Source organism: Pseudomonas sp. QS1027 (genome assembly GCF_002814235.1).
Lineage (GTDB): Bacteria > Pseudomonadota > Gammaproteobacteria > Pseudomonadales > Pseudomonadaceae > Aquipseudomonas.
Genome location: NZ_PHSU01000003.1, coordinates 453,271 through 510,060, shown reverse-complemented (window position 1 = coordinate 510,060; position 56,790 = coordinate 453,271). Strand labels below are relative to the sequence as shown.

At 62.4% G+C, this 56,790-nt stretch carries 58 protein-coding genes (2 of these 58 cut by a window edge); all 58 read right to left on the bottom strand.

The window, feature by feature from the left end:
- A protein-coding gene (locus CWE01_RS03080; RefSeq protein WP_100939041.1) for a DUF2802 domain-containing protein crosses the window boundary here: on the bottom strand, positions 1–86 show its 5' portion. Its footprint begins 307 nt before the window's first position; the window shows 86 of its 393 coding nt (coding positions 1–86); its start codon is at positions 84–86; its stop codon lies beyond the left edge, outside the window.
- On the bottom strand, positions 87–569 hold the full coding sequence (locus tag CWE01_RS03075) for a chemotaxis protein CheW (RefSeq protein WP_040069887.1): 483 nt from the start codon (positions 567–569) through the stop codon (positions 87–89).
- 73 nt (positions 570–642) lie between these two features.
- Positions 643–1,554 (bottom strand): CheW domain-containing protein, encoded by a 912-nt coding sequence (locus CWE01_RS03070; RefSeq protein ID WP_100939040.1) that lies wholly within the window; start codon positions 1,552–1,554, stop codon positions 643–645.
- Positions 1,555–1,638: 84 nt separating this feature from the next.
- A complete protein-coding gene (locus CWE01_RS03065) occupies positions 1,639–2,427 on the bottom strand; it encodes a ParA family protein (protein ID WP_100939039.1) in 789 nt (262 codons plus the stop codon).
- A 51-nt stretch (positions 2,428–2,478) separates the two neighbouring features.
- A complete protein-coding gene (gene motD, locus CWE01_RS03060; protein ID WP_100939038.1) occupies positions 2,479–3,366 on the bottom strand; it encodes a flagellar motor protein MotD in 888 nt (295 codons plus the stop codon).
- Positions 3,367–3,376: 10 nt separating this feature from the next.
- Positions 3,377–4,117 carry a flagellar motor protein gene (locus CWE01_RS03055; RefSeq protein WP_100939037.1) on the bottom strand — a complete coding sequence of 247 codons (741 nt, stop codon included), beginning with the start codon at positions 4,115–4,117 and terminating at the stop codon, positions 3,377–3,379.
- Positions 4,117–5,244 carry a chemotaxis response regulator protein-glutamate methylesterase gene (locus CWE01_RS03050; protein WP_100939036.1) on the bottom strand — a complete coding sequence of 376 codons (1,128 nt, stop codon included), beginning with the start codon at positions 5,242–5,244 and terminating at the stop codon, positions 4,117–4,119. Before CWE01_RS03050 ends, CWE01_RS03055 begins: the two co-directional genes overlap by 1 nt.
- A 53-nt stretch (positions 5,245–5,297) precedes the next feature.
- Positions 5,298–7,580: a chemotaxis protein CheA gene (locus tag CWE01_RS03045; protein WP_100939035.1), complete on the bottom strand. Its 2,283-nt coding sequence runs from the start codon at positions 7,578–7,580 to the stop codon at positions 5,298–5,300.
- Between the two features lie 14 nt (positions 7,581–7,594).
- Positions 7,595–8,383, bottom strand: coding sequence for a protein phosphatase CheZ (locus CWE01_RS03040; RefSeq protein WP_100939034.1), 789 nt, complete (start codon positions 8,381–8,383; stop codon positions 7,595–7,597).
- A 22-nt stretch (positions 8,384–8,405) separates the two neighbouring features.
- Positions 8,406–8,777, bottom strand: a complete 372-nt coding sequence (locus CWE01_RS03035) for a chemotaxis response regulator CheY (protein WP_003183998.1) — start codon at positions 8,775–8,777, stop codon at positions 8,406–8,408.
- Between the two features lie 172 nt (positions 8,778–8,949).
- Positions 8,950–9,690: an RNA polymerase sigma factor FliA gene (gene fliA / locus CWE01_RS03030; protein WP_100939033.1), complete on the bottom strand. Its 741-nt coding sequence runs from the start codon at positions 9,688–9,690 to the stop codon at positions 8,950–8,952.
- Positions 9,687–10,520 carry a flagellar synthesis regulator FleN gene (gene fleN, locus CWE01_RS03025; protein WP_040069867.1) on the bottom strand — a complete coding sequence of 278 codons (834 nt, stop codon included), beginning with the start codon at positions 10,518–10,520 and terminating at the stop codon, positions 9,687–9,689. The genes fliA and fleN overlap by 4 nt, the downstream gene beginning before the upstream one ends.
- Before the next feature lie 121 nt (positions 10,521–10,641).
- The gene (flhF, locus tag CWE01_RS03020) at positions 10,642–11,970 is read right to left on the bottom strand and encodes a flagellar biosynthesis protein FlhF (protein ID WP_100939032.1); all 1,329 of its coding nucleotides are present in this window, start codon (positions 11,968–11,970) and stop codon (positions 10,642–10,644) included.
- Positions 11,971–11,981: 11 nt separating this feature from the next.
- Positions 11,982–14,111, bottom strand: a complete 2,130-nt coding sequence (gene flhA, locus CWE01_RS03015; protein WP_100939031.1) for a flagellar biosynthesis protein FlhA — start codon at positions 14,109–14,111, stop codon at positions 11,982–11,984.
- Positions 14,112–14,230: 119 nt separating this feature from the next.
- On the bottom strand, positions 14,231–14,890 hold the full coding sequence (locus CWE01_RS03010) for a hypothetical protein (RefSeq protein WP_100939030.1): 660 nt from the start codon (positions 14,888–14,890) through the stop codon (positions 14,231–14,233).
- A 211-nt stretch (positions 14,891–15,101) separates the two neighbouring features.
- Positions 15,102–16,241 carry a flagellar biosynthesis protein FlhB gene (gene flhB, locus CWE01_RS03005; protein ID WP_100939029.1) on the bottom strand — a complete coding sequence of 380 codons (1,140 nt, stop codon included), beginning with the start codon at positions 16,239–16,241 and terminating at the stop codon, positions 15,102–15,104.
- A gap of 3 nt (positions 16,242–16,244) precedes the next feature.
- Complete coding sequence (gene fliR / locus CWE01_RS03000) at positions 16,245–17,027, bottom strand: flagellar biosynthetic protein FliR (protein WP_100939028.1); 783 nt, start codon at positions 17,025–17,027, stop codon at positions 16,245–16,247.
- A gap of 1 nt (position 17,028) precedes the next feature.
- A complete protein-coding gene (gene fliQ, locus CWE01_RS02995) occupies positions 17,029–17,298 on the bottom strand; it encodes a flagellar biosynthesis protein FliQ (RefSeq protein ID WP_100939027.1) in 270 nt (89 codons plus the stop codon).
- A 15-nt stretch (positions 17,299–17,313) separates the two neighbouring features.
- Positions 17,314–18,066 carry a flagellar type III secretion system pore protein FliP gene (gene fliP / locus CWE01_RS02990; RefSeq protein ID WP_100939026.1) on the bottom strand — a complete coding sequence of 251 codons (753 nt, stop codon included), beginning with the start codon at positions 18,064–18,066 and terminating at the stop codon, positions 17,314–17,316.
- Positions 18,066–18,500, bottom strand: a complete 435-nt coding sequence (fliO, locus tag CWE01_RS02985; RefSeq protein ID WP_100939025.1) for a flagellar biosynthetic protein FliO — start codon at positions 18,498–18,500, stop codon at positions 18,066–18,068. The genes fliP and fliO overlap by 1 nt, the downstream gene beginning before the upstream one ends.
- Positions 18,501–18,965 (bottom strand): flagellar motor switch protein FliN, encoded by a 465-nt coding sequence (gene fliN, locus CWE01_RS02980; RefSeq protein ID WP_100939024.1) that lies wholly within the window; start codon positions 18,963–18,965, stop codon positions 18,501–18,503.
- A 56-nt stretch (positions 18,966–19,021) separates the two neighbouring features.
- Positions 19,022–19,990 carry a flagellar motor switch protein FliM gene (fliM, locus tag CWE01_RS02975; protein ID WP_100939023.1) on the bottom strand — a complete coding sequence of 323 codons (969 nt, stop codon included), beginning with the start codon at positions 19,988–19,990 and terminating at the stop codon, positions 19,022–19,024.
- 9 nt (positions 19,991–19,999) lie between these two features.
- A complete protein-coding gene (gene fliL, locus CWE01_RS02970; RefSeq protein ID WP_100939022.1) occupies positions 20,000–20,506 on the bottom strand; it encodes a flagellar basal body-associated protein FliL in 507 nt (168 codons plus the stop codon).
- Positions 20,507–20,751: 245 nt separating this feature from the next.
- Positions 20,752–22,230, bottom strand: a complete 1,479-nt coding sequence (locus tag CWE01_RS02965) for a flagellar hook-length control protein FliK (protein ID WP_100939021.1) — start codon at positions 22,228–22,230, stop codon at positions 20,752–20,754.
- A 103-nt stretch (positions 22,231–22,333) separates the two neighbouring features.
- On the bottom strand, positions 22,334–22,678 hold the full coding sequence (locus CWE01_RS02960) for an Hpt domain-containing protein (protein ID WP_100939215.1): 345 nt from the start codon (positions 22,676–22,678) through the stop codon (positions 22,334–22,336).
- A gap of 41 nt (positions 22,679–22,719) precedes the next feature.
- A complete protein-coding gene (locus tag CWE01_RS02955; protein WP_100939020.1) occupies positions 22,720–24,426 on the bottom strand; it encodes a SpoIIE family protein phosphatase in 1,707 nt (568 codons plus the stop codon).
- A gap of 4 nt (positions 24,427–24,430) precedes the next feature.
- Positions 24,431–24,736: an STAS domain-containing protein gene (locus CWE01_RS02950; protein ID WP_040069840.1), complete on the bottom strand. Its 306-nt coding sequence runs from the start codon at positions 24,734–24,736 to the stop codon at positions 24,431–24,433.
- An 88-nt stretch (positions 24,737–24,824) separates the two neighbouring features.
- A complete protein-coding gene (fliJ, locus tag CWE01_RS02945; protein WP_100939019.1) occupies positions 24,825–25,274 on the bottom strand; it encodes a flagellar export protein FliJ in 450 nt (149 codons plus the stop codon).
- Between the two features lie 6 nt (positions 25,275–25,280).
- Complete coding sequence (gene fliI / locus CWE01_RS02940; protein ID WP_100939018.1) at positions 25,281–26,639, bottom strand: flagellar protein export ATPase FliI; 1,359 nt, start codon at positions 26,637–26,639, stop codon at positions 25,281–25,283.
- Entirely contained in the window at positions 26,629–27,411 is a 783-nt protein-coding gene (fliH, locus tag CWE01_RS02935) for a flagellar assembly protein FliH (protein ID WP_100939017.1), read from the bottom strand. The genes fliI and fliH overlap by 11 nt, the downstream gene beginning before the upstream one ends.
- 10 nt (positions 27,412–27,421) lie before the next feature.
- Positions 27,422–28,441, bottom strand: coding sequence for a flagellar motor switch protein FliG (gene fliG / locus CWE01_RS02930; protein ID WP_100939016.1), 1,020 nt, complete (start codon positions 28,439–28,441; stop codon positions 27,422–27,424).
- Positions 28,434–30,221, bottom strand: a complete 1,788-nt coding sequence (fliF, locus tag CWE01_RS02925; RefSeq protein WP_100939015.1) for a flagellar basal-body MS-ring/collar protein FliF — start codon at positions 30,219–30,221, stop codon at positions 28,434–28,436. Before fliF ends, fliG begins: the two co-directional genes overlap by 8 nt.
- 21 nt (positions 30,222–30,242) lie before the next feature.
- Positions 30,243–30,572 (bottom strand): flagellar hook-basal body complex protein FliE, encoded by a 330-nt coding sequence (gene fliE, locus CWE01_RS02920; RefSeq protein ID WP_100939014.1) that lies wholly within the window; start codon positions 30,570–30,572, stop codon positions 30,243–30,245.
- A 132-nt stretch (positions 30,573–30,704) separates the two neighbouring features.
- Positions 30,705–32,117, bottom strand: a complete 1,413-nt coding sequence (locus CWE01_RS02915; RefSeq protein WP_100939013.1) for a sigma-54 dependent transcriptional regulator — start codon at positions 32,115–32,117, stop codon at positions 30,705–30,707.
- Complete coding sequence (locus tag CWE01_RS02910; protein WP_256579301.1) at positions 32,114–33,310, bottom strand: PAS domain-containing sensor histidine kinase; 1,197 nt, start codon at positions 33,308–33,310, stop codon at positions 32,114–32,116. Before CWE01_RS02910 ends, CWE01_RS02915 begins: the two co-directional genes overlap by 4 nt.
- 128 nt (positions 33,311–33,438) lie before the next feature.
- Positions 33,439–34,914, bottom strand: a complete 1,476-nt coding sequence (locus CWE01_RS02905) for a sigma-54 dependent transcriptional regulator (protein WP_100939011.1) — start codon at positions 34,912–34,914, stop codon at positions 33,439–33,441.
- A gap of 171 nt (positions 34,915–35,085) precedes the next feature.
- A complete protein-coding gene (locus CWE01_RS02900) occupies positions 35,086–35,382 on the bottom strand; it encodes a flagellar protein FliT (protein WP_100939010.1) in 297 nt (98 codons plus the stop codon).
- A gap of 10 nt (positions 35,383–35,392) precedes the next feature.
- Positions 35,393–35,788, bottom strand: a complete 396-nt coding sequence (gene fliS / locus CWE01_RS02895) for a flagellar export chaperone FliS (RefSeq protein ID WP_100939009.1) — start codon at positions 35,786–35,788, stop codon at positions 35,393–35,395.
- 130 nt (positions 35,789–35,918) lie between these two features.
- Positions 35,919–37,361, bottom strand: a complete 1,443-nt coding sequence (gene fliD / locus CWE01_RS02890; protein WP_100939008.1) for a flagellar filament capping protein FliD — start codon at positions 37,359–37,361, stop codon at positions 35,919–35,921.
- Positions 37,362–37,443: 82 nt separating this feature from the next.
- Positions 37,444–37,815 (bottom strand): flagellar protein FlaG, encoded by a 372-nt coding sequence (locus CWE01_RS02885; RefSeq protein ID WP_100939214.1) that lies wholly within the window; start codon positions 37,813–37,815, stop codon positions 37,444–37,446.
- 73 nt (positions 37,816–37,888) lie between these two features.
- Positions 37,889–38,740 (bottom strand): flagellin domain-containing protein, encoded by an 852-nt coding sequence (locus CWE01_RS02880; protein WP_100939007.1) that lies wholly within the window; start codon positions 38,738–38,740, stop codon positions 37,889–37,891.
- A 192-nt stretch (positions 38,741–38,932) separates the two neighbouring features.
- Positions 38,933–39,202: a hypothetical protein gene (locus CWE01_RS02875; protein WP_100939006.1), complete on the bottom strand. Its 270-nt coding sequence runs from the start codon at positions 39,200–39,202 to the stop codon at positions 38,933–38,935.
- Complete coding sequence (locus tag CWE01_RS02870; protein WP_100939005.1) at positions 39,199–40,491, bottom strand: motility associated factor glycosyltransferase family protein; 1,293 nt, start codon at positions 40,489–40,491, stop codon at positions 39,199–39,201. The genes CWE01_RS02875 and CWE01_RS02870 overlap by 4 nt, the downstream gene beginning before the upstream one ends.
- Positions 40,492–40,570: 79 nt before the next feature.
- Positions 40,571–41,497, bottom strand: coding sequence for a ketoacyl-ACP synthase III (locus tag CWE01_RS02865; RefSeq protein ID WP_100939004.1), 927 nt, complete (start codon positions 41,495–41,497; stop codon positions 40,571–40,573).
- A 229-nt stretch (positions 41,498–41,726) separates the two neighbouring features.
- Positions 41,727–42,779, bottom strand: coding sequence for a pseudaminic acid synthase (gene pseI, locus CWE01_RS02860; protein ID WP_100939003.1), 1,053 nt, complete (start codon positions 42,777–42,779; stop codon positions 41,727–41,729).
- The gene (gene pseG, locus CWE01_RS02855; protein WP_100939002.1) at positions 42,772–44,277 is read right to left on the bottom strand and encodes a UDP-2,4-diacetamido-2,4,6-trideoxy-beta-L-altropyranose hydrolase; all 1,506 of its coding nucleotides are present in this window, start codon (positions 44,275–44,277) and stop codon (positions 42,772–42,774) included. Before pseG ends, pseI begins: the two co-directional genes overlap by 8 nt.
- Complete coding sequence (gene pseF, locus CWE01_RS02850) at positions 44,274–44,984, bottom strand: pseudaminic acid cytidylyltransferase (RefSeq protein WP_100939001.1); 711 nt, start codon at positions 44,982–44,984, stop codon at positions 44,274–44,276. Before pseF ends, pseG begins: the two co-directional genes overlap by 4 nt.
- Positions 44,981–45,601: a pseudaminic acid biosynthesis-associated methylase gene (locus CWE01_RS02845; RefSeq protein ID WP_100939000.1), complete on the bottom strand. Its 621-nt coding sequence runs from the start codon at positions 45,599–45,601 to the stop codon at positions 44,981–44,983. The genes pseF and CWE01_RS02845 overlap by 4 nt, the downstream gene beginning before the upstream one ends.
- A gap of 34 nt (positions 45,602–45,635) precedes the next feature.
- Positions 45,636–46,805, bottom strand: a complete 1,170-nt coding sequence (gene pseC / locus CWE01_RS02840; protein ID WP_100938999.1) for a UDP-4-amino-4,6-dideoxy-N-acetyl-beta-L-altrosamine transaminase — start codon at positions 46,803–46,805, stop codon at positions 45,636–45,638.
- Entirely contained in the window at positions 46,802–47,803 is a 1,002-nt protein-coding gene (pseB, locus tag CWE01_RS02835) for a UDP-N-acetylglucosamine 4,6-dehydratase (inverting) (protein WP_100938998.1), read from the bottom strand. The genes pseC and pseB overlap by 4 nt, the downstream gene beginning before the upstream one ends.
- A 30-nt stretch (positions 47,804–47,833) precedes the next feature.
- Positions 47,834–50,776 carry a TIGR00180 family glycosyltransferase gene (locus tag CWE01_RS02830; protein WP_100938997.1) on the bottom strand — a complete coding sequence of 981 codons (2,943 nt, stop codon included), beginning with the start codon at positions 50,774–50,776 and terminating at the stop codon, positions 47,834–47,836.
- A 53-nt stretch (positions 50,777–50,829) separates the two neighbouring features.
- A complete protein-coding gene (locus tag CWE01_RS02825) occupies positions 50,830–51,564 on the bottom strand; it encodes a cephalosporin hydroxylase family protein (protein ID WP_100938996.1) in 735 nt (244 codons plus the stop codon).
- 20 nt (positions 51,565–51,584) lie between these two features.
- Entirely contained in the window at positions 51,585–52,655 is a 1,071-nt protein-coding gene (locus CWE01_RS02820; protein ID WP_100938995.1) for a class I SAM-dependent methyltransferase, read from the bottom strand.
- Positions 52,645–53,502, bottom strand: a complete 858-nt coding sequence (locus CWE01_RS02815) for an NAD(P)-dependent oxidoreductase (protein WP_100939213.1) — start codon at positions 53,500–53,502, stop codon at positions 52,645–52,647. The genes CWE01_RS02820 and CWE01_RS02815 overlap by 11 nt, the downstream gene beginning before the upstream one ends.
- 5 nt (positions 53,503–53,507) lie before the next feature.
- Positions 53,508–54,734, bottom strand: a complete 1,227-nt coding sequence (locus CWE01_RS02810; RefSeq protein ID WP_100938994.1) for a class I SAM-dependent methyltransferase — start codon at positions 54,732–54,734, stop codon at positions 53,508–53,510.
- On the bottom strand, positions 54,731–55,291 hold the full coding sequence (locus CWE01_RS02805) for a dTDP-4-dehydrorhamnose 3,5-epimerase family protein (protein ID WP_100938993.1): 561 nt from the start codon (positions 55,289–55,291) through the stop codon (positions 54,731–54,733). Before CWE01_RS02805 ends, CWE01_RS02810 begins: the two co-directional genes overlap by 4 nt.
- Positions 55,288–56,370 carry a CDP-glucose 4,6-dehydratase gene (rfbG, locus tag CWE01_RS02800; RefSeq protein WP_100938992.1) on the bottom strand — a complete coding sequence of 361 codons (1,083 nt, stop codon included), beginning with the start codon at positions 56,368–56,370 and terminating at the stop codon, positions 55,288–55,290. The genes CWE01_RS02805 and rfbG overlap by 4 nt, the downstream gene beginning before the upstream one ends.
- A protein-coding gene (rfbF, locus tag CWE01_RS02795) for a glucose-1-phosphate cytidylyltransferase (protein ID WP_100938991.1) crosses the window boundary here: on the bottom strand, positions 56,352–56,790 show its 3' portion. The gene runs 335 nt beyond the window's last position; only the last 439 of its 774 coding nucleotides appear in the window; its start codon lies beyond the right edge, outside the window; the stop codon is at positions 56,352–56,354. Before rfbF ends, rfbG begins: the two co-directional genes overlap by 19 nt.

Sequence of the window (56,790 nt, the reverse complement as noted above, 5' to 3'; positions counted from 1 at the left end):
CGCTGGTTGCGGGCGTAGACGACAAACATCCCCACGGTCCCGGCCCACAACAGGGCCAGGAGAATAACGGCGACCTCAAGAATCAATCAGATGCTCTCCAGCTCGGACCATTCTTCTTCGCTCATCATCTTGTCCAGCTCAACCAGAATCAGCAGTTCGTTGTTCTTGTTGCACACGCCCTGGATGAACTTGGCCGACTCGTCGTTACCCACGTTAGGCGCGGTTTCGACTTCCGACTGACGCAGATAGACCACTTCCGCCACGCTGTCGACCATGATGCCGACCACTTGCTTGTCGGCCTCGATGATCACGATACGGGTGTTGTCGTTCACTTCGGTCGGCATCAGGCCAAAACGCTGGCGGGTGTCGATCACGGTGACCACGTTGCCGCGCAGGTTGATGATCCCCAGCACGTAGCTCGGTGCACCCGGTACCGGGGCGATCTCGGTGTAGCGCAGGACTTCCTGGACGCGCATCACGTTGATCCCATAGGACTCGTTATCCAGCTTGAAGGTTACCCATTGCAGGATCGGATCTTCGGAACTCTGTGCGGACGACGACTTATTCATACCCCTGACCCTCAATGACCGTTGATACGGTGTGTGCTCTGGCAAACCTCGCGGGGGGACCGCGACGACGCCGTTATTTGTTCGTTGGTTTGCTGGTTGGTTTACCGGTTGGCTTGCTCGTTTGCAGATGTTTCACCGCGCCGCTGGCGATCAGTTCAGCCAGTTCGGAAACGTCGAGCAACGCACACATGTGTTCGATGACCGTGCCGGCCAGCCACGGCCGCTGTCCACGATGGGTACGCCATTTGATTTCATTGGGGTCCAGGCGCAAGGAACGACTGACCTGATGCACCGCCAGCCCCCACTCGTAGCCCTGAACCGAGATCACATATTGCAGCCCCTGGCGGAAATCGTCGCGATAACGGTCCGGCATCACCCAGCGTGCGGTATCCAGCACTTTCAGGTTGCCGGCCTGGCTCGGCAGGATCCCGAGGAACCACTCCGGCTGACCGAACAAGGGCGTCAGCTCGTGCCCCGCCAGCGAATAGATCGACCCCAGGCACACCAGCGGCACCGCCAGGGTCAGCCCGGCGACGTCGAACAGCAGGCACTCGAAAGGCTCTGCCGCCCAATGGGGACGCTCGTCGCCCTGCATCGGTGGCGGCGGGATATTCGTCGCGGGCGCCAGATGCACCTCGACCACCGGCTCCACCACCACCGGTGCGACCGGAACAACCTGCGGTATCGCCACCGGCACTTCCAGCACCAGCGGTGCCGGCGCTGGCGCCGTTATCACCGGTGCGGCAAGCACGGCTTGCGCGGCCAGGGCATCGCGGGCCTGTTCTTCGAGCACGGCGGCCTGGAATTCGTCCAGCTCGCTGGCCACGCTCGGTTCTACCTGCAGCGCTACCGGGACCGCCACTTCGACGGCGACGGCAACGGCGATATCCACCGGCAACTCTTCGGTCGCCTCCTGCAGCAGTGCATCCAGATAGGATTGCAGTGCCACTTGCGGCCGTGTGGTGATTTCGACAGGACGGATCATGTGTATGCCCATGGAGATGTCCCGTTACAGTAACCTGTAAAGGGTATCGGCTGGACAGGCAGATGACTTGAGGACTGGGTCACGTCAGGCCACCTGCGCAATGAGTTGTTGGGTCAGCAGGTGCTTGAGCAAGGCCCGATAGGCCAGCACGCCACGGCTCTTGCCGTCGAACTGCGACGGTGTGACACCGGCCCGGCTGGCATCGCGCAGGCGCGTGTCGACCGGGATATAGCCTTCCCAGATGGTCTCCGGGAATTTGTCGCGCAAGACCCGCAAGGTGCCCATGGACGCCTGGGTCCGGCGGTCGAACAGGGTCGGCACGATGGTGTAAGGCAAGGCCTGCTTGCGTGAACGGTTGATCATCGCCAGGGTGTTGACCATCCGCTCGAGGCCCTTGACCGCCAGATGCTCGGTCTGCACCGGCACCACCAGTTGCTGGCTAGCCGCCAACGCGTTGACCATCAGCACACCCAACAGCGGCGGGCTGTCGATCACCGCATAATCGAAATCCTGCCACAATTGCGCCAGACTCTTGGCGATCACCAGGCCCAGGCCGCTCTGGCCCGGCGACAAGCGCTCAAGGGTCGCCAGGGCGGTGCTCGACGGCAGCAGGGAAATCCGTTCATCGCTGGTGGACAGCAGCAATTGCCCGGGCAAGCCCGTGGGCACGGTGCCGCGGTGCTGGAACAGGTCGAAGGTGCTGTGTTCCAGGGTATCGGGGTCATAACCGAAGTAGCTGGTCATCGAGCCGTGGGGGTCGAGGTCGACCACGACCACGCGCTTGCCCGCCTCGGCCAGCAATCCGGCTAAAGCGATGGAGGAAGTGGTCTTACCGACGCCACCCTTTTGATTGGCTACTGCCCAGACTCTCATTCAGTGTATTCCTCCCGCCCGGCGTCAAGCCGGCCGAGAAATAGCGCCAAGTTATAGAGCAGGTGCCGGAGATTTGACGGCGTTCTCGCGTACCGCTTGCTTTATCGCTGGCGGTGCAGTTTGTGTGCCAGCACGCTTCAAGGCCGCGTCCGGTGTTGCATTGGCCGTGCCGGTGCCGGTCAGGCTGCGGCGTACGTCGAGATTACGCGACACCACCAATACCACTCGACGGTTGCGCGCGCGGCCTTCGGCGGTGGCATTGTTGGCCACCGGCTGGAACTCGCCGTACCCCACCGAAGCCAGCCGGCCGGGGTTGACCCCGTCCATGGCCATCATCCGCACGATACTCGACGAGCGGGCCGAGGACAGCTCCCAGTTGGTGGGATATTGCGCGGTACGAATCGGCTGGTCGTCGGTAAAGCCTTCGACGTGGATCGGGTTGTCGAAGGGTTTGAGGATCTTCGAGACCTTGTCGATGATGTTGAACGCCATGTCACTGGGCATCGCATCACCGCTGCCGAACAGCAGGCTGGAATTGAGTTCGATCTCGACCCACAGCTCGTTGCCGCGCACGGTCATCTGGTTGGAACTGATCAGGTCGCCGAACGCCGCGCTGATATCGTCGGCAATGCTCTTGAGCGGGTCCTTGGCCCCCTGGCCGATGGCGGCGTCGGTCTGATCGAGGTCCTTGATCAACGGTTCGGCCGGCTTGACCGTGACCGGGCGCTCGTCACCGATGGGAATCGGCTTGAGGCTGCGGTCGACATCGCTGAACACCCCGACCAGCGCCTGGGAGATCACCTTGTACTTGCCCTCGTTGATCGAGGAAATCGAGTACATGACCACGAAAAAAGCGAACAGCAGCGTGATGAAGTCGGCGTAGGAAACCAGCCAGCGCTCGTGATTCACATGCTCTTCGTGTTGGCGACGTCTGGCCATGTCTACTCCGTCAGTCCATGAAGCCTTGCAGCTTCAGTTCAATGGAGCGCGGGTTCTCGCCCTCGGCAATCGACAGGATGCCTTCGAGGAGCATCTCCCGGTAGCGGGACTGGCGCAGGGCGATCGACTTGAGCTTGCTGGCCACCGGCAGCAGTACCAGGTTGGCACTGGCCACGCCGTAGATCGTGGCAACGAAGGCGACGGCAATGCCGCTCCCCAGTTGCGAGGGGTCGCCGAGGTTGCCCATCACGTGAATCAGGCCCATCACCGCACCGATGATGCCGATGGTCGGCGCATAGCCGCCCATGCTTTCGAAGACCTTGGCGGCCTCGATATCACGGCTTTCCTGGGTGTAGAAATCCACTTCGAGAATGCTGCGGATGGCTTCCGGCTCCGCGCCGTCGACCAGCAGCTGCAAGCCCTTGCGCGAATAGGTGTCGGGTTCGGCCTCGGCGATGCCTTCCAGGCCCAGCAGGCCTTCCTTGCGCGCCGTCAGGCTCCAGTTGACCACGCGCTCGACGCCGGCAGGCAGATCGATGCGCGGCGGAAAGAGGATCCAGGCGAGAATCTGTATGGCGCGCTTGAACGCGCTCATCGGCGATTGCAGCAAGGCCGCGCCGACGGTCCCGCCCAACACGATCAAGGCCGCCGGGCCGTTGGCCAGGGCCCCCAGGTGACCACCTTCGAGGAAGTTGCCGCCAATAATGGCAACAAACGCCAGGATAATCCCGATAAGGCTCAACACATCCATCAGAGGCAAGCCTCGACCAGATGCTTGCCGATTTCGTCCAGGCTGTACACCGCGTCGGCCAGCTCAGCCTTGACGATGGCCATGGGCATGCCATAAATCACGCAACTGGCTTCGTCCTGGGCCCAGATGGCGCTACCGCCCTGCTTGAGCAGGCGTGCACCTTCACGACCATCGGCGCCCATGCCGGTGAGGACCACCGCCAGAACTTTGTCACCGTAGGACTTGGCGGCGGAACCGAAAGTGATATCCACACAGGGCTTGTAGTTCAGACGCTCGTCGCCCGGGAGGATTTTCACCGCACCACGGCCGTCGATCATCATCTGCTTGCCGCCCGGAGCGAGCAAGGCCAGGCCGGGACGCAGGATGTCGCCATCTTCGGCTTCCTTGACGCTGATCTGGCAGAGCTTGTCCAGGCGTTCGGCAAAGGCCTTGGTGAACGCCGCCGGCATGTGCTGGATCAACACGATGGGCGCCGGGAAGTTGGCCGGCAACTGGGTCAGGACCCGCTGCAAGGCCACCGGACCACCGGTGGAGGTGCCGATGGCGACCAGCTTGTAGGCCTTGCGCTTCGGCGCGCCGGAGGTCGAGACCGAGGCGTGTGCCGGCGCCGGAGCACGACTGGCCACGGGCGTGGTACGCACGGGTGCCGGAGCGGGACTGGTGTAGCTGCTGGATGCGGGTGTCGGCGTCGCCACTGGCGCAGCAGCAGGCACACTGCTGAAACGACGGTTACTGCGCGAGATGCTGTGAACCTTCTCGCACAGCAGCTGCTTGACCTTCTCCGGGTTGCGCGAAATGTCCTCGAAATTCTTCGGCAGGAAGTCCACGGCCCCGGCGTCCAGCGCATCGAGGGTCACCCGGGCGCCCTCGTGGGTCAGGGATGAGAACATCAGCACCGGCGTCGGGCAGCGCTGCATGATATGCCGCACCGCCGTGATGCCGTCCATCATCGGCATCTCGTAGTCCATGGTGATCACGTCCGGCTTGAGGGCCAGGGCCTGATCGATGGCTTCTTTACCGTTGGTCGCCGTACCGACGACCTGAATGCTTGGATCCGCCGAAAGAATTTCCGAGACGCGGCGGCGGAAAAACCCCGAATCATCCACCACCAGGACCTTGACTACCATAAACACTCCGTTAGGCACGGCGGCGGACTTCAAGCCCTGCCGCCGGGCCAGAATCAAATACGCCGTGCGGCGTAACGCTTGAGCATGCTCGGCACGTCGAGAATCAGGGCAATACGACCGTCACCGGTAATGGTGGCGCCCGACATGCCCGGGGTCCCCTGCAGCATCTTGCCCAGCGGCTTGATGACCACTTCTTCCTGGCCGACCAACTGATCGACGACAAAGCCGATCCGCTGGGTGCCCACCGAAAGGATCACCACGTGGCCTTCGCGCTGCTCTTCGTGAGCGGCCGAGCTGACCAGCCAGCGCTTGAGGTAGAACAGCGGCAGCGCCTTGTCGCGGACGATCACCACTTCCTGGCCGTCGACCACGTTGGTGCGCGACAGGTCGAGGTGGAAGATCTCGTTGACGTTGACCAGCGGGAAGGCAAAAGCCTGGTTGCCGAGCATGACCATCAGGGTCGGCATGATCGCCAGGGTCAACGGGACCTTGATGACGATCTTCGAGCCCTTGCCCTTGGTCGAGTAGATGTTGATGGTGCCGTTGAGCTGGGCGATCTTGGTTTTCACCACGTCCATGCCCACGCCACGCCCGGACACGTCGGAAATCTCGGTCTTGGTCGAGAAGCCCGGGGCGAAGATCAGGTTGAAGCAGTCGGTCTCGCTCAGGCGATCGGCCGCATCCTTGTCCATCAGGCCCTTCTTCACCGCGATGCTGCGCAGTACGTCGGCGTCCATGCCCTTGCCGTCATCGGAGATCGACAGCAGGATGTGGTCGCCTTCCTGCTCGGCGGAGAGGATCACCCGGCCACTGCGGGACTTGCCCATGGCTTCGCGGTCGGCCGGTTCTTCGATACCGTGGTCGACCGAGTTGCGCACCAAGTGGACCAGCGGGTCGGCCAGGGCCTCGACGAGGTTCTTGTCGAGGTCGGTCTCTTCGCCCACCAGCTCCAGGTTGATTTCTTTCTTCAACTGCCGGGCCAGGTCGCGAACCAGGCGCGGGAAGCGGCCGAAGACTTTCTTGATCGGCTGCATGCGGGTTTTCATCACCGCGGTCTGCAGGTCGGCGGTGACCACGTCGAGGTTGGACACCGCCTTGGACATGGCTTCGTCGCCGCTGTTCAAGCCCAGGCGCACCAGGCGGTTACGCACCAGCACCAGTTCGCCGACCATGTTCATGATCTCGTCCAGGCGCGCGGTATCGACCCGCACGGTGGTTTCCGCTTCGCTGGCGGCCGGCTTGTCGCCAGCCGCAGCGGCAGGTGCCGGGGCACGGGCCGGAGCCGGTGCAGCAGCGGCGGCAGGTGCTGGTGCGGCCTTGGCCGGGGCGGGTGTCGCCGCGGCCGGGGCGGGCGCCTTGGCAACAGGTGCAGGGGCAGCAACCGGTTTGGTCGCGGCCGGCGTGGCCACCGCGGTGGTCGCGGCCACTTCGGTGAACTTGCCCTTGCCATGCAGCTCGTCGAGCAGCGATTCGAATTCCTGGTCAGTGATCAGGTCGCCGCTGGCAGCGCCTGTTTTCTCTGCCGCCTGGGCCGCAGCCGGGGTGGTATCGAGCGCCTCGACCTTGAACGAACCCTTGCCATGCAACTGGTCGAGCAGGGCTTCGAATTCGTCGTCGGTAATATCGGTACTTTTTTCAGCCGCGCCGCTGGCCGCCGCGGGTGCTGCCGGCGGAGCCGGTGCCGCCACGGCGTCCGGGGCGAACTGGCCCTTGCCGTGCAACTGGTCGAGCAGGGATTCGAACTCGGCGTCGGTGATTTCATCGCCACCGGCCTCGCCCTGCACCGCAGCCACGGCGGCTTTGGGCGCCTCGGCTGCGGCCTTGACGCTGTTCAGGGAGTCGAGCAGCAATTCGAATTCGTTGTCGGTGATGTCGCCGGATTCGCTTTCAGCGACCGGTTCAGGCTCCGCCACCTCGGCCACGGGTGCGGCCACTTCTTCGGCACCCGCCGGTTCCGCCAGGCGCGCCAGGGCCGCCAGCAGCTCCGGGGTCGCCGGGGTGATCGGGCCACGTTCACGAACTTCGCTGAACATGCCGTTCACCGCATCCAGCGCTTCCAGGACCACGTCCATCAGCTCCGAGTCGACGCGTCGCTCACCCTTGCGCAGGATGTCGAACACGTTCTCGGCGATGTGACAGCACTCCACCAGCTCGTTGAGCTGGAGGAAGCCGGCGCCCCCTTTTACAGTGTGAAAACCGCGAAAGATTGCATTGAGCAGATCCGCATCATCTGGCCGGCTTTCCAGCTCGACCAGTTGTTCGGACAGTTGCTCCAGAATCTCGCCGGCCTCAACCAGAAAATCCTGAAGGATCTCTTCATCGGCGCCGAAGCTCATGTGTTTGGGTGCTCCTAGAATCCAAGACTGGAAAGCAAATCGTCGACATCGTCCTGACCGGACATAACGTCTTCACGTTTATCGGCATGAATCTGCGGACCTTCACCCTGGGCCATCTGTTTTTGTGGATCTTTTTCGGCAAGGAGCGCATCGCGGTCATGCTCGATACCGGCAAAGCGGTCGACCTGACTGGCCATCAGCACCAATTTGAGCAGATTGCTTTCCACTTCGGTGACCATCTGTGTCACACGCTTGATCACCTGGCCGGTAAGGTCCTGGTAATCCTGGGCCAGCAGGATATCGTTCAGCTCGCTCGAGACCGCACGGGTTTCCTGCTCGCTGCGGGACAGGAACGTCTCGACCCGCCGCGCCAGCTCGCGAAACTCCTGGGCACCGACTTCGCGCCGCATGAAGCGGCTCCAGTCAGCGCCCAAAGCCTTGGCTTCGACGTTCAGGCCGGTGATCCTCGGGGTCGCGCTCTCCACCAGGTCCATGGTGCGATTGGCCGCCGCTTCGGTCAGCCTGACCACATAGGACAGGCGCTCGGTGGCGTCGGTGATCTGCGACACTTCCTCGGCCTGCGGCATATGCGGGTCGATCTGGAAGTTGACAATGGCGCTGTGCAATTCGCGAGTGAGCTTGCCGACTTCCAGGTACAGGCCACGGTCACGGGTCTGATTCAGCTCATGGATCATTTGCACCGCGTCGCCAAATCGACCTTTTTCAAGGCTGTCGACCAGTTCGCGGGCATGTTTTTTCAGGGTTAGTTCAAAATCACCCAGTGAAGATTCGTTGTGCTCCATAGCGCCCCCGTGGTGGACTTCATCAGCCGATGCGTTCGAAGATTTTCTCGATCTTCTCTTTCAATGCCTGGGCCGTGAATGGTTTGACCACATAGCCGTTTACACCGGCCTGGGCAGCTTCGATGATCTGCTCGCGCTTGGCTTCAGCCGTCACCATCAACACCGGCAGGTGCTTGAGCTTCTCATCGGCGCGCACGTGGCGCAGCAGATCGATACCGGTCATGCCGGGCATGTTCCAGTCGGTGACCAGAAAGTCGATGCTACCGCTGTTGAGGACGGGGATCGCGGTGGTACCGTCGTCCGCCTCAACCGTGTTGGTGAACCCGAGGTCACGCAACAGGTTCTTGATGATCCGCCGCATCGTTGAAAAATCGTCAACGATGAGGATTTTCATGTTCTTGTCCAATTCGACCTCCAAGCAGTCTTAAACGCGTTCAGCACCTGGACGCGCTGTTCAATCAATTCGGCACAGCACTCAACGACTGCATGGAAACCCCATCCGGCCGAGTCACCCACAGGACGTCAAACGTCATGTCGGTCTCGTTCGCAGTGTTCCCACACTGCCTTCAGCGCGCTCGCCACTCCCCCAAACGCCCCCGCAAGCGGGCCGCGCACTGGCTGTGTAACTGGCTGACTCGCGACTCGCTGACCCCCAGCACCTCACCAATTTCCTTGAGGTTCAGCTCCTCGTCGTAGTACAGCGCCAAGACCAGTCGCTCACGCTCCGGCAAATTGGCAATCGCATCCGCCAGCGCTGCCTGGAAACGTTCATCCTCCAGGTCGCGCGACGGCTCGAGATGAGCACTCGCGCCGTCCTCGTGCAGCCCTTCATGCTCGCCGTCCTGCAACAGGTCGTCGAAACTGAACAGGCGGCTGCCCAAGGTGTCGTTCAAAATCCCGTAATAATCGTCGAGACTCAATTGGAGTTCGGCTGCAACCTCGTGATCTTTAGCGTCACGGCCGGTTTTTGCTTCAATTGAACGAATTGCGTCACTGACCATGCGGGTATTGCGGTGTACCGAACGCGGCGCCCAGTCGCCCTTGCGCACTTCATCAAGCATCGCGCCGCGAATACGAATGCCGGCATAGGTCTCGAAACTGGCCCCCTTGCTCGAGTCGTATTTGGTCGAGACTTCGAGCAAGCCGATCATTCCGGCCTGGATCAGATCCTCGACCTGGACACTGGCCGGCAACCGCGCCAGCAAGTGATAGGCGATACGTTTGACCAACGGCGCGTAACGTTCAATCAATTCATATTGGCTGTCACGCGACGACTTGGAATACATGCGATAGCCACTGGCAGTCATAGCACCGGTCCCGCACTCGTTTGATGCACCAGACGCTCGACGAAAAACTCCAGATGCCCCCGGGGATTGGCAGGGAGCGGCCAGGTGTCGACCTTCTGAGCGATAGCCTTGAACGCCAAGGCACATTTCGAACGAGGGAATGCCTCATAGACCGCACGCTGCTTTTGCACGGCCTTGCGCACACACTCGTCATAAGGAACGGCGCCGACGTATTGTAGGGCTACGTCGAGGAAACGATCCGTGACCTTGGTCAACTTGGCGAACAGGTTGCGGCCTTCCTGCGGACTCTGGGCCATGTTGGCCAGCACGCGGAAGCGGTTCATGCCGTAGTCGCGGTTGAGCAATTTGATCAACGCGTAGGCGTCGGTGATGGAAGTCGGCTCGTCGCAGACCACCAGCAGCACTTCCTGGGCCGCGCGGACGAAGCTGACCACCGACTCACCGATGCCCGCAGCAGTGTCGATCACCAGCACGTCGAGGTTGTCGCCGATATCGCTGAATGCCTGGATCAGGCCGGCATGCTGCGCCGGGCTCAGGTGCACCATGCTCTGGGTCCCCGAGGCCGCCGGCACGATGCGAATCCCGCCCGGGCCTTGCAACAGCACATCGCGCAGCTCGCAACGGCCTTCGACCACGTCGGCCAGGGTGCGCTTGGGCGTCAGACCGAGCAGGACGTCGACATTCGCCAGCCCCAGATCCGCATCCAGCAGCATGACGCGCCGGCCAAGCTCAGCCAGGGCCAGGGATAAATTCACTGACACGTTGGTCTTCCCGACGCCACCTTTGCCGCCGGTCACCGCGATCACCTGTACGGGATGCATGCTGCCCATGTTCTCTTCTTACCTTGTCTTGCTTAGACGGAAGGCCACATAAGTGGCTGCGCGTTCACTTGTCGGAACAATGCGTGGCAGACCATCGATGTAGGTAATTTGCAACGTCTGAATACTCATCTCAACCCACCCGCTTTGACGGGCTGTGGTAGATATCAGCGAACATATCGGCCATGGCTTCCTCGCTGGGCTCTTCCTGCATTTGCACACTGACCGCCCTGGACACCAGTTGATGCCGGCGCGGCAGGTGTAGATCATCCGGAATGCGTGGGCCATCGGTCAGATAGGCCACTGGCAATTCGTGACTGATGGCCAGGCTCAGCACTTCGCCGAGGCTTGCCGTTTCATCAAGCTTAGTCAGGATGCAACCAGCCAGCCCGCAGCGCTTGTAGCTGTGGTAGGCGGCGGTCAACACCTGTTTCTGGCTGGTGGTGGCCAGGACCAGATAATTCTTCGCCTTGATCCCGCGTCCGGCCAGGCTTTCCAGTTGCATGCGCAACGCCGGGTCGCTGGCTTGCAGGCCGGCGGTGTCGATCAGCACCACGCGCTTGCGCAGCAGCGGATCGAGGGCCTGGGCCAGGGACTGGCCCGGGTCGACATGGGTCACCGACACGTTGAGGATCCGTCCCAGGGTCTTGAGCTGCTCCTGGGCACCGATGCGGAAGCTGTCCATGCTCACCAGCGCGATGTTCTGCGCGCCGTACTTGAGCACGTAGCGCGCCGCCAGCTTGGCCAGCGTGGTGGTCTTGCCCATGCCGGCCGGGCCGACCATGGCGATCACACCGCCCTCTTCCAGCGGCTCGACCTCGGGCGTGACGATCATCCGCGCCAGGTGTGCCAGCAACATGCGCCAGGCTTGGCGCGGCTCGTCGATCTCGTTCACCAGTTCCAGCAGATCCCGCGACAGCGGCCCGGACAGGCCGATACGCTGCAGACGACGCCAGAGGTTGGCCTGTTGCGGCTGACGGCCTTGCAACTGGTTCCAGGCCAGGGAGCCGAGCTGGACTTCCAGCAGCTCGCGCAGGCCGTTGAGTTCCGAACGCATCGAGTCGAAGACCCGCTGGTCCACCGTCGGCGCATGCACCACTGGCGCTGGCGCCGGGCGCCGCGGCTCGTCGAAAGTCGGTTCGATCAGCGGCTCGGCGGCGGTCAGCGGCAGGCCGGCGAACAGTTGGCGATTGGTCGTGGTGTCGGTATCGCCGTCGCTGCGCAGGCTCAGTTCTGCCTGGGCGGTGACGATACGCGACTGGGTCTTGCGCAGCTCGTCTTCGAGCTCCATGTTCGGCACCCGCGGCGACAGCGCCGAGAGCTTGTAGTCCAGGGCAGCCGTCAGCTCGACACCGCCTGCAATCCGGCGGTTGCCGATAATGGCCGCGTCAGAGCCCAGCTCATCACGAACGAGCTTCATGGCCTGGCGCATATCGGCGGCGAAAAAACGCTTAACTTGCATAACCCACTACCTCAGCCGTTGGGCCCTACTGTCGCGACGATGGTCACTTGCTTGTTGTCCGGGATTTCCTGGTAGGCCAAGACATGCAGGCTTGGCACCGCCAGTCGTCCGAACCGCGAAAGCATCGCGCGAACCGGTCCAGCTACCAGCAGGATCACCGGCTGCCCTTGCATTTCCTGGCGCTGGGCGGCGTCGATCAGTGAACGCTGGAGTTTCTCAGCCATGCTCGGTTCCAGAAGAACGCCTTCTTCCGAGCCTTGTCCGGCCTTCTGCAGACTATTGAGCAATATCTGTTCCAACCTTGGCTCCAAGGTGATCACAGGTAGCTCGGACTCAAGCCCTACAATGCTTTGGACGATTGCGCGGGACAATCCGACGCGAACCGCGGCAACCATAGCGGCAGTATCTTGACTCTTGGTGGCATTGTTTGCGATCGCTTCGGCAATGCTGCGGATATCCCTGACCGGCACGTGTTCGGCGAGCAGCGCTTGCAGCACCTTGAGCAGATGCGACAGGGAAATGATCCCCGGCACCAGCTCTTCGGCCAGTTTCGGCGAGCCCTTGGCCAGCAACTGCATGAGTTGCTGGACTTCCTCGTGGCCGATCAGCTCGCTGGAGTGCTTGTAGAGAATCTGGTTGAGGTGCGTTGCCACCACGGTACTGGCGTCGACCACGGTATACCCCAGGGACTGCGCCTGGGAACGCTGGCTGACTTCGATCCAGACGGCTTCCAGGCCGAAGGCCGGGTCCTTGGCGGTGATCCCGTTGAGCGGGCCGTAGACCTGACCCGGGTTGATCGCCAATTCGCGATCCGGGTAAATCTCGGCCTCGGCCAGGGTCACGCCCATCAGGGTCAGGCGGTAGGCGCTGGGCGCCAGGTCGAGGTTGTCACGAATATGCACAGTGGGCATCAGGAAGCCCAGGTCCTGGGAGAGCTTCTTGCGCACCCCCTTGATCCGCGCCAGCAACTGCCCACCCTGATTGCGGTCCACCAGCGGAATCAGGCGATAACCGACTTCCAGGCCGATCATGTCGATGGGGCTCACATCGTCCCAGCCCAACTCCTTGGTTTCCTGGGTCCGCGCCGGCGACGGCAGCAGCTCCTGCTGGCGCTGGACTTCGGCCAGGGCCTGGACCTTGGCGACGTTCTGTTTTTTCCAGACCATATAGGCGATGCCGCCAGCTACGGCGCCCAGGCTGAGAAAGGAAAAGTGCGGCATGCCCGGCACCAGGCCCATCACCGCCATCAGGCCAGCGGCGACACCGAGGGCCTTGGGCGAGGCGAACATCTGCCGGCTGATCTGCTTGCCCATGTCTTCCGAGCCGGAAGCCCGGGTCACCATGATTGCCGCCGCTGTGGATAACAACAGTGATGGCAATTGCGCCACCAAACCGTCACCGATGGTCAGCAAGGCATAGACCTTGCCGGCGTCGGCAAAACTCATGTGGTGCTGGAAGATACCGACCGCCATGCCGCCAATCAGGTTGATGAACAGAATCAGCAGGCCGGCGACGGCGTCACCGCGAACAAATTTGCTCGCACCGTCCATGGAACCGTAGAACTCGGCTTCCTGGGCGACTTCCAGGCGGCGCAGCTTGGCCTGTGGCTGATCGATCAGGCCGGCGTTGAGGTCGGCGTCGATCGCCATCTGCTTGCCGGGCATCGCATCGAGGGTGAAACGTGCGCTCACCTCGGAAATCCGTCCGGCACCCTTGGTGACCACGACGAAGTTGATGATCATCAAGATCGCGAAGACCACGATACCGACCACGTAGTTACCGCCGATCACCACCTCGCCGAAGGCCTGGATCACCTTGCCAGCGGCGGCGTGGCCTTCCTGGCCGTGGAGCATGACCACCCGGGTCGACGCCACGTTCAGCGCCAGGCGCAGCAGCGTGGCGATCAGCAGGATGGTGGGGAACACCGCGAAATCCAGCGGCCGCAGGGCATAGACGCAGACCAGCAGGACGACAAGCGACAAGGCGATGTTGAAGGTGAAGAACACGTCCAGCAGGAACGCCGGAACCGGCAACATCATCATCGCCAGCATGATCAACAGCAGCACCGGCACACCGAGGTTGCCGCGGCCGAGGCTGCTCAGGTTGCTACGCGCCGAGTTGAGAAGTTGAGAACGATCCACCGGTATTCCTCGTCACCTTGAAGCAAACTTTTGACGCCACGGGCGCCATAAGCCTGCCTTTGCAAGAAGCCTTCCAACTTTTGCAGTTCAAGGTAACGAGCCGCCTCCAGCCTGGAGTGCTACTGGGCGATCCGGATGTCGTTCGCGGTCAACTTGCCAAACTGCAGATCGCTCCCTTTCACGTACAAGATTCCGCGATTCAACCGGGTGTCCTCGACCTTGACCTTGTCTTCATGGAAATACCCCAGAACGACTATCGCTATCGGAGCACGCGAAAGCAGGTCATGCCCCATCATCAAATTGAGCGCCCACTGAAATTCGATGATGGGTAAATCGGCAATGACGATCTGGCGCTTACGGTCGTTCCAGCGAAAATCCTGCCCGACCGAGATAAAGACATCGTCGTCGAAAAACTCGAAAACCGGCTTGGCATAACGCCGCGAAAGCCCATTGGCGGACCAGTCACTCAGGTAGTCATTCGGATTGTTGAACACCCTGCAGAGCTGCTCGAATGAATGGATACGCCCCGCATTGCCAGCAAGGTAATTGTACGAATGGTGGTAGGCCAGCCCAGCCAACTCGGGACGGATGGCATTGACAGGAGAATCGAAGTAACCCGGGATATGTTTGTTGGCGACGGTTTTGAATCGCTCGAAATCCAGTGACAACTTGAAGGTGGCCGAATAACCGATCGCACCAATCTCAGGTTTGTCCTCCAGTCTGCCCGACACAAATGCCAGGCCCATCCCTTCCAGGCGCTCATATTGCTCGTTGTTCATGATTGTTCGCTCCCATGCGGGTCATCCCTGAGAAGAATGAAACATCCATGGAGCCTATGAGGCGCCAGGCAAGCGAACGCGGTCTACTGTCAGAATTGACAGGTTTGTGCAGAAAACACTGCCGTTGGTCGCCCTGCTCTCCCGAGAATGGCCGACGTGGAACGCGTAAAAACACGCCAACGCAAGTATGCCAACAGAGCTGGCGCTTACCTCAAGAGTCGCGACGCAGGTCCGGCGGAATCGGCAGGTCGCCCTTGAGCGGATCGGGGCGCTTGCCCTTGCCGGCGCGGTACTGACGGATCTGGAAGACGTACGCCAGCACTTGTGCCACCGCCAGGTACAGGCCCGCCGGAATTTCCTGATCCAGGTCGGTGGAGTAGTAGATCGAACGCGCCAGGGCCGGCGATTCGAGCAGCAGGATATCGTGCTCGACGGCGATCTCGCGGATTTTCAGGGCCAGGAAGTCGCTACCCTTGGCCAGCAACACCGGCGCCCCGCCCTTGTCCGCGTCGTATTTGAGCGCCACGGCATAGTGGGTCGGGTTGGTGATGACCACATCCGCTTCGGGAATCGCCGCCATCATCCGTCGCTGGGACATTTCGCGCTGCAACTGGCGAATCCGCTGCTTGACCTCCGGCCGACCCTCCTGGTCCTTGTGCTCGTCACGTATTTCCTGCTTGGTCATCAGCAAGCGCTGGTGGGCCGTATAGAGCTGCACCGGCACATCCACGGCGGCAATGATCAACAGCCCCAGGGACATCCACAAGGTACTCCAGCCCACCAGTTGCAGGCTGTGGATGACCGCCGACTCCAGCGGTTCATGGGCGATCCGTACCAGATCGTCGATATCCGAAGACAGCACCGACAGCCCCACGAACAGAATGATGGTGAACTTGCCGATGGCCTTGAGCAGCTCCATCACCGACTTGGCCGAGAACATCCGCTTGATCCCCGGGAAGGGGTTCATCCGACTGAACTTCGGTGCCAGGGTGCCGGGCGAGAACAACCACCCGCCGAGGGCGATCGGCCCGATCAGGGCGGCGGCCAGAGCAGTGAGCAGGATCGGCTGCACGGCCCAGATCGCCATTTCGCCGGAGCGCAGGAGAAAAATCCCCATGTAGCGCTGGTCGAGCACCACTTCCCGGCTCAGGGTGAAGTTCATGCGCATCAACTCGGCCAGATCCTGGGCCAGGGTGCCGCCGAACATCAGCAAGGCACCGGCACCGGCCATCATCACGGCAAAGGTGTTGAGCTCCTTGGAACGGGCGACCTCACCCTTCTCCCGGGCATCCTTTTTCTTTTTGTCCGTGGGGTCTTCTGTCTTGTCCTGGCCACTCTCGCTCTCTGCCATGGTTCAGCGCACCCGTGCCAGTCCACGTAAAAACTGCAGGGCCTCATCGGCTAGCGGTTGATACTGGTTGAGAATGTCGCCCAGGCTGACCCAGAGAATGATCATCCCCAGCACCAGGATCAGCGGAAAACCAATGGAGAAGATGTTCAGTTGCGGCGCGGCGCGGGTCATGATGCCGAACGCGATGTTCACCACCAGCAACGCGGTGATCGCCGGCAGTACCAGCACCAACGCCGCCCCGAGCACCCAGCCGAGCTTGCCGGAGATCTCCCAGAGGTCCGTGGTCGACAGCCCGCTGCCCACCGGAAAGGTGGTGAAACTCTCGGTCAGCACTTCGATGACCACCAGGTGACCGTTCATCGCCAGGAACATCAGTGTCACCAGCATGGTGAAGAACTGCCCGATCACCGCCGCCGAAACACCGTTGACCGGGTCGACCATGGACGCGAAGCCCATGCCCATCTGGATCGCGATGATCTGCCCGGCCACCACGAAGGCCTGGAAAAACAATTGCAGGGAAAAACCGAGCAAGGCACCGAAGATGATCTGCTCGGCGATCAGCAGCAGCCCGCTCAGGTCCAGCGGGTGCACCTCGGGCATGGGCGGCAGGCCGGGGGCAATGACCACCGTGATTGCCAGGATGAAATACATGCGGATCCGGCGCGGCAACAAGGTGGTCCCGAAAATCGGCATGGTCATGATCACCGCGCCGACCCGGAACGCCGGCAGCATGAAGCTCGCGACCCAGCTGCTGATCTGCGTATCGGTCAGCGCGAGCAGCGACATATCAGCCGATGACCTGAGGAATGCTGCCGTACAGCGACAGGATGTACTCCATGAACTTCTGCACCAGCCAAGGTCCGGCGACGATCAGGGTGACCAGCATCACCAGCATGCGCGGCAGGAAGCTCAGGGTCTGTTCGTTGATCTGGGTGGCCGCCTGGAATATCGCCACGATCAAGCCCACCACCAGGCTCGGGATCACCAGCACGGCGACCATCAGGGTGGTCAACCAGAGGGCATCACGGAATATGTCGACTGCGACTTCAGGAGTCATTGCACGTCACTCGCTCTAGACACCGCCAAAACTGCCGGCCAGGGTACCGATGATCAACGCCCAGCCATCCACCAGCACGAACAGCATGATCTTGAACGGCAGGGAAATAATCAGTGGCGACAGCATCATCATACCCATGGCCATCAGCACACTGGCCACGACCAGGTCGATGATCAGGAACGGAATGAAGATCATGAAGCCGATCTGGAACGCGGTCTTCAATTCCGAGGTGATGAAGGCCGGCACGATAATGGTCAGCGGCGCCTGGTCGGGCGTGGCAATGTCGGTGCGCTTGGACAGGCGCATGAACAGCTCCAGGTCGCTGGTGCGGATCTGCGCCAGCATGAAGTCCTTGATCGGCACTTCGGCCTTGAGCACCGCATCCTGGGCCGTCATCTTGTCGGCCAGGTAGGGCTGCAGGGCATCATGGTTCACCTTGTCGTAGACCGGCGCCATGATGAACATGGTCAGGAACAGTGCCATGCCGGTGAGGATCTGGTTCGAAGGCGTCGATTGCAGGCCCAGGGCCTGACGCAGAATCGAGAAGACAATGATGATCCGGGTGAAGCTGGTCATCAGCATGAGGAACGCCGGGATAAAACTCAGCGCCGTCATGATCAGCAGGATTTGCAGGTTGACCGAATATTCCTGCTGGCCGTTGGCCCCGGTGCCGAGGGTGATCGCCGGGATCGACAATGGATCGGCCGCCAGCGCCAGAGGCGCCGCCAACAGCAAGGCCAACGTCAAGACAAACCGCAAAGCACCCATCACTTCTTATCCTTACCCAGCAATTCCATCAGGCGTTGAGCGAATTCAGGCGTGGCCTGCTCGCCGCTCGACACCTGGACCGGTTCCTTGAGCACATGCAACGCAGTGATGGTGCCCGGTGTCAGCCCGAGCAGGATCTGCTCGTTGCCGACCTGCACCAGCACCAGACGGTCACGCGGCCCGAGGGCCCGCGAGCCGATCAGTTCGATGACCTGCCGTCCCTTCGCCCCCGGCCCGACCTGCTGCACACGGCGCAGCAGCCAGGCGAGGAAAAAGATGATCCCCAGCACCAGCAGCAAGCCGAGCACCAGTTGCGTCAACTGCCCGGCCATGCTGCCCGGGGTGCTCGGCGTAGCCGCTGCCGCCGTGGCCAGTGGTTCCGCCGCCCAGGCACTGAGCGGCGACAGCAGCAGGATGCCGAGAAGCCTGTTCATTCAGCGCAACTTCTTGATGCGTTCGCTCGGACTGATCACGTCGGTCAGACGGATACCGAACTTTTCGTTGACCACGACCACTTCACCGTGGGCGATCAGCGTGCCATTGACCAATACGTCCAACGGCTCACCGGCCAGGCGATCGAGTTCGATCACCGAACCCTGGTTCAATTGCAGCAGGTTGCGGATGTTGATATCGGTGCTGCCGACTTCCATGGAAATCGACACCGGGATATCGAGGATCACTTCCAGGTTCGGACCGTCCAGGGTTACCGGATCGTTGTTCTTCGGCACGCTGCCGAATTCTTCCATGGGCAGGCGGTTGGAACCCGACGAATTGCCGGAATCCGCCGCCAGCAAGGCATCGATATCGGACTGGCCGGCATCGCCGGTTTCTTCCAGGGCAGCCGCCCATTCGTCGGCCAGGGCCTGGTCGTCCGGGGAAGTCATATCATCATTAGCCATCAGTTGTCCTCGGCGAGCAGAAATTCAGTTAACACAGCACGTTCCTGACCGGCCCCCTAGCGGCGCCCGATCGGCTCAATCACTTGCAGCGCCAGGTTGCCCTTGTGGGAACCGAGCTTGACCTTGAACGACGGCACGCCATTGGCGCGCATCACCATCTCTTCCGGCAGCTCCACCGGAATCACGTCACCCGGCTGCATGTGCAGGATGTCCCGCAGGCGCAACTGGCGACGGGCAACCGTGGCACTGAGCGGCACGGCCACATCGAGCACGTCTTCGCGCAGGGCCTTGACCCAGCGCTCGTCCTGGTCGTCCAGGTCCGATTGGAAACCGGCGTCGAGCATTTCCCGCACCGGCTCGATCATCGAGTACGGCATGGTCACGTGCAGGTCACCGCCACCACCATCGAGTTCGATATGGAAAGTCGAGACCACCACCGCTTCGCTGGGCCCGACGATGTTGGCCATGGCCGGGTTCACTTCCGAGTTGATGTACTCGAAATTGACTTCCATGATCGCCTGCCAGGCTTCCTTGAGGTCGATGAACGCCTGCTCCAGCACCATGCGCACCACCCGCAGTTCGGTGGGGGTGAATTCACGACCTTCGATCTTGGCGTGGCGACCGTCGCCGCCGAAAAAGTTGTCCACCAGCTTGAACACCAGCTTGGCATCGAGGATGAACAGGGCGGTGCCGCGCAGCGGCTTGATCTTCACCAGGTTGAGGCTGGTGGGGACATAGAGCGAATGCACATATTCGCCGAACTTCATCACCTGCACCCCCCCCACCGCCACGTCGGCGGAACGGCGCAGCATGTTGAACATGCTGATGCGGGTGTAGCGGGCGAAACGTTCGTTGATCATTTCCAGGGTCGGCATGCGTCCGCGGACGATGCGATCCTGGCTGGTCAGGTCGTAACTTTTGACACTGCCGGGCTCGGCAGCGGTTTCGGTCTGTACCAGACCGTCATCGACGCCGTGCAAGAGGGCGTCGATCTCATCCTGGGACAGCAGATCCTGCACGGCCATGTCGTGATCCTACTGCAATACGTAGTTAGTGAAGAGCAGCTGTTCGACTACCACTTTGCCGACTTCCTTCTGCGCCACTTCCTGCACGCTGGCAGTGGCTTTCTGGCGCAGCAGTTCCTGGCCGACCGGGGTCGCGAGGGTTTCGTAGGTCTGGCCGGAGAACAGCATCACCAGGTTGTTGCGGATCACCGGCATGTGCACCTTGAGGGCATCCAGGTCGGCCTGGTTGCGCGCCAGCAAGGTGATGCTCACCTGCATGTAGCGCTGGCGACCGCTGGCGTCCTTGAAGTTGGTGACAAAGGCCGGGGCCATGGGCTCGAAAATCGCCGGCTGCTTGCCGCTGGTGGCCGCTTCGGCCGGGGCCGGTGCCGGCTTGCTCTGGGCACTGTGCATGAAGTACCAGGTCGCGCCCACCGACAAGCCGATGGCCAGCAGCGCGCCCAGCACAATGACGATGATCAGCTTGAGTTTGCTCTTACTGCCGGGTTCTTTTACCGCTGCTTCGCTCTTCGCCATGCCAATAATCCGTCACTATTCGATTTTTCATAGTCGCACGGCAAGGCAGGAGCAAGTGTTATGCCAGATTGGGCATGAGGGAAATACAGTCTTCGAAATACAGCGGAACCTGTAGGAGCAGGGCTTGCTGGCGATGAGGCCGGCAAGCCCTGCATCGATCTTGCGGACGCCATCGCCAGCAAGCCGGCTCCTAGAGAGTGGTGTACACCGCAAAACCCCATGTAAACCGCAGGTTTAGTGCCACATCAGGCGTAATAGTCGACTGCGCTGGAACCGACCACCACGCTGGTGCTGGCCGCAGCGGCCGCTTCGCTGACCGCGCCCACCGACAGGTCATCCTCGCTGTCGCCACTGAGGCTACCGCCACTGCCGCTGCCTTTGTGCGCCTGCTGCTGTTGCTGCTGCGCACCCTGGCCCTGGCCGGCCCAACCACGGGCCTGGTCGGAAACCGTGACGTCGGCCTGACCCAGGCCTTGCTGTTGCAGCATGTCACGCAGGCGCGGCATGTTGCCTTCCAGGGCGTCGCGCACCCCGGCGTGGGCGCTGATGAAGCTGATCTGCGTCGGCTGGTCGGCCGACATGTTCACCTTGATATCCAGGCGCCCCAGTTCGGCAGGCTGCAGCTGAATCTCCGCCGACTTGAGGTTGGCGCTGGAAAGGTACATGACCCGATTGACCACTTCTTCGCTCCAACCGCTCTGGTGCATCGCCAGCGGCTGGTTGGCCGGCAGTGCATTCGCGGTCTTGGGCGTGGCCGCCTGGGTCAGCGCCGCCAGGCGATTGGCGAAATCGTCGACCCGGGTGTCGCTGGAGGCACTCTTGATATCCTTGAGACCGTCATCGATCAGGGTCTTGAAGGACTTGTCGCCGTCCTGGTCGCTGCTGCCCGGATCGCTCTTCTGATCCAGCATCGTCACGACGTTATTGGCCTGGTTCTGCGCCAGCGTCGAATCGGTGGCATCAGTGTTGGTGCTGGTGTCGTCGGAGGATTTCGCCGAGGTCTGGCTGCCACTGGATACGTGGCCGCCCTGCTCCATGGCCAGGCGTACCGCCGGCAGATTGTCCAGCGGGTCGGCGGCCGGATCGAAATCATCGCCGGCAGCAGGGGTTGTCGCGACAGCCGGCTTGGCCGCGGCACCGACCGCTGCCGCCAACGTCGCCTGGACCGGGGTCGGGTCGACCGGGGCTGCCGGAGCCGGGGTCGCCGCAGCGGCGGCCGCCTGGAGCAGGGCCGGATCAACGGTCGGGTCCGGCGTTGCTACGGCGACGGGCGTATCGGTGGACGTGGTGCTGTCATCGCTCGAAGCGGTCTTGTCGTCGGACTTGGCCGTATCGGTCGAAGCCGTCGTGCCGTCGGCCGCGGTCTTGCCAGGCGCGCCCTTGTCATCGGCCGACGCCGTCTTGCCATCCGCCTTGGTCGACTTGTCGGCAGGCAAGGATTTGCCGCTACCGGCAACCGATGACTGCGCGGAGGCATCCTGGTTGTTGGCGTTGCTGACCGGTGCGTCCGGCTTCGACGGCACTACCGGGGCCTGATCCGCCATGGGCTTGACCGGATTGAAGGCGACCTTGACCGGATTGCTCTGGGTGTTCTGGTAGACCTGCGCAAAGCTGAAAGCATTGTCCTTGGGCGGCGCGACAACGGTCGGAGCAGGAATGACAGGGTCCGCCTGCGGCTTGACGGCAGCGTTGGCCTGGAGGAGCGAATTAGGGACGAATGACATTGATACGGTCTCCGCTGCACAGGGGTCGTAAGTACAGTGCAGGAAGAATAGCAAGGTTCGGGCCATCTTTGCCCGACTGACTCAGGTACGCCCCCTCCGGGGGCTAGGGCCTGACCGGAAAGCGTTCGCGCTCGCTCTCGTAAAAGCGCCGCACCACTTCATATTCACGGTCAATCTGGTTGATCAGCCCTTCGACGCCGGCCAGCGGCGATTGCCCGGCAAGCTGCTCCAACTGCCGGCAAAGTTCGGCCAGGCGCAACGCACCCATGTTGCTGCTGCTGCCCTTGAAACTGTGGGCCGCCGCGGCGAGATCCGCAGCATTGCTCGCCTGATGCAATTGCCCCAGGCGTTTGCTCGAATCCTCCAGAAAGGTATCCAGCAACAGCGGATACTCATCTTCCATGATGTCCTGCAATGCACTGAGTGCATCGCGGTCCAGATGCTCCATATCATCGTTCACTTGATCGCTCCCTGCTCCACACCCGCGAATTATGCCTGAGCCTCCCACGAAAACTCCACGTGGGCACTGCGCCCGTTGTCCGACCAACAGGCATTGCGGCCGAGTTGGCGCACCAACCCCACGCCGCGCCCCGACAGCCGGTCGGTAGTCGCGGGACGTTCCATCACCCTGGTCACGTCGAAACCGTTGCCGCTGTCATCGACCTGTATGTCCAACCGACCGCCCTCGCCCTGCGGGATCACCTGCAGGCGCACCCGGACGAATCCCTCTTCCAGTTCGAGCAGACGCCGATTGCGTTGTTCATAGTATTGCGCAAATCCCTGCACATCGCGCTTGAGGCTCGAATCCAGGCCGAGGACACCATGTTCCAGGGCGTTGGAGTAGAGCTCGGCGAGGACGCTATAGAGCGCCCCGCTCTGGGTGCGCAAGCCATGCACCTCCATCAGCAGCTGCAACATGTACGGCAGCGGGTTGAAACGCTTGAGGGTTGCCGCGCGAAACTCGAAGCTCACCGACCAGTCCAGCGGGCAGGATTCACCGCTGTCGGAATAGATCATGGCGTTCGGCAACTGCCGCGTCGGTGCCGGCAGGCTGACCTGGACCATGCTCACATCATCCCGGGCCTCGCCGCGAAAGCGATGCAAGGCGTCCTGGATATCCTCGAACAGGCGATCCGGTTCCCGGTTGGCGGCGAAGACCTCCTGCAGGCGCTCCACGCCGAACAACTGCTCGTCGCTGTTGCAGGTATCGATCACCCCGTCGGAGAGCAGGAAGACCCGATCGCCCTGGGCCATGGGGTAGACATCGGTGTGGTAGTCGAACAATTCCGCGCCCAGCACCCCCAGCGGCAGGTTCCGCGCCACCAGCGGCTGACGCTCTCCCGTGGCGACCCGATGCAGGTAGCCGTCCGGCATGCCGCCATTCCACACCTCCACCACCTGGCGTTGCGAGCTCAGGCAGAGAAAGGTCGCACAGCAGAACATGTCCACCGGCAGGATACGCTTGAGCTTGGCATTCATCTCCCGCAGGGTTTCCGCCAGGCCATAACCCTTGGCGGTCATGCCGTAGAACACTTCCGCCAGCGGCATCGCCCCGACCGCCGCCGGCAGGCCATGGCCGGTAAAGTCGCCGAGCAGCACGTGCATATCGCCGGCCGGGGTATAGGCCGCCAGCAACAGGTCGCCGTTGAACAGCGCATAAGGCGATTGCATGTAGCGGATATTCGGCGCGTTCAGGCAGCCGGAGTGGGCCACCTTGTCGAAGACCGCCTTGGCGACCCGCTGCTCGTTGAGCAGGTAGTCATGGTGCCGGGCAATCAGGTCGCGCTGTTGCAGGACGGTGTCCTGCAGGCGCCTGAGACGGTCCATGGCCTTGATCTTGGCCCCGAGGATCACCTGGTTGTAGGGCTTTTCCAGAAAGTCGTCACCGCCGGCCTCCAGGCAGCGCACCAGCCCATCGACTTCGGTCATGGAGGTCAGGAAGATGATCGGCACCAGTGACTCGCCGGCCAGCAACTTGATCTGGCGCGCCGCCTCGAAACCATCCATCACCGGCATCATCGCGTCCATCAGCACCAGCTGTGGCCGCTGCGCCTCGAACAGGGCAACGGCCTCGGCGCCATTGCTGGCGGTCAGTACACCATGCCCCTGGCGCCTGACAATGCTCGAGAGCAGCAACCGATCGGCCGCACCATCCTCGGCGATCAGTACCGTCAGCGACTCCGCTCCCGGCTGCATGAAATCAGCCGATGTCGAAGAGTTTGTCGAAATTGGAGATGGCGAGGATCTTGCGCACGTCAGAGTTGCTGTTGATCACCCGTACATCGGAATGATCACCACCAGCGTGATCGCGCAACAAGAGCAACATGCCCAGCGCGGAGCTGTCCAGATAGGTCGCTTCTTTCAGATCGACCACAATGGACGACGGTTTCTTGGCAAGTCCCTCGTAAGACTCACGAAATTCCTGATGCCGGCCAAAATCGAAACGCCCCTTGATCGAGATCGTCAATTTTGCGCCATCGGGCGATACTTCTGCGACTACAGCCATGATCCTGCTTCCTTGTCAGTGGCGACGTGTACAAGGTTTAGCACCCCGCCGAAGGTAGGGCAACCGTGAGCGTCAAAATTCCTGCAGATCAATACGGACTCTGCCGGGGTAAACGCTGGGACAGCTCATCCAGCAACTTCTGTTCACGCTTGTCTTCCAGCTGGCGCGCCTCGTCGACATAACGCTGCACCAGCTTGCGCAAGCCTTCGACCCGGGCATAGGCCTGCTGCCAGGCTTCGCGCGCCTTGTCGAGGTTGTTCTGGTGCCAGGCCAGGCTCTGGCGCTGCTGGCCGACCGCGGTATCCAGCTGGGTGAGGAACTGCTGGTAGCCCAGCAACCACTGGCCGGAGACCCCGAGGCTGCCACGCTGGATCCACTGTTCCTGGTATTCGAGACGAAAACGCTCGAGATCCTCCAGCTTGTTTTGCGCAACCCGCACCTGCCCCTGGAAATAACCGAGACGCTGGACCGCCGTGCGCTCGGTGCTTTCGGCCATATCGACCACCGGGGCCAGGCGCGCGGCACGGCTCAGGGCCATGATCGATTAACCGCCGGCCGCGGGAGCAAACACCGACGCCAGGTGCGCGTCGCTTTCGCCCAGGCTGATATTGGCGTTCAAGCCCTGGCGCAGGTACTTGGTCATCGCCGGCTGCAGGGCAATCGCAGTATCGGTCTCGCGATCGCCGCCGGCGACATAGGCACCGACGCTGATCAGGTCGCGACTCTGCTGATAACGCGACCAGAGCTGTTTGAAGTGCTGGGCGCGGCTCATGTGTTCAGGGCTGACCACCGCCGGCATGACCCGGCTGATGGACGCTTCGATATCGATCGCCGGGTAATGGCCTTCCTCGGCCAGGCGCCGGGACAGGACGATGTGGCCGTCGAGCACACCCCGCGCCGAGTCGGCAATCGGGTCCTGCTGGTCATCGCCTTCGGACAGCACGGTGTAGAACGCGGTGATCGAACCGCCGCCGGCCTCGGCGTTACCGGCCCGCTCCACCAGCTTGGGCAGTTTGGCGAACACTGAGGGCGGGTAACCCTTGGTCGCCGGCGGTTCGCCGATGGCCAGGGCGATTTCCCGCTGGGCCTGGGCGAAACGGGTCAGGGAATCCATGAGCAACAGGACATTCTTGCCCTTGTCGCGGAAATACTCGGCAATTCGCGTGCAGTACATGGCTGCGCGCAAACGCATCAGCGGCGCGTCATCCGCCGGCGAAGCCACCACCACTGAACGCTTGAGACCTTCTTCACCGAGGATGTGCTCGATGAATTCCTTCACCTCGCGACCCCGCTCGCCGATCAGGCCGACGACGATGATGTCGGCCTCGGTGAAGCGGGTCATCATGCCCAGCAGCACACTCTTGCCCACGCCGGTACCGGCGAAGAGCCCTAGGCGCTGGCCGCGGCCCACGGTCAACAAACCATTGATGCAGCGAATACCCACGTCCAGCGGCTGGCTGATGGGATCGCGGTTGAGCGGGTTGATGGTCGGACCGTCCATCGGCACCCAGTCCTCGGCCTTCATCCCGCCCTTGCCGTCGAGGGCACGGCCGGCACCGTCAAGTACCCGCCCGAGCATGCTCATGCCCATCGGCAGACGCCCGGTGTCGGCCAGCGGCACGACCCTGGCTCCCGGCGCAATGCCGGCCACGCTGCCCACCGGCATCAGGAACACCTTGCCCCCGGAAAAGCCCATCACCTCGGCCTCGACCTGCACCGGGTGATAGCTGTCGTCGTTGATGACCATGCAGCGCGCGCCCATGGCGGCGCGCAAGCCTTCGGCTTCGAGGGTCAGGCCGACCATGCGCAACAGGCGCCCTTCGAGAATCGGCTGCCCAGGCAGGTCGATGGCTTCAGCGTAACCGCTCAGGCGCTTGGCGAAGCTGGTGCGTTCAAGACGCATCGGACAGGTCCGCTTCAGGAGCCGTCGTCAACGCTTCCTCCAACTCCAGGGCCATGTCCGGCACCGCCGGGTGCAGGGATTGCTCGTGGAGCTGATCGAACAACTGAGCGATGGCCTTGCTGATACGCGTTTCAATGGTCGCATCGATCCGGCTGTGCTCGGTTTCGATCCGGCAACCACCCGCCTGCAGGGCCTCGTCCTCGACGATGCGCCAAGTGGCTTCGTGGCGCTCGCGCAGGGCCTTGATCTGGTCGAAGTCCTGGGGATTGATGTGCAAGCGGACATTCTCGGCACCCAGCGGCAACAGCTTGAGGGCTTCGCGCAGGACATGCTCGATCTGGCTGGAATCGATCTTCAGCTCACGCTGGATGACCTCACGGACCATGTGCTCGACCAGCCCCACCAGGCTCTGCTCGATCTGCCGGTCCTGCTCGGCGATGGGCGCGAACAGATTGCCCATCAAGGCTTCCAGGGCCTTGAGCTTGGCGCTCAGGGCGACTTCGGCTTCCTGGCGCACCTTGATCTGGGTGCTGTGGAAACCTTCGCGTTCGCCCACGGCGAAACCTTCGTTGTAGGCTTCCTGGCGAATGCTTTCGAGTTCTTCGAGGGTCAGCGGCTGGACTTCCTCCAGCGGCACCTCTTCCATCTCGGCCGGTACTTCTTCTGCCGGCTCGGGTTCGGGCACCTCGACATGCGGGTCGAAACTGGGCAACGACCAGAGGTCGAAACCGCCCACGTCACGGGCGCGGATCAGATCGGTTGGATCAGTCATGGCTTGATCCTTAGATCATCTCTTCGCCGCCCTTGCCACCGAGCACGATTTCTCCGGCTTCGGCCATACGGCGGGCGATGGTAAGGATTTCCTTCTGCGCGGTCTCCACGTCGCTGACGCGAACCGGACCCTTGGCTTCGAGGTCGTCGCGCAGCAGTTCCGCCGCACGCTTGGACATGTTCTTGAAGATCTTTTCCTTGACGCCCTCGTCGGAGCCCTTGAGCGCCAGCACCAGGACGTCGGAGGACACCTCGCGAAGCAGCGCCTGGATACCACGGTCGTCGACATCGGACAGGTTGTTGAAGACGAACATGAGGTCTTCGATCTGGGTCGACAGGTCCTCGTCGACTTCGCGGATCGAGTCCATCAACTGGCCTTCGATCGAGCTGTCGAGGAAGTTCATGATGTCCGCGGCACGCTTGATACCACCCAAGGTGGTACGAGCCGCGTTGGAGTTGCCGGAGAACTGCTTCTCGAGAATCTGGTTGAGTTCCTTGAGGGCCGCCGGCTGCACCGTGTTCAGCGACGAGACCCGCAGGATGATGTCCAGGCGCACCTTGTGGTCGAAGTTGTTCAGCACTTCGCCGGCCTGGTCGGGGTCGAGGTAAGCCACGACGATCGCCTGGATCTGCGGGTGCTCGTAGCGGATCACGTCCGCCACCGCCCGCGGCTCCATCCACTTGAGGCTGTCCAGGCCGCTGGTGTTGCCACCCAGCAGGATGCGGTCGATCAGGCCGTTGGCCTTGTCTTCGCCCAGGGCCTGGGTGAGCATCTTGCGCACGTAGTCATCGGAGCCGACGCCGAGGCTGGTCTGGTCGCCGACGATCTCGACGAACTCGCTCATGACCTGTTCGACCTGCTCACGGTGCACGTTGCGCATCTGCGCCATCGCCACGCCGACCCGCTGGACTTCCTTGGGCCCCATGTGGCGCAACACTTGTGCAGCATCAGTGGAGCCCAGCGACAGCAGCAGGATCGCGGCTTTGTCGACTCGGGTCAGCTTCTGGTTGACGGCGGCGTTATTACTCATCGGCGTTAATCCACTCTTTGACGACCTGTGCCACACGGCCCGGATCTTCGGCTACCAGACTCTTGATGGCGTTCAGCTGTGCGTCATAACCTTCGCTCGGGCTCGGCAGCAGGATGCTCTGCGGGCCGCCCAGGCTGACGCGGTCGTTGGCCAGTTCGCCATCCAGGCCGCCCATGCCACCGAGTTCGACGTCGCCGCCGAAACCGGCCAACTGCTTGCCCTTGCCGCCACCGGTGATGTTGTTGAGCACCGGACGCAGCACACCGAACACCAGCACCAGGATGAACAATACACCCAGTACCTGCTTGACCACATCCCAGAACCAGGGTTGCGAGTAGAACGGAATATCGGCGATCACTTCCCCGCGCTCGGTGGAGAACGGTACGTTGATCACGCTGACGCTGTCGCCGCGACTGGCCTCGAAACCGACGGCGTCCTGGACCAGGCGGGTGAAGCGCGCCAGTTCGTCGGCGCTCCACGGCGAACGGGTGGTCTCGCCATTGGTCGGGTTGATCTTGACCTGATCGTCGACCACCACCGCCACCGACAGACGGGTCACGCGACCTTGCTGTTGCTTGGTGTGGCTGATGGAGCGATCCAGTTCGAAGTTCTTGGTCGATTGTTGACGCTTGTCCGCCGGATACGGCGCCAGCATCGGTTGGCCCGTGGCCGGATCCATGATCTGCTGGCCGTTGGCATCGAGCAGCGGCTGGCCAGGGGCGATGGCCGCGGACGAAGCGCCGGCGCCGCCAGTGGTCTGCGGTGCGGTGGCCGGGCCTGGCGGTTGGTTGCTCAGGGCCCCCGGTACGCCTTGCGGGCCGCTGCTGGCGGTGCGTTGTTCGGTGGTCGACTGTTCGCTGCGCAGCGCTGGCTGGTCAGGGTTGAACTGTTCGGAGGTCGACTCGATCGCGCTGAAGTCCACGTCGGCGGAAACTTCGGCCTTGTAGCGATCGTTGCCCAACACCGGCTGCAGGATATTGTGCACCCGCTGGGTGAGCATGCTTTCCATGCGCCGGCTGTAATCGAACTGCTTGCCAGCCATGCTCAATTCGGAGTTTTGCGCCTGGTCGGAAAGCAGGTTGCCTTTCTGGTCGACGACGGTGACCTGCGACTTGCTGAGTTCCGGAACGCTGGTGGCCACCAGGTTGATAATGGCGAGCACCTGTCCAGGCTCCAGGGAGCGACCGGAATACAGCTCGACCAATACCGAAGCGCTGGGCTTGCGCTCATCACGCACGAATACCGAGCTTTTCGGGATCGCCAGGTGCACGCGGGCGGCCTTGATGTTGTTCAGGCTGGAAATGGTCCGCGCCAGTTCGCCTTCCAGGCCGCGCCGATAACGGGTCGCTTCCATGAACTGGCTGGTGCCCAGGCCCTGGTCCTTGTCGAGGATTTCGAAACCGATGTTGCCGTCGCTCGGCGTCACGCCGGCGGCAGCCAGCTTGAGGCGTGCACGGGACACGTCATCGGCCTTGACCAGCAGTGCGCCGGAGTTCGGTTCGACGGTGTAGGGAATATCCGCCGCCGCCAGGGTTTCCATGACCTGCTTGGCATCCATACCGGCCAGGCTGCCATACAGGGGACGATAGTCAGGCTGCTGGGACCACAACACCACGGCAAAGCCGATCGCCACGCTGGCCGCCAGACCGACCATCAGGCCAACCTGACGGAGCATGGTCATTTCGGAAAGATTTTCCAGAAAGGACAACCCGAACAGCGGCGGTTTACCGTCTGTGGGGCCGGACTTGGCCGGTACGTTATCGGCGAGAACTTCTGCCATGACTATTTACGTCCCTAACCCTTAGACCGGCATCTGCATGATGTCTTGATAAGCCTGGACCAATTTGTTGCGCACTTGGGTCAAGGCCTGGAACGAGACACTGGCTTTCTGCGAAGCGATCATGACGTCAGTCAGGTCGACACCGCTCTTGCCGATTTCGAATGCGGTGGACAGCTGGCCCGAGGCTTGCTGCACGTCGTTGACTTTGTTGATGGCATTGCCGAGCAAATCGGAGAAGCTGCTGCCGCTGACTTCCGGCGCAACTGCAGTCGATTTGGATTGAGCCATGGCATCCATTTGCATGGAGCGCATGTCCAGCATCAATCGATTAAATTCAACACCCTGGCTCATGAAAGTCTCTCTCCGGCGGCCTGCAATTTTTTGACACTTGTGCAGCTGTTAGTGAAGGATTAGCAACAAGGGTGCCAGCTCCTTGTCGTCCTCGAACAAAATCCGATACACGACACACGAGCCCGAATCGACTTACGTGGCAAACAGATAGGCCTCGACATCCATTCCCGCATCGCGCATCTGCGCCAGTTTGTAGCGCAGCGTACGCGGACTGATACCCAGCCGCTCGGCAGCCTCCTTGCGCCGCCCGCGCTCGGCGCGCAGGGTGTCGATGATCATCTGGAATTCACGCCGACGCAGGTCGTCGCCCAGGCCACCCGCCTGCTCCCCCGATACCGCCTCGGCCAGCACCGGCTCGCCGACGGACGGCCGATTGATCACCGCGAGCCCTGGCAGCGGTGCCGCACCGACCGGCCCCACCAGGCAGAAATCCTCGGCCTGGATCAACCCGCCCTGCTGCAGGATCAGCGCCCGCTGGATCGCATTGTCCAGCTCGCGCACGTTGCCCGGCCACGGATAGCCGATCAGGCAAGCCTGCGCCTGGGGTGACAGTCGAACAGAGGCATGTTTCATTTTCGCGCTGTGCTTGGCAAGTAGACGTTCGGCCAGCGGCAGAATATCGGCGGTGCGCTCGCGCAACGGACGCCAGGCCAGCGGAAAAACCGACAGGCGATAGTAAAGGTCTTCACGGAAACGCCCCGCCGCCACTTCCCCCGCCAGGTCACGGTTGGTGGTGGCCACCACGCGGATATCCAGGGTGATCGGTTTGCGTGCACCGACCCGCTCGACCTCGCGCTCCTGGAGCACACGCAACAGCTTGGCCTGGAGCCCCAGGGGCATTTCGGAAATCTCATCAAGCAGGATGGTCCCGCCATCGGCCTGCTCGAACTTGCCGGCCTGGGCGGAGATAGCGCCTGTAAAAGAGCCCTTTTCGTGACCGAACAGGGTGGCCTCGAGCATATTGTCGGGAATCGCCGCGCAGTTGATGGCGATAAACGGCTGGCTGGCACGCGGCGACTGCTGATGGATATAGCGCGCCAGGACCTCCTTGCCGGTGCCGGACTCGCCGGAAATCAGTACCGTCGAATCACTGCGTGCGACCCGCGCCGCCAGCTCGAGCAACTGCGCACTGGCCGGCTCCGAGGCGATCGGCCCCTCGCTGTCCAGCGCGCCCGGCTGTCCCAGGGCGTGCCGTGCCACCAGATCGAGCAGGGCCTTGGGCTCGAACGGCTTGACCAGATAGTCGGCCGCACCCTGGCGCATCGCATCCACCGCCCGCTCCACAGCACCATGGGCGGTCATCAGCAACACCGGCAATTGCGGCTGGCGTGCGCGCAGCAGGCCCAGCAGCTGGTGCCCGTCCATGCCCGGCATATTGACGTCACTGATCACCAGGCCAAACGACTCCGCGGCCACGGCCTCCAACGCTTCCTCGGCCGAACCGACCGCATGGAACCGGTGCCCGGCCAGCAGCAGGGTATCGGCCAACGCTTCACGCAAGGCATGGTCGTCCTCGACCAGCAGGACCTTGAGCAGCGGTTTCATTCTTGAGCCTCCATGGCGCCAGGAATCAGCGGCAGGCAGACCATCGCACAGGTGCCACGCCCCAGCCGCGAGTGTAATTGCATGTCGCCCTGATGCGCCCGGGCAACGGCCTTGACCACCGCTAGGCCGAGGCCGGTGCCGGTGGTCTTGGTGGTAAAGAACGGTTCACCCAGGCGCGCCAGGACGCTCGGGTCGATTCCCGAGCCATTGTCACTGATGCACAGGCGCAAGGTCGCGCCACGGGCGTACAGGTGCACCTTCAGGCGCACCTCGCCGACGGTGGCTTGCTGGGCGTTTTCGATCAGGTTCAGCAGCGCGCCCACGAGGGTGTCGCGGTTGCACAGCAACTCACCGACATGACTGTCGCACTGCCAGCGCACGGAGGCGCCCTGGACATGGGTCTGTGCCGCGGCCTGCAGCGCCTGCATCAAGGCATTGGGCGTCAGCCGATCGGTCAGCGGCAGCTCGCCACGGGCGAATACCAGCATGTCGCGGACCTGGTGCTCCAACTCGTGCAGGCGCTCCTTCAAGCGCCCGGCAAAACGCTGCTGGGTCTCGACCGGCAAGACCTGTTCAGTGAGGTGGCTGGCATAGAGCAAGGCCGCCGAGAGCGGCGTGCGGATCTGGTGCGCGAGGGACGCGACCATGCGTCCCAGCGACGAGAGGCGCTCATGCCGGGCCAGTTGATCCTGCAGGAGACGGGTTTCAGTCAGGTCGTTGAGCAGCACCAACTGACCCGGTTCGGCATCCAGCGAGCGGGTGGAGATCGACAGGCGCCGACCGTCCTTGAGGGAGATTTCATGGCCGTCGTCTTCACGCGGGGCGAAGCAACGGGCAATCACCTGGCGCCAGAGCTCGCCGACCAGGGGCTGGCCGAGCAGCTCCCGGGCCGCCGGATTGGCCTCGCTGACGATGCCCTGGGAATCGATGACGATGATCCCGCCCGGCAACAGGTCGAGCAGGTTCTGCAGGCGATTGGCCAAGCGTTCTTTTTCCGCCAGTTCGGCCATGCGCTGGGCACTGACCACGGCCAGCTCGCCCTTGAGCTCGGTGACCCGGGCTTCGAGCAGGCTGTAGGAATCGTTGAGTTGCGTCGACATCTGATTGAACAGGGAGAAAGCCTGCTCCAGACCCAACCGACCGGCCTGCTCGACGGACGACGAAGATCCCGAGGCTTCAGGGACAGGTGACATCGGGGCGGCTTGGGGCATGGTGCTCTCTCGCTTGGCTGACCGTCATTTAAACGGAACGTTACGAGAGACTTAGCAATACCCGTGCCGAAAAAAAACCAGCTACTTTTCAGCAGCTTGAAAAACAGGCGTCAATCATCCGCCTGTTCATCACCCTCGCGACGGCTCATCCCGTACTTGCGCATCTTCTCCACCAGGGTGGTACGACGGATCCGCAGGCGCTCGGCGGCGCGAGCGACGATGCCATTGGCGTCGTCCAGCGCTTGCTGGATCAGCCCCTGTTCAAGGCCACCGAGGTAGTCCTTGAGGTCGAGGCCTTCGGGCGGCAACATCGCCGAGGTAGTGAAGTCCGGAGTATGGCCATTGATCGCGACCCGTTCTTCGAGGTCACTGCGCAGGCTGTCCACCAGTTGCTCGTCTTCATCATCGACGTAGCGGAATTTCTTCGGCAGTTCGGCGACGCCGATCACCCCATACGGATGCATGATCGCCATGCGCTCCACCAGGTTGGCCAGTTCGCGGACATTGCCCGGCCAGGCGTGCCGGCACAGCGACATGATCGCCGCCGAATTGAAACGAATGGAACCGCGCTTTTCGTGCTCCATGCGCGAGATCAATTCGTTCATCAGCAACGGAATGTCCTCGACCCGCTCACGCAGCGGCGCCATCTCGATGGGGAACACGTTCAGGCGGTAGTAGAGGTCTTCGCGGAAGCTGCCGACCTCGATCATGCTTTCAAGGTTCTTGTGGGTGGCGGCGATGATCCGTACGTCGATGCTCTGGGTCTTGTTGCTGCCCACGCGCTCGAAGGTACGCTCCTGCAGCACACGCAACAGCTTGACCTGCATCGGCAGCGGCATGTCGCCGATCTCGTCGAGGAACAGCGTACCGCCGTTGGCCAGCTCGAAACGCCCGGCACGGCTGGTGATGGCCCCGGTAAAGGCGCCCTTCTCGTGACCGAACAGTTCGCTTTCCAGCAACTCGGCCGGGATCGCCCCGCAGTTGACCGGTACGAAAGGCGCGTCGCGGCGCTTGGAGTGATAGTGCAGGTTGCGCGCCACCACTTCCTTGCCGGTGCCGGACTCGCCGAGGATCAGCACGCTGGCGTCGGTGTCGGCCACTTGCTGCATCATCTGGCGCACGTGCTGGATGGCACGGCTGGTGCCGACCAGGCTGCGGAACAGGTTGGGCTCGCGCTGCCGGCCGCGCTCACGGGCCTGGTCGTACATCTCGCGATAGACCTGGGCACGGTGCAGGGAGTCGAGCAGCTTGCTGTAGCTGGGCGGCATTTCCAGGCTGGACAGGACCCGACGACGCTGGTCTTCGGGCAGGTCGGCAGAAGAAATTTCACCCAGAAGCAGGACGGGAAGGAACTCATCCCAGGTCGACAGTGTCTTAAGCAAGCCAGTCAGTCCGCTCGCGGCATTGACCGTCCCGATCAGGACGCACAGCACTTCGCGACTGGACGACAAAGAGCCGACCATCTGCTGCCAGTCATCGCTGGTGCAGGAAATATTTTCTTCGCCGAGAAAATTTAAGATCACCGCCAGGTCGCGGCGGCGAACGCTATCGTCATCGATCAGCAGAATTTTGGTTTCACGCCACATGCAATAGCAACTTCCCTAGTCAACTCGATGCCCGTTATGGGTGGGGCAAGCTAGACATCCGAGGCCGGACAGGGCCTCAAAGGACGACTGAAATCTGGAAACAGCACTAGTTAAGTCAAAAAAGCGTACATAGTCAAATTTATGGCGCAATACGGTTCGATTAACCCAACATTAACCGAACAGATGGTAAACCTTTGCAGCGTTCCTTGCTTGCTGGATCTTCGACATCTCATCGACTATTGACTGACGTTCGGTCATCGCCGCTTCCAGCAACATGCGATAGACGTGCAGCAACTCTTCCAGCTTGACGCGCAGTGCGTCCTCATCCAGGCCAGTCTCGCCCAGCACATCTTCCATGCAAGCACGACAGGCCAGGTCCAGCTGGGTGATGGCCTCCCAGTCACGCTCGGCCAAAGCCTTTACCAGGGCTTCGCGGGTTTCTTCGATACGCTGCAGTACGAGACTCATGATGTACTCCTTAGAACTGCGGACCCGGTGGTGCGATGGCGTCCCAACCTTCCTTGACGGTGGCGAGCAGGCCGGCGACTTCGTCGAGCAGGCCGATATCCGACTTTACATTGGCTTGCAGCAGGACTTTCATCATATAGGCGTAAAGATTGTCCAGGCTACCCACCGAATCCGCTGATTTCTCCAGGTCCAGGCCTTCGCGCAAACCGCCGATAATATCGATGGCCTTGCCGATGGCGATACCCTTGCCTGGAATGTCCTTGCGCTGGATGGCACCCCTGGCCTGCGCGATACGATCCAGACCACCTTCCATCAACATCTGCACCAGACGGTGAGGACTGGCCTCGGAGGTCTGGGCCTGGGCTCCTACCTTCTGGTATTGCCGAAGGGCTAGCATCGGATTCATGTTCTACCTCATTACTGCTCAGGGGTTCGTATAAGAAGTGTATCGTCTTTGAGTCAGAAAACTTTAGACCCAGAAGGCAAAAACCCGGCACGCGGTAAACGCAGCCGGGTTTTTGGCGTGAAGCCGATAATCAGCTGGCCGACTTCTGCGCATCCAGCGAGCTGAAGAACGACGTGATGCTGGTAGAGGTCGCCTTCAACTGCCCGACCAACAGGTCCATGGCGTTGTACTTGGCCGTCAGGGTTGCGGTGATGTTGGTGACATGCAGATCCAGTGCCGCCTGTTGACTGGTCAGGCTGCTGGCCTGGGTGTTCAGGCTGTCGGTGCGCTGATCGAGCAAACCACCGGTCTGGACGTAGGAGGAGATCGCCGCGGTCATCCGCGACAACACACCGTCCGACCCAGAGTTGGCGGTGGTCCCGGTAAACAGCGTCTGCACCTGACCGCTCAGGCCATCGGTGGTCATGGCCCGGTTGAACGTAGTGGCGTTGAAGTTCAGGTTACCCGAAACCGGATCCGTCCCCACACCCAACTGCGAGAGCACTGCCAACTGACTACCCGGCCCAGGCGTGGTGAGCACACCACGGATGCTGGAAATCAGTGCGCGAGGCAAGGAGTCGCCGGTGAACGCCGCCGGCACGACATTACCATTGGAGTCGGTCGTCGGGGTACTGAGATTGCCGATGGTCGTCATCAGGCTGTTGTAGGCGTTCACGAACGTCTGGATCGAACTCTGCAGACCCGTGGTGTTGGTACCCACGGTGACCTGAGAGGTCGCACCCACGCCTGGAGCCCCTGCCGAGAGCAGATTCAGTGTCAGACCACTGACGGCACCGGTGACGGTATTGCTCTTGCTGCTGACCGTCAGACCGCTGATCGTCAGGCTGGCATTCTGGGCCAACGCAGTGATCGCCCCCGAACTGGTTGCCGACGGGGGATTGGCCATCACCTGGGTGCCGTCGACTTCCAGACCGGCAATACCACTGACCGACAAATCGGAACCCACGCCAGTGGTAGTAGAACCAAACACCAGACGCGAAGAGCCGCTACTGTCGGTCACGATGTTGGCGGATATACCGTTGCTCGACAGCGTGGAGTTGATCGCGTCACGGGTGCTCTGCAGCGTCGCATTCGCCGGGATGGTGACATTGTAGTTAGTGCCATTCTGACTGATGGTCAGGGTACCACTCGGAATGGCACTGCTCGCACCGCCGGCAAAGGAAGCACTGGCTACCTGCGAACCCGTGGCAAGGGCATTCACCGTAATGTTGTAGCTACCGGCTACCGCGGTATTGTCAGTGGTGGCCGTCAAGGTCGACGGCGTCCCCGATGTTGCCGAGAAGCCGGCGAACTGCGGAGTGGTCGAACTGTTGAGATTGGTCAGTGCGGTCTGGAAGGTCGTCAGCGCACTTTTCAGCGAACCCACGCCGGAGAGCTTCAGCGTGTTGGTTGCTTGCGAATTGGTGATCTGTGTCTGCGCAGCCGATTTATCGGCGTTGACCAGCGCGGTCACGATCGAACCGATATCCAGGCCGGAACCCAGGCCCGTAGACGGTGTAATTGGACTTGCCATGTTTATCTCCCTTCAATTTGCTGCCAGTCTTTTGACCTTTACCAGCACCAAAAGTACCTGCACACACGATTCATGCCAGCTGTCAGGCTTTCGCGTCAAACAGCACATTACTCGCTGAACTCAAACTGTCAGCCAGTTTCAAGGCTTCCGCGGTGGGAATCTGTCGAATCACTTCACCACTGTCACTGGCGATCACCTTGACCACGACTTGCCCGGAGTGCTCGTCGATGGAAAATTCCAGGTTGCGCTTGATCGATTGAACGAACTTCTCGATATCCTGCACAGCCTGTTTGAGTCTGTCGGAAGAGTCCGAGTCCTTGCTGGTGGCCGAAACGGGTTTTACCGGATCCGCCTGAGGCGCCGCCGTGGCCGATACCGGCTGGCCGGCAACAGGACTGGAACTGGCCGGCGTAACAGCGGGGTAAGACAGACTAAGCTTTACACTCATGTCCATAACCATCACCTCTCAACGTGAAAAAGCGAGAGAGCGTGACAAGCACACCCCCCCGCCAAAACTCATTCCGAAATTACTGAAGCAGCTTCAGTACAGCGGAAGGCAGTTGGTTGGCCTGAGCCAGAACCGAGGTGGAAGCCTGTTGCAGGGTTTGCTGCTTGGTCAGCTCGGCGGTTTCAGCGGCGAAGTCGGTATCTTGGATACGACCCTGTGCAGCATCGGTGTTCTGATCCACGTTCTGCAGAACGTCGATGGTGCTGGTCAGACGGTTCTGCGAAGCACCGAGGCTGGCCTGGGTAGCACCGATGGCAGCGATTGCAGCGTCGATCGCGGTGATCGCGTTGTCGATGTTGGAGGCTGCGGCGGCACTGGTAGCACCGGTCAGAACCAGAGTACCGCTGTCCACGGACAGGCTGACGGCGTCGAACTTGCCGCTCAGGGACAGGCTGATCTGGTTGGCGGTACCGGTGTTGGCACCCACTTGCAGGGTCACAACGCCAGCCGAACCGTTCAGCAGGAACTTGCCGTTCAACTGGGTACTGGCGGCGATACGGGTCAATTCGTCCGACATCTGGGCGAATTCAGCGTTGGTCGCGGTCTGGTCGGCAGTACTGTTGGTACCGTTACGAGCCTGTACGGCCAGTTCCCGCATACGCTGCAGAATGTCGGTGTCAGTGGACATCGCGCCGCCAGCGGTTTGCGCCAGGGAGATACCGTCGTTGGCGTTTTTGATCGCAACGGTCATACCACGGAGCTGGCTGGTCATACGAGTGGAGATCTGCAGACCGGCGGCGTCGTCCGCGGCGCTGTTGATTCGCAGGCCGGAAGACAGGCGCGTCATGGCGGTGGAAAGAGCCGAGGCTGCGTTGTTCAGGTTCTGCTGAACAGCCAGGGAAGTGACGTTAGTATTTACGCTTAAAGACATGACGAAATCCTCGTTGGTTGGGTACTGCGGCTTCCGGCCCTGGCAAGCGCCGGGTATGGCCTAGAGAACCTTCGTAATAGTTATCGTCGGGATTGCAAGTTGCTTGAGGGTTTTTTTCAAAAAATTTGCCATCACCCTGCCACCCCTTGGAAAACAAGGGCTTGGCGCCCTGCCCCGGAAGGAAAAATGACGTCAGGGAATTGCCGCCGATTCCAACAGCCCCACCAGTTCGTATTCCATCCAGTCAGCCAGCCCCAACCAGTCCTGGGATTCCTGGCAAACCAGCATGCGTGTCAGCAGTTGCGCCCACTGTTGCCGAACGGCCTGCGGTGCGCTCGCCAACGCCAACTGCACGGCGTCGAACACCTCGACCATGTTCAACGCCGCCTCTACATCACGGCTCAGACGAAACAGCCCGGCGCATTCGCGGGCTTCCTCGACACACTGCGCCAGCCGGCTCATTGGACAAACTCCTGGTCGAACCCGGCACCGACGATCCGCGCCCCCGCCCGGCTGCTGTTAAGGAACGCCACCTGCGGATGACGGGCGATATAACGCTCCAGCTCCACCAGGTAACGACGGAAGTTCAACTGCGTCCTGACCCGTTGCCCCTGACCGTCCAGTACCCAGTGCTGCGCCAGGTCGACGCCCGGGCCGAGATCGCCATCCTTCCAGCCCGCATGGGTCTTGTTCATCGGGAAGGCGAAGTCGGCGCCGAACAGGGTGATGCGTGCCGCGCCCATCTTCACCGCCAGGTCGACCGCCGGGTGCAGCACGCTGCCGCCGACGAACAACAGGCCGCGCTGGCACTGCTCACGCACCGAGGCATAGATCGGGCTGATGGAATAGCCGCCGTAGCGCGGGCCTTTCCAGGCCTGCAGCACCTGGGGATCGCTCATCGGCATATAGACCAGGGGAATGTCGTCGGAGGCTTCGGGGGGTAAATGCCGGAAACCGATGCGCTGGTCGATGCTGACCACGATATCCGGTCGGATCCCCTGCTCGCGCAATGGCCGGTAGGCGGTGTCGACGCTGATGAACAACGGCCGCTCCGGCTGCTCGCCGATCGCCCGCAGCTTGGCGAACTGTTGCTCCAGGGTCGGCCCGGTACCGATCACATAGATGTGCTGGCCCGGGCGCGTCGCAAACAACTCGGCGACGTCGCGATCGACGCCAAACACCTCACGGGTGTCCAGCAGACGCTGGACGATGACCGCGGACTGCGGATCGAACTCGCGATTGTTGAAAGTCAGATGCACCTCGCCGACCAGACGATCACGCATCCGCGCGTTGTCGTCATCGGCCAGCACCAGTTCGGCCGGCAGGGCGAAAAATGGCAAGAGAATCTCGGGGTGGTCGGCGGCGTAGCTCAGTTCGACCCGTGGGTCCCTCAGCCAGGATTGCTGATCCAACAGCCCCAGCACCAGCTTGAACAACGCGCCGTTGAGGACATGGACACACAGGCGCTGCAGCGTCGGCCGCTCCAGCAGGACCTGTTGCAGATCGCCCAAGCCGGTGCCGTAGAGGTGCAGCAAGGCGCTGTCCGGCGGCAGGCTGGCGGCCTGCAGGCGAGCCTCGGCGACACGATCATGGCGGCTGGTGAGCTGGATGCCGCCCACGCTCAGGGTCGAACCCAGCCCCTCCACCAGTTCAACCGGCAACGACTCGCTGTCCTCGGCCAACAGCCGCGGCAGCAAGCCCGGCCAACGGGCGCCAATGACCTGCAGGTTCTGCTCGAAACTTTCGCTCATGCCGTCTCACTCAACATCCGCGCAAAAAAATGGCGCTCAAGGTTATCTCACCTGGAGCGCCATTTTGCGACCTTTGGCATCAAGGCCGATGAATAATCGCCGAGCCCCACGACAAGCCCACGCCGAAGCCACTGAGGGCCACGCGCTTCCAGGTCGAGTCCAGGACATGTTTTTCCAGCAACAGTGGAATACTCGACGACACCGTGTTGCCGGTCTCGACCATGTCCTTGATGAACTTCTCGGGCTCGCCCTCGAAACGCCGCGCCACGGCATCGACAATCGCCGCGCTGCCCTGGTGAATGCAGAACGCGTCGATATCGTCCGCTTGCAGGCCGGACTCTTCGAGCAACTCGTGCAGGTGCGCCGGAACCTTGAGCAAGGCGAAGTTGAAGACCTGGCGGCCGTTCATGAAAAACACGCCATTGCTGACCTTCAGGTGCGGCGCGCCGGACCCGTCGGTGCCGAACTTGGCCTTGCCCAGTTGCCAGGGCGCGTCTTCGCCCATCCAGGTAGCCGTCGCCGCATCACCGAAAAGCATGGTGGTGTTGCGATCTTCCGGGTCGACGATCTTCGAATAAGGATCGGCGGTGACCAACAGGCCGTTTTTCAGGCCCGCCGCTTCCATGAAGCCCTTGATCGCGTAGATGCCATAGACATAACCGGAGCAACCCAGGGAAATATCGAACGCGGCCACGTTGGTGGGCAGGCCGAGCTTGTCCTGGACGATGGCGGCGGTATGCGGCAGGCCTTCCTCATCGCCGTTCTGGGTGACCACGATCAGCGCGTCGATGGATTCGCGCTTGAGCTCGGGATTGCGGGCGAACAGCGCATTCACGGCTTCGACACACAGGTCCGAGGTTTCCTGTTCGTCATCCTTGCGCGGCAGGAAGGCCGAACCGATCTTGCCGAGGATGAAGGCTTCATCCTTCTCGAATTTTGCACCTTGTGCGTAATTGTCCACGCCGGCTACAGGCACGTAGCTCGCAATGCTCTTTATGCCAATCATTACGGCTTCCCAATAATAAACAGCTGAAAACCCTCGCTCACCAGGACCGAGGGCTGCCGACAAACAGAGATTTGACGCCGCCCACGGGGGAGCGACTGCCGGAAGAGTAAAAGGCTATCACCGGACCCGTTACGAGCCGGGCGCCATCTTCCAGGTCGATACAATACAGTGAAGATGCGCGTTATGACTCGCAGGTCACGCTATTTTGCCGAATCAGCGCGACAAAGCGCTATTCGACCAGCGACCAGGCCAGCGCCGTCCCCCGCTTGAGGGCCTGTCGGGCACAGCGTCCGAGCACCGCGTCAAGATGCCGGGGCGCCAGTCCGAGGCCGGGGCGGATCGCCCGCAGGTTGTCGGCACTGAAGGTTTCCCCCGCGACCATGTCGCGGGTGACGTACAGCGAGCGGCGATACACCAGGGATTTGCGTTCCGCCTCGGTGACGCCGTAGTGCACCTGGCCCAGGGCCTGCCAGGCACGTTCGGTCTCGACGACCAGGCTGGCCAGTTCCGCCGGTTCCAGGGAAAAGCTCGAGTCCACGCCGCCATCGGCGCGATCCAGGGTGAAATGTTTCTCCACCACCGTTGCCCCCAGCGCCACCGCGGCTACCGCCACCCCGACGCCCATGGAGTGATCGGACAAGCCGACCTGGCAGCCGAACAGCTCGCGCAGATGAGGAATGGTCCGCACGTGGCTGTTTTCCGGGCTGGCCGGGTAGGTGCTGGTGCATTTGAGCAGGATCAGGTCCTTGCAACCGGCGGCCCGGGCGGCGTGCACGCTCTCATCCAGCTCGGCGACGCTGGCCATGCCGGTGGAAATGATCAGCGGCTTGCCGGTCGCGGCCACACGCCGGATCAACGGCAGGTCGGTATTTTCGAAACTGGCGATCTTGTAGGCCGGCACGTCGAGGCTTTCGAGAAAATCCACCGCCGTTTCATCGAAAGGCGTGGAAAACGCCAGCATGCCCAGCTCCCGGGCGCGGGCGAAGATCGGTGCGTGCCACTCCCAGGGCGTATGGGCCTTTTCATACAAGGCATAGAGCGACGAGCCGGACCACAGGCTGGTCGGGTCCTGGATGAAGAACTCGCCTTCGTCCAGGTCCAGGGTCATGGTCTCGGCGGTATAGGTTTGCAGCTTGAGCGCATGGGCACCGGCCTTGGCCGCCGCCTCGACAATCCGCAGCGCCACCTCCAGCGACTGGTTATGGTTGCCGCTCATCTCGGCAATGATGAAGGGTGGCGCGTCCGGGCCGATCAACCGCTGGCCGATCTTGAAACTAGTCATGGTGCTGATCCTTTACCACACGCTCGAAACGGCAGACCGACTGGACATAGCCGCCGTGACGGAACAATTCGATGGAGGCCGGATTATCCGGCAGTACCTGGGCGTCGATCACCGTCACCTGCGGCCAGTGCTCGCCCACGGCGACTTCGCCACGGGCCAGCAGCGCCCTGCCCCAGCCGAGGCCCGCGCGGCCCTGGAACAGATACAGCGAGACTTGCGCGCGGCTGCCCGCCAGATCGTAGCGCAGCACACCCACCGGGCCATCCGCGGCCTCGGCGATCAGCAGCAGGCGCCCGGGGTTGAGCAGACTCGCGGCCAGCCAGGCCTGATGCGCTTCCCAGCCGATAGGCTCGGGGCTCAAAGAGGCCCGTCGCACCGACTCGGCATTACGGCCGTCGAACAGCAGCCGTGAATCGTCCGCCGTGGCCCGCCGCACAGCCAGGCTGACACCGGCCAGGGCCACGGCAAAGCGTCGCGCCCCCAGCCCATCCACCAGACGCCGCGACTGTGCCGCCAGGCTGCGGCGCAGGCTGACATTGCCCAGGACAAAACCGATGGCCTGGCGCAGGCTGTCGACCGCCACCTCGTCGCTGCTGCCCAGATAGACATGGACCCCGGCCGCGGCCAGTCGCTCGGCATTCGCCCGCTGATTTTCCGCCACGGCAATGCACAGGGTCGGAAGGCCGAGGACCGCGCGCTCCCAGCTGGTACCGCCACCGGCCCCGATAAACAGGTCGGCCCGGGCCATCAGCGTGGCGAAGTCGCTGACAAAGGTCTGCACCCGCCACTGCGGACGATCAGCCGCCATCGCCTGGATCGAGGCCAGCATCGGGTTGGCGGTGCCGGCGATAAAGTCCACTTCCAACTCGCTGAAATCCGCCAGGGCCTGCATGGCCTTCCAGGTTTCACCGGCCGCATCCAGGCCGCCAAAATTCACCAGCACCCGACGGGGCTGCACGGTGATGGGCACCGCGCCTTGGCAGAACTCATCACGAATCAGCGCATAACGCGGACCGAAGAGCTCACGGCAGGGCTGCAAGCAGCGGTTGGCATACTCGGGATCGCCGGCTGTGAAATTCTGATCGAAGAGCAGATCCACGGCATGTTGCCGGTTGTTCAGGTCATCGATCGCTGCAATCTGCCGCGCCCACTGGCGAGCAGCGGTTTGCCAGGCGTGATCGAGGCCATAGTGATCGACGACAATCCAGTCGAAGGCCGGCTCGGCGAGCAGGCAGGCACCCAGGGCGGCGATATCCGCCTGCCAGGGCAACGGGGCCTCGATGTCTGCGCCGGGCTCCTCGCCCGCGTACTCGGCAGGCAGTGCCAAGGCTCGAAAGCCCTGTCCGGCGATGCGCGCCAGCGAATGGCCGGGCAAGGCCCGGCAGGCGAACACCACCTCGGCGCCGCCACTGCGCAGCACCTGCGCCAGAGTAAGGCAACGTGCCACATGCCCACTGCCAATGGCCGGCGAGGCATCCGCGCGGATCAGCACCCTCATGGCTGCAGCTCTCCGCCAGCCAGCAAGGCACTGTAAAGATACTCGGCACGCCGCCAGTCCTCGTCGGTGTCGATGTCCTGGACCAGATGGCGCGGCAGGATGACCGGCAGGCTTTTCTCCGAAAACAGTACGTCGCCCCGCAGCCAGGCCGCGCTGCGCCCCCAGTAGAACTGTCCGGCATCCTGGAAGGTCCGGGGCAGATCCTGGGAACGGGTCTGTCGATGCTCGGGATACAGCGGCGTCAACGCGCCGTCCTGGCCGAGGGTCAAGGCGCGCTGGACCGGGAAGCCGAACTCGCAGACCGAAAACGCAAACGACTTTTCAGCATGGGCCTCGAGCAGCTCCAGCCCCTGGCGCAAAAACCGCACTTGCAACAACGGCGCCGTGGCATAGAGGCAGCAGGCATGTTCGAACACGTAGCCGGCCTGCTGCGAAGCTTCCAGCGCATGGGCGATCACCGCCGCCGTGCCGGTGAAATCATCGGCCAGGGCCGCCGGGCGCATAAACGGCACCTGAGCCCCCCGGGCCCGGGCCAGGGCGGCGATTTCCTCGTCGTCGGTACTGACGATCACCCGCTCGAACAACCCCGAATCGAGCGCCAGGCGAATCGAGCGGGCAATCATCGGCTCGCCATGGAACAGCTTGAGATTCTTGCGCGGGATGCGCTTGCTGCCACCGCGCGCCGGAATGATTGCAATCGCACTCAAGGACGTTTTTCCAGCAGGAACCAGTTGATATCGTCGGTCGGGAACTGCGGGTCGCGGTGGTAACTGAAGCCGTAGTCCAGCAGTTGCAGGTCCGGGTAACGATCGAGCATTTCCCCGGCGAAATCGCGCTTGAACAACTTGCCGCTGTTACCACGATAGGACACTTCCACCGGCACCGGGTTGTAGTACTCGGCGATCAGGATATAGCGCCCGCTCAGCATATACAGCTGCTCATAGGCGGTTGCCAGCAGCTCGGGCGCCAGGTGGATCAGCACGCCCTTGCTCAGGGTCAGGTCGAAGGTTCGCTCACGTGGGTAGTCGAACAACGAACCCTGCCAGATCTCGGCGATGCCCAGCTCGCGCGCCTGCTCGCAGGCCTTGGCGTTGATCTCCACACCCTGCAGGGCGCACGCGGGCAGCAGTTGATGCAAGGCCTGCAGGTTGTTGCCGGTGTTGGTGCCCAGCTCCAGCAGGCTGGCAAGCCGGCCGGTGCGCGCCAGGGCCTTGGCGAACAGCGCCAGGTTGGCGGCGACCAGCGCCTGCCCCTGGTTGCGGCCCACGTATTGATCGCCGAACTCGCCACGCCAGAACACTTCCTGTTCGCTGAACTCACGCATGTCGGGTGTTTATCCTCGGGCCATTGAGCGTCGTTTAACCGACAAGGTTTCGTAATTGTTCGACCACATAGTCCTGCTGCGCCTCGGTGAGCAGCGGGAACAACGGCAGGCTGAGGGCTTCGCCGAAGTAACGCTCGGCTTCGGGGAAGTCACCGTCCTTGAAGCCCTGTTCGCGGTAGTAGGGTTGCAGGTGCACGGGAATGTAATGCAGGTTCACGCCGATGCCGGCGGCGCGCAAGGCGTCGAAGACTTCGCGCTGGCTGACCTTGATCTGCTCCAGCTGCAAGCGCACCACGTACAGGTGCCAGGCGGACTCGGCACCGGCCTGGGCCACCGGCAGTTGCAGCGGCAGGTCGGCCAGCAGACGGTCATAACGGGCGGCCAGTTCTCGGCGCCGGGCGACGAAGCTGTCGAGCCGGGCCGTTTGCGACAGGCCCAGCGCGGCATGCAGGTCAGTCATCCGGTAGTTGAAGCCCAGCTCCAGTTGCTGGTAGTACCACAACCCTTGCGCAGGGACGTTCATCTGCGCCGGATCGCCTGTAATGCCGTGGCTGCGCAGGCGACGCAAGCGCTCGGCCAGTTCGGGGCGGTTGGTCAAGACCATGCCGCCTTCGGCCGAGGTGATGATCTTCACCGGATGAAAGCTGAAGATGGTCATCGCGGCAAAGTCACCGCAACCCACCGGTCGCCCGAGATAGGACGCGCCGACCGCATGGGACGCATCCTCGATCAGCGTGAAGCCATAGCGCTCGGACAATCCGGCGATGGCGCGCATATCGCAACTCTGGCCGGCGAAAGCCACGGCCACCACCACTTTGGGCAAATGTCCGCTGGCCTCGGCGACCTCCAGTTTCTGCGCCAACAGGCTGGCATCGAGGTTCAAGGTCAGCGGATCGATGTCGACGAAGTCCACCTCGGCGCCGCAGTAACGAGCGCAGTTGGCCGAGGCGACAAAGGTATTCGGGCTGGTCCACAAACGGTCCCCAGGCCCCAGGCCCGCGGCCAGGCAGGCGATATGCAAGGCCGCCGTGGCGTTGCATACGGCCACGGCAAAATCGGCCTGGCAATGTTCGGCCAGCGCCGCCTCGAAGCGTGGGATGGTCGGCCCCTGGGTCAACCAGGGCGACTTGAGCACCTCGACCACCGCATCGATATCGTCCTGTTCGATGCTCTGGCAACCATAAGGAATCTGATAAGGCGTCATACCGGCAGCCCGGCATGCAGATCGGCAATCTGCATCACGTTCAGAAACTCAGGGTTGGTATCGGAACGGTATTCGAAGTCCTCGCCCACCGCCTTGCCCTGTTCACCCAGTCCATCCACGGCGAAATCGACATCGACGCTGGTGAACCGAATCGACGGCTGGATGGTGTAATGGTCAGCGAACTCCAGGGTCATGCGCGCATCGTCCAGCGGTACCATCAGTTCATGCAGCTTCTCGCCCGGTCGAATGCCCACGTGTTTGTGCGGCAGGTGCGCGGCCATGCCGGACGCCAGGTCGACGATGCGGATCGACGGGATCTTCGGTACGAACACTTCACCACCGTGCATACGGGCAAAGCTGTCGAGCACGAACTGTACGCCATGGTCGAGGGTGATCCAGAAGCGGGTCATGCGCTCGTCGGTGATCGGCAGTTCCCGGGCCCCCTCGGCGATCAGTTTGCTGAAGAACGGCACCACCGAACCTCGTGAGCCGGCCACATTGCCGTAGCGCACCACGGCAAAGCGGGTGGCCTGCTCGCCGGCGATGTTATTGGCGGCGACGAACAGCTTGTCCGACAGCAGCTTGGTGGCCCCATAGAGGTTGATCGGGCTCGCCGCCTTGTCGGTGGACAGGGCGACGACCTTCTGCACGCCATTGTCGATGGCCGCGGCAATGATGTTTTCCGCCCCATTGACGTTGGTGCGAATGCATTCGGTGGGGTTGTACTCCGCCGCCGGCACCTGTTTCAGGGCTGCGGCATGCACGACAAAATCGATCCCGCGCATGGCCAGGCGCAAGCGCTCGGCATCCCGGACATCTCCGAGAAAATAGCGCATGCACGGCGCGTTGAACGTCTGCTGCATCTCGTACTGCTTGAGCTCGTCGCGCGAGAACACCACCACCCGCCGCGGCTGGTACTGCTCCAGCAGACGACGGATGAAGTTGCGACCGAACGAACCGGTGCCGCCGGAGATGAAAATCGATTTGCCGTTGAACATGCCGTGAGTCCCTTTAACTGTCTGCCAGGCTTAAACGAGCAACTGCGCCCATCCCACAGGGTTGGCACTGCCCAGACTGAAGCCCTTGCCTGTCAGGGACAGGTGAGGGTTGTAAGCGGAGTCGTGCTGGAAGTTCGCCGCCCATTTCTCGCGCAGGGCAGCCAGGGCCTGTGGTGCCTCGGGCAGCAGGCCCGGGTGGAGCACCTGCACCTGCGGCGTCCACGAGACCAGGCCACCGAGCTGGCCGATCTTGAGGCACAGATCGACATCGGCGAAGGCCTCGGCGAACTCGCCTTCGTCCAGGCCACCGACCGCCTCGAAGAACGCCTTGCGCACCATCAGGCACACCGCCGAGACCGCCGAATAGTTCTGTTCCACTGCCAGACGCTGCATGTAACCCTTGGCCTCCGTCTTCTCGCCGACAAAAGGCGAACCGACACCGCCGTTCAAGCCGAGAATCAGCCCGGCCTGGGACACCTTCGAATCACGGCTGTAGAGCTTGGCGCCGACCACACCGACTTCCGGACGCAGGGCCTGGTTGAGCAGCGACTCGATCCAGTTGGGGTTGACCACTTCGCTGTCTTGCGCGAGCAGCACCAGGTACTCGCCCAGGGCCTGGCTTGACGCCGCGTTGCAGAACGCCGAGGCGCTCGCCCCATCGGCCTGCAACACACTGACCTTGCCGGCCTGGGGCTGTGCCCGGAGCCAGGTTGCGAGGGCTTCGCTGTAGCTCGGGTGGTCGGCCACCAGCACTTCGTATTTCAGGTAACGGGTTTTTTGCAGGACGGCGTTCAGGCAGCGCTCCAGCTCGGCGAAATCGGCCTGGCCGTGGAGGATGATCGACACCAGCGGGCGCCCGGTATGTCGATAATCGACAAAGTAGCTGCCCGGATTCTGGGAAGTGACCTGGGCCTTGTAGCCGCGCGTGCCCAGATGGCGTAGCAACGCCAGGCGTTCATGGGCGTTCTCCTCAAGCGCCGGCACACTGGAAATCAGCAATGGCTCGTCCAGATGGGCCAATCCGGCCATGCCGCCCTGCTCGATCAGGCGCAGCAACAGATCGAACTCCAGGGCCTTGCTGAAGTCGGCCTTGTAGCCGCCGGCCTCCAGCAACACTTCACGGCGGATCAGCCAGTGCCTGGCCATCAGCGCAGGCACGCTTTGCAGCAGGTCGAGGTTGAAGCCTGGACGGAATACATCGGTCAGCGCGCCATTGGTATCGCGCTGGATTTCATCGGTGGCCACCGCACGACAGCCCTCGGCCGCGCGCAGTTCGAGACCGGCGCGCAACAAACCGCTGGCCGTGAACTCATCACCGGCCTCGGCCAGCAACAGCCAGTCGCAGGGCAATTGGCGGATCGTCTGGTTCAGCTTGTCCACCAGGTTGCCGGGGGTCACCCGGATAAAATGCAGGGTGTTCTGCAGGGTGGTCGCCGTCTGCGGCTCGCCCGTGGTGAAGACGACGATGCGGAAGGCCTTGCTGTGCCCTTCCACCAGGCTGTCGAGGGTGACCTGCAACTTGACGATGTCGTCGCTCAGGTTCAGTACCAGCAGGCCGAAGACCGGCCCCTTGCCCTGCGCAACCTCGTAGCTACCAATCGCCTCCAGTTCAGTGCTGGATGGCTCACGGACTTTCAGCCAGTCGAGCAGGCGCCCGGAAAGCATCGCCTCGAAAGTCGACTGATTGTCTTCGGTGGAGACCGCGTCCAGGCGCTCGGCCCAGGCGAACATACCGCGTGCGTCCTCCTCTTCACCCAGGCTCTCCAGTTGCCGGGCCAGGCGCTTGACCACCTGACGGCTGAACAGGTTGCACCCCAGGGCCTGCCATAAACGATCCACCACGCTTTCCGGGGTGTCGTTGTTGCGCGCGCGCATCAGGGCTTCCTGGCGGCTCCACACACCCTCCAACCCCATCAACTGCACACGACCGGCCGGCATCGCATGAAGCAGGAATTCAAAGTGGGTCAACTGATCGAAAAACGCCTGGTTGTAGTAAGGCATTTCCATGTACTGCTTGGGACCGAAACGCCGCACGGGAGCGTCCTTGATGCTGACCCAGGTGGACTCGAAAAGCCCTTCCATGGTCAGTGCCCGCCCGGTACGCAGGCTGTCGGTCATGGCTTCGAAACTTTCCAGGGCGAAGGCTTTGCCCTGTGCCGGATCAAGGCCCTCGATCGCGGTAGGCAACGAGGCCAGGAACTCGGCAAAAGCCTCACGCTCGGCCACCGACTTGGCATCGGTGTAGCTCAGCGAGTGATAGACCTCGGTGCTGTGTTCCGAATCGCCATAGTTGACCTCACGGACCACATAGGGAATCGGCAGGATGCGAGCCTTGGCCCGGGCGAGCATGTAGTAGACATGGCCGATTTCCTGCCATTGGAAACTGGTGCCTTCCGGCAAGGCCGAATGCCAGTCGCGCATCAGGGCGGTACGGTGGACGGCGTAGAACGGCGGCAGGTACTGGTGCATATAGTCCAGCACCCGATCCTGGGCCCGCTCGGAGGCGTAGTCCTCGCAAACTTTCTTGTCGCGACGGTAGTAGCTGACGCTGCCCGCCAACGACAGGTACATCATGCAGTAGCCATGGCACATGCCGTAGTCGGCATTGTTCTCCAGGAACGCCACCGACTCGGTCAGCGCACTGTGAACGATAAAGTCGTCGTCGGCGGCAAACACCATGTACGGCGTGGTCACGCTCATCACGCCATGGGCGAACTTGTTCTGCAGTTTCCAGTAGTCGTACTGCGGCACGTGCAGGTATTCGATCGAATCATGCCCCTGCGCGACTTCGGCGTAGGCCTCAGGGGAGGAATCCAGCACCAGCAGTTTGCAAGGCAACGCGCTGTAGAACTTCACCGCCCGGCGCAGGAACGCCGGCCGGTTGTGGGTGACCAGCACCACCGTCAACAAATCCCCCAGGAGCTGCGCATTCCCCGGCAGCGATGCCTGTTCAGAAACGTAGTTGCCTTGCATAACCTTTCCTCAAAACTTCGAATCGACCAATGAACTCGGGATGATGTGACTACTCAGCGAACCCGGCGCAGGTAGCCGTCAGGTGCAACGGTGACCAGCAGCTTGTTCTCCAGCTGTTTGTCGATCTCGAAATCAGTGTTCTCTTGCAGATAAGCCCAGACCGCAGTCTTCGGGTTGTCGCCCGGGCCCCACGGACGATCAGGGAAAAACTCCGGCGGCATGTCTTCGACCACGGTATCCATCACCACACAGTAGCTGCCGACCGAGACCAGCGGTGCATACAGGCGCAGCTCTTCCAGTACGTGATCGTGGGTATGGTTGGAGTCCAGGACCAGGATGACCTTCTTGCCCTCGGCCGCCGCACGGACCTGCTCGGCGGTCGACTGCTCGATGCTCGAGCCCTCGATCATGCGGATGCGCTTGCTCATCGGATGGCTCTCGATGGCCTCGCGGTTGTGCCGGCGGATATCAAGGTCGATGCCCAGCACTTCGCCGTGGCCTTGCAGCTCCAGCAGCGAGGCGTAGTAGATGATCGAACCGCCATGGGCGATACCGCACTCGATCACCAGGTCCGGCTTGACCTGCCAGATGATCTCCTGCATCGCCATCATGTCCTGGGGCAGTTGAATGATCGGCCGGCCCATCCAGGAGAAGTGGTAGCTGTACTTGTGCTTGGCCGACTCGTTGAAGAAGTCGCGGGCCAGGCCCTGGAGTTTTTCGTCCTGGCCCTGGGCGGCGATTTCGGCTTGGCATTCGGCTTCGAAGGCTTGCATAACGGTCTTGGTCATCGTTCAGTCTCGGCAAAAGTTCATTGAAAGGTGGCGCTGTCGACGGCGTGGTAGACGTAACGTCCGCCCGTCATGCGCTTGATTTCTTCGAGGTAATTGGAGTTCATCACAAACAGGTTGGCCCCCATGGGCAAGGTGTCCAGGGCTTCCTGCGGCGACGACACGCGCACACCGCTGAGGGGCAGGTAACGGCCCTGCTTGGCCGGATTGATATCCACCACCTGGTCCACCGCCACTCCCGCCCGTTGCAGGAACAGCGAATAGATCACGCCCTTGGAGGACGCGCCCCAGATGCACGAGCCTTGCTCGGGCGTCTCGCGGATGATGCGGATCGCCTTGGCCAGGCTGGCGGTGAAGTCATCCGGCAGGTCTTGGCGCAGCACCGGCTCGGTCGGCGTCAGGCGCAGGCTGCCGAGGTCGGCGACGATATACAGGTACTGCCCGCCGAACAGATGGCCGGCCTCGTGCACAGTGCCGAACAAGCGACGCAGGTCGTCGAGACGGAAGTAGTTGACGTGCTCGTAGAACAGGTCGAACCAGGCCCGGTGCTCGACGATCCAGTCGAAACACGGCACCTCGATGTAGATCTGCCCGCCCTGGTTGGCTTCGGCCATCGCCGCCAGGAACGCCACCGGATCGGCGATATGCTCCAGCACGTGGCGCAACACCAGGGCATCGGCGGCCAGGCCAAGGCCACGGGTGAACGGCGCCTTGATCACTTCCGGATTGCTGCCCTCGTAGGCCGGGTCGATACCGGTGATGGCGTAGCCGAGGCCACGCAGCAGTTCGAGGAAATAACCCTTGCCGCAACCGACCTCGATCAGGCTCCGGCCCTTGAAGTGCCGGGCAATGATGCCTTCGACGTCGTTCAGGTGCTGCTGGAACTGGCCGGAATGGGCCTGCTCGTTCTGGTAATCGCTGTCGTAGCTCAACTTGTCGGCATCGAAAGCCTGGTTGAAGATCAGCCCGCTGACTTCGTCCTGTACCAGAACGATATCGGCACTGGCCGACGCCCTGGCCGAGGCTGCGTCGGCAAAGGTGCGATTTTGCAGGACCGGCAGGTCACCTGCCCGATACAACTCATGCGCCATGTTCGACTCCCAGTAGCTGTTGCAGTCGCTCGGCCACGGCCCAGAACGCCATGGGCTCGTGACTGGCATAACCGTAGTGACCCAGATTCAGCGCGATGGACGATCCACGCTCGCGCAGGCGTTGCTCGACCAGGGTCCGGACCGCGATCGGCCGGCCGCTGGCGCAATTGACCACGCCGGAAAAATCCCGCAGCTCCAGTAATCGGGCCAGGTAATCGGCGGCCACTTCAATGGCCAGGTAATCGCGCAGTTGCTCGCCCGCCGACATATTGAAGTGGCTGTCGCCAGCCTCGATGGCGCGGTCCAGGCTGGCCAGCAGACTGTTGGGGTTCTGCCCCTCGCCGTGCAAATAGAACAGCCGCGCCCATTGCAGGTTGAACGGCAACTGCTGGCGCAACGTTTCCAGGAACAGGCGCAGGGTGTTCTTCGCCAGGCCGTAGGGATTGCTCGGCTGCGCCGGCGTCGCTTCGCTCAACGGCCCGCTCTGCATGCCATATTCGAAGCAGGTGCCGGTCACCAGGACCTGGGGCACACCGGCCTCGACCGCCTGCTTGATAAAACGGTAATCGGCGAACAGGTTGTGTTCGAAGTGAAACAGCGCCTGGTAGTTCGGCAATCCTGGCCAGGCCAGGTGGGCCAGGGCATCGACGCCCTGGGTCAGCCTGGCAATATCGAGGTCCGCGGCATGCACGTCGGCGGCGACGAATTCCACCTCATCGATCCACGGCAGCTTGCCCGCGGCCGCAGGATCGCGAGCCACGGCGCGGACCGAATGCCCGCGCGCCAGCAAGGCCGAGACCAGATGACGACCGACAAAGCCGGTCGCACCGGTCACCAGCACTTTCAAGCCGCTCACAGGATAGTCAACTCGGGCACGGCCACGACAAAACGTCCGCCCCACTCACCCACGACGGCCTGCTGCTGACTCACCTCCTGCAACAGGTTCCACGGCAACACCAGCACGTAGTCGGGCTTTTCCGCCTCGATACGCTCAGGCGAGACCACGGGAATACGACTGCCCGGGAGGAACTTGCCCTGCTTGTGCGGGTTGGCATCGGCCACCCAGGCCAGCAGGTCCGGCCGGACCCCGGCATAGTTGAGCAAGGTGTTGCCCTTGGCCGCCGCGCCATAACCGACCACGCGCTTGCCTTCGGCCTTGGCCTGCAACAGGAAACGCAGCAGGTCGTGCTTGATGCGCTCGGCGGCCGGCGCCAGGGTCGCGTAGAACGCCGGGGTTTTCACCCCGGCGGCCAGCTCGGCTTCCAGCACCTGGCGGACCACTGTTTGCACCGCGCGGCGCGAACCGTCGGCGCGCTGCACGAAGACCCGCAGCGAACCGCCGTGGGTCGGCAAGCCGCCGACGTCGAAGATTTCCAGGCCGTTGCGCACGCACAGGGCTTGCACGGCCGTCAGCGACAGGTAGGAGTAGTGCTCGTGATACAAGGTATCGAACTGCTTCCCGGCGATCAGGGCGAGCAGGTGCGGAAATTCGAAGGTGGCCACGCCCGTGGGTTTGAGCAGCGTCGCGAAGCCCTGGAGAAAATCATTGATGTCCGGCACATGGGCCAGCACATTGTTGGCCGCCATCAGGTCGGCCGCCCAGCCTTCTTCGCGCAACTGCAACGCGGTGTCCCGGCCGAAGAACAGCTCGCGGATCTCCAGGCCCTTGTCCCGCGCCGCCTGGGCGGTGCTGCGGGTCGGCTCGACGCCCAGGCAGCGGATGCCGCGCCCGGCGACATATTGCAGCAGGTAGCCATCGTTGGCGGCCACTTCCACCACGCGACTGTCCGCGTTCAGCTCGAAGCGCTCGACCATTTCGGCCACATAACGCTCGGCATGCTCCAGCCAGGTACTGGAAAACGAACTGAAGTAGGCGTACTCGGCATCGAACAAGGTATCGGCGCGAGTGTAGTCCTCGGTCTGCACCAGCCAGCAGCTCTGGCACACCGCGACTTTCAACGGCAGCCACGGCTCGGCCTGCTCCAACTGCTCAGCCCGCAAGTAGGCATTGGACGGCGGCGAAGTTCCCAGATCGATCAACGGCAAAACCAGCGGGGTGCCGCAACCTCGGCAGTTCATAAACGCACTCCAGGGAAAGACGTATCGACCAGGGGGTGACTGCTGTCCCTGGCCGACAGATTTTTGACAGCCTCGGGCCAGGCAATGGCCAGGCGCGGGTCGAGCACCGACAGGCCACCCTCAGCGTCCGGCGTATAGTCGGCGCTGTGCAGGTAGAGCAGCTCGGCATCGTCGCTGAGGGCCTGGAAACCGTGGGCAAAACCAGCGGGAATCAACAGGCTGCGACCATCGCCGGCGCGCAGGTGCTCGGCGTGCCAGTGCAGGAAGGTCGCCGAGTCCGGACGCAGGTCCACCGCGACATCCCAGACCTCACCACGCAGGCAGGTGATCAGCTTGGCTTCCGGGGCCCGGGCATTCTGATAATGCAGGCCACGTACGCTGCCGCGCTCGCGGGTACAGGAGTGGTTGATCTGGCGGATATGAAACGGCTCGCCGAACGCACCCAGGCTGCCTTCGCAGAACAGCCGGGAAAAATGCCCGCGCTGATCGGCATGATGCTTGTGCTGTACGCTGAACAGCCCCTTGAGGGGCAAGGCATGAATCAGGAACTCACTCAAAGCTCACCCCGGTACAGATTCAACTGCGCCAGGGTCACGCTGCGCATGTCCTCGCCATTTTTCCACGCCAGATGCCAGTCGAGGGTGTGTTCCAGGCATTGCTGCAAGGACCAGCGCGCTTGCCAGCCGAGCAACTGCCGGGCGCGGCTGCTGTCCAGGCGCAACAGGCCGGCCTCGTGCAGTTCGCTGGGCTCGACCCGCAAACCCGGCGCCTGTGGCCAGCGCCCGGCGAGCCGGGCGACGACGTCGCCGACGCTGCACATATCGTCCTCACCAGGTCCGAAGTTCCACGCCCCGGCCGCTTCCGGCCCCCGCTCATACAACGCGGCGGCCAGTTGCAGGTAACCGGCGAGGGGCTCCAGGGCATGCTGCCAGGGCCGTACCGCCTGTGGATAACGCAGGGTCACCGGCTCATCCGCCGACCAGGCCCTGAGTACATCGGGAATCAGCCGTTCCGGAGAGAAGTCGCCGCCGCCCAGGACATTGCCCGCCCGCGCGGTCGCCACTGCCAGGCCATGGGCCTCGTAGCGTTCGGCGGGAAAAAAGGACGCCACATAGGACTGCGCCAACAGTTCGCAACAGGCCTTGCTGCTGCTGTAGGGATCATGGCCGCCGAGCGCTTCGTTCTCGCGATAGGGCCAGGCCCATTCCTGGTTGGCGTAGACCTTGTCGGTGGTCACCAGCACACAGGCACGCACCCCACCGACCTGGCGAATCGCTTCCAGCAGGTTGAGGGTGCCCATGACATTGCTCGAATAGGTGCCGAGCGGATCGCGATAGGCCTCGCGCACCAGCGGCTGGGCCGCCAGGTGCAGGACGATTTCCGGTTCGGTATCGGCGATCAGTTCGAGCAAGGCGCCGAGGTCGCGCAGGTCACCGCGTTGATCGTTGAGCCCCTCGCCGACCCTGGCCAGTTCGAACAGACTGGGATCGGTGCCGGGATCGAGGGCGAAGCCGCTGACCTGGGCGCCCAGGCTCTCGAGCCACAGCGCCAGCCAGCTGCCCTTGAAACCGGTATGGCCGGTCAGCAGGACCCGCTTGCCGCTCCAGAATGCCCGGCTCAGTCCCACTGCTTCCATGGGGCCTCCCCGCTCTGCCACAGCTGCTCCAGGTGATTCTTGTCACGCAGGGTGTCCATCGGGTGCCAGAAGCCATCGTGCTGGAAAGCATTCAGTTGCCCCTGGGCGGCCAGTTCCGCCAAGGGCTCGGCTTCCCAGACGGAGCTATCGTCCTTGACCAGCGAGAGCACCTTGGGCGACAGAACGAAGAAACCGCCATTGATCCAGCCACCATCGCCACGGGGCTTCTCGATAAAACCACGGACCATGTCGCCGTCGCGCTCCAGCGCACCGTAGCGGCCTGGCGGCTGCACGGCGGTGACCGTCGCCAACTTGCCGCTGGACAGGTGGAAGTCCACCAGCGCGCCGATGTTCAGGTCCGAGACGCCGTCGCCATAGGTGAAGCAGAAGGCGTCTTCGTTTTCCAGGTAACGCCCGGCA

Bases quoted from the DNA above. Each gene is read 5' to 3' on its own strand.
- CWE01_RS03075 (WP_040069887.1), bottom strand. From the start codon at position 569: ATGAATAAGTCGTCGTCCGCACAGAGTTCCGAAGATCCGATCCTGCAA.
- CWE01_RS03070 (WP_100939040.1), bottom strand. From the start codon at position 1,554: ATGATCCGTCCTGTCGAAATCACCACACGGCCGCAAGTGGCACTGCAA.
- CWE01_RS03065 (WP_100939039.1), bottom strand. From the start codon at position 2,427: ATGAGAGTCTGGGCAGTAGCCAATCAAAAGGGTGGCGTCGGTAAGACC.
- motD (WP_100939038.1), bottom strand. From the start codon at position 3,366: ATGGCCAGACGTCGCCAACACGAAGAGCATGTGAATCACGAGCGCTGG.
- CWE01_RS03055 (WP_100939037.1), bottom strand. From the start codon at position 4,117: ATGGATGTGTTGAGCCTTATCGGGATTATCCTGGCGTTTGTTGCCATT.
- CWE01_RS03050 (WP_100939036.1), bottom strand. From the start codon at position 5,244: ATGGTAGTCAAGGTCCTGGTGGTGGATGATTCGGGGTTTTTCCGCCGC.
- CWE01_RS03045 (WP_100939035.1), bottom strand. From the start codon at position 7,580: ATGAGCTTCGGCGCCGATGAAGAGATCCTTCAGGATTTTCTGGTTGAG.
- CWE01_RS03040 (WP_100939034.1), bottom strand. From the start codon at position 8,383: ATGGAGCACAACGAATCTTCACTGGGTGATTTTGAACTAACCCTGAAA.
- CWE01_RS03035 (WP_003183998.1), bottom strand. From the start codon at position 8,777: ATGAAAATCCTCATCGTTGACGATTTTTCAACGATGCGGCGGATCATC.
- fliA (WP_100939033.1), bottom strand. From the start codon at position 9,690: ATGACTGCCAGTGGCTATCGCATGTATTCCAAGTCGTCGCGTGACAGC.
- fleN (WP_040069867.1), bottom strand. From the start codon at position 10,520: ATGGGCAGCATGCATCCCGTACAGGTGATCGCGGTGACCGGCGGCAAA.
- flhF (WP_100939032.1), bottom strand. From the start codon at position 11,970: ATGCAAGTTAAGCGTTTTTTCGCCGCCGATATGCGCCAGGCCATGAAG.
- CWE01_RS03010 (WP_100939030.1), bottom strand. From the start codon at position 14,890: ATGAACAACGAGCAATATGAGCGCCTGGAAGGGATGGGCCTGGCATTT.
- flhB (WP_100939029.1), bottom strand. From the start codon at position 16,241: ATGGCAGAGAGCGAGAGTGGCCAGGACAAGACAGAAGACCCCACGGAC.
- fliR (WP_100939028.1), bottom strand. From the start codon at position 17,027: ATGTCGCTGCTCGCGCTGACCGATACGCAGATCAGCAGCTGGGTCGCG.
- fliQ (WP_100939027.1), bottom strand. From the start codon at position 17,298: ATGACTCCTGAAGTCGCAGTCGACATATTCCGTGATGCCCTCTGGTTG.
- fliP (WP_100939026.1), bottom strand. From the start codon at position 18,066: ATGGGTGCTTTGCGGTTTGTCTTGACGTTGGCCTTGCTGTTGGCGGCG.
- fliO (WP_100939025.1), bottom strand. From the start codon at position 18,500: ATGAACAGGCTTCTCGGCATCCTGCTGCTGTCGCCGCTCAGTGCCTGG.
- fliN (WP_100939024.1), bottom strand. From the start codon at position 18,965: ATGGCTAATGATGATATGACTTCCCCGGACGACCAGGCCCTGGCCGAC.
- fliM (WP_100939023.1), bottom strand. From the start codon at position 19,990: ATGGCCGTGCAGGATCTGCTGTCCCAGGATGAGATCGACGCCCTCTTG.
- fliL (WP_100939022.1), bottom strand. From the start codon at position 20,506: ATGGCGAAGAGCGAAGCAGCGGTAAAAGAACCCGGCAGTAAGAGCAAA.
- CWE01_RS02965 (WP_100939021.1), bottom strand. From the start codon at position 22,230: ATGTCATTCGTCCCTAATTCGCTCCTCCAGGCCAACGCTGCCGTCAAG.
- CWE01_RS02960 (WP_100939215.1), bottom strand. From the start codon at position 22,678: ATGGAGCATCTGGACCGCGATGCACTCAGTGCATTGCAGGACATCATG.
- CWE01_RS02955 (WP_100939020.1), bottom strand. From the start codon at position 24,426: ATGCAGCCGGGAGCGGAGTCGCTGACGGTACTGATCGCCGAGGATGGT.
- CWE01_RS02950 (WP_040069840.1), bottom strand. From the start codon at position 24,736: ATGGCTGTAGTCGCAGAAGTATCGCCCGATGGCGCAAAATTGACGATC.
- fliJ (WP_100939019.1), bottom strand. From the start codon at position 25,274: ATGGCCCTGAGCCGTGCCGCGCGCCTGGCCCCGGTGGTCGATATGGCC.
- fliI (WP_100939018.1), bottom strand. From the start codon at position 26,639: ATGCGTCTTGAACGCACCAGCTTCGCCAAGCGCCTGAGCGGTTACGCT.
- fliH (WP_100939017.1), bottom strand. From the start codon at position 27,411: ATGACTGATCCAACCGATCTGATCCGCGCCCGTGACGTGGGCGGTTTC.
- fliG (WP_100939016.1), bottom strand. From the start codon at position 28,441: ATGAGTAATAACGCCGCCGTCAACCAGAAGCTGACCCGAGTCGACAAA.
- fliF (WP_100939015.1), bottom strand. From the start codon at position 30,221: ATGGCAGAAGTTCTCGCCGATAACGTACCGGCCAAGTCCGGCCCCACA.
- fliE (WP_100939014.1), bottom strand. From the start codon at position 30,572: ATGAGCCAGGGTGTTGAATTTAATCGATTGATGCTGGACATGCGCTCC.
- CWE01_RS02915 (WP_100939013.1), bottom strand. From the start codon at position 32,117: ATGAAACCGCTGCTCAAGGTCCTGCTGGTCGAGGACGACCATGCCTTG.
- CWE01_RS02910 (WP_256579301.1), bottom strand. From the start codon at position 33,310: ATGTCACCTGTCCCTGAAGCCTCGGGATCTTCGTCGTCCGTCGAGCAG.
- CWE01_RS02905 (WP_100939011.1), bottom strand. From the start codon at position 34,914: ATGTGGCGTGAAACCAAAATTCTGCTGATCGATGACGATAGCGTTCGC.
- CWE01_RS02900 (WP_100939010.1), bottom strand. From the start codon at position 35,382: ATGAGTCTCGTACTGCAGCGTATCGAAGAAACCCGCGAAGCCCTGGTA.
- fliS (WP_100939009.1), bottom strand. From the start codon at position 35,788: ATGAATCCGATGCTAGCCCTTCGGCAATACCAGAAGGTAGGAGCCCAG.
- fliD (WP_100939008.1), bottom strand. From the start codon at position 37,361: ATGGCAAGTCCAATTACACCGTCTACGGGCCTGGGTTCCGGCCTGGAT.
- CWE01_RS02885 (WP_100939214.1), bottom strand. From the start codon at position 37,815: ATGGACATGAGTGTAAAGCTTAGTCTGTCTTACCCCGCTGTTACGCCG.
- CWE01_RS02880 (WP_100939007.1), bottom strand. From the start codon at position 38,740: ATGTCTTTAAGCGTAAATACTAACGTCACTTCCCTGGCTGTTCAGCAG.
- CWE01_RS02875 (WP_100939006.1), bottom strand. From the start codon at position 39,202: ATGAGCCGGCTGGCGCAGTGTGTCGAGGAAGCCCGCGAATGCGCCGGG.
- CWE01_RS02870 (WP_100939005.1), bottom strand. From the start codon at position 40,491: ATGAGCGAAAGTTTCGAGCAGAACCTGCAGGTCATTGGCGCCCGTTGG.
- CWE01_RS02865 (WP_100939004.1), bottom strand. From the start codon at position 41,497: ATGATTGGCATAAAGAGCATTGCGAGCTACGTGCCTGTAGCCGGCGTG.
- pseI (WP_100939003.1), bottom strand. From the start codon at position 42,779: ATGACTAGTTTCAAGATCGGCCAGCGGTTGATCGGCCCGGACGCGCCA.
- pseG (WP_100939002.1), bottom strand. From the start codon at position 44,277: ATGAGGGTGCTGATCCGCGCGGATGCCTCGCCGGCCATTGGCAGTGGG.
- CWE01_RS02845 (WP_100939000.1), bottom strand. From the start codon at position 45,601: ATGCGTGAGTTCAGCGAACAGGAAGTGTTCTGGCGTGGCGAGTTCGGC.
- pseC (WP_100938999.1), bottom strand. From the start codon at position 46,805: ATGACGCCTTATCAGATTCCTTATGGTTGCCAGAGCATCGAACAGGAC.
- pseB (WP_100938998.1), bottom strand. From the start codon at position 47,803: ATGTTCAACGGCAAATCGATTTTCATCTCCGGCGGCACCGGTTCGTTC.
- CWE01_RS02830 (WP_100938997.1), bottom strand. From the start codon at position 50,776: ATGCAAGGCAACTACGTTTCTGAACAGGCATCGCTGCCGGGGAATGCG.
- CWE01_RS02825 (WP_100938996.1), bottom strand. From the start codon at position 51,564: ATGACCAAGACCGTTATGCAAGCCTTCGAAGCCGAATGCCAAGCCGAA.
- CWE01_RS02820 (WP_100938995.1), bottom strand. From the start codon at position 52,655: ATGGCGCATGAGTTGTATCGGGCAGGTGACCTGCCGGTCCTGCAAAAT.
- CWE01_RS02810 (WP_100938994.1), bottom strand. From the start codon at position 54,734: ATGAACTGCCGAGGTTGCGGCACCCCGCTGGTTTTGCCGTTGATCGAT.
- rfbG (WP_100938992.1), bottom strand. From the start codon at position 56,370: ATGGAAGCAGTGGGACTGAGCCGGGCATTCTGGAGCGGCAAGCGGGTC.